We start from the raw sequence: 45,927 nt of genomic DNA, 5'->3' as shown, positions 1-45,927 counted from the left end.
GCCGGAGATGACCGAAGAGGAGCTGGAGAAGCTCTTCCTGGCCTTGGCGTGAGCCGCCGGGGCTGCCTCTGGTAGGCCCAGGCGGCGTGTGACCCGCCCGGGCAGGTAAACGCGTGTTCGATTTCGACCAAGGGTGACGACTAATCCCCGGATACCCCCGGGGGTATAACTGGAAGGAGTGGACGGATGGCGATGCAGGTGTCGGTCATCGCGACCTCGTCCCTGGGTGACCGCAGCTACCTGGCGACAGACGGCCGGGTGGCGGTGGTGGTGGACCCACAGCGGGACATTGACCGGATCGTGTATCTCGCGGGGGAGAAGGGTGTGGGGATCACGCACGTGGTGGAAACGCACATCCACAACGACTACGTCTCTGGTGGCCTGCAACTGGCCCGGCTCACCGGCGCGGAGTACCTGGTCTCCGCCCACGACGAGGTGGGCTTCGACCGCATGCCGGTGTCCGACGGCGACCAGGTGACCGTGTCCGATGGGCTGCGGCTGCGGGTGGTCGCCACTCCCGGGCACACCTTCCACCACCTTTCCTACGTGCTGGACGAGCCCGGTGACGGTGGCTGGTCTCCGGTAGGGGTGTTCACCGGCGGCTCGCTGCTGTTCGGCACGACAGGCCGCACCGACCTGCTCGGGCAGCAGCACGCTCACACGCTGGCCCACCAACAGCACACCTCGGCGAAACGGCTGGCTGACCTGCTGCCCGACGGGGCCCAGGTATGGCCGACGCATGGGTTCGGCAGCTTCTGCTCGGCCAGCCAGGCCGACGCCTCCGAGTCGACCATCGGCCGTGAGAAGCAGGCCAACCCGGCGCTGCGGCTGGCCGCCGACCAGTTCGTGATTGAAACCCTGGCCGGGCTGGACGCCTACCCGGCGTACTACGCCCACATGGGCGTAGCCAACACCGCCGGACCGGCTCCCGTCGACCTCAGCCCCGTGACCCGCGCCGACGCCGGTCAGCTGCGGGAACGGATCGCCGCCGGCGAGTGGGTCGTCGACCTGCGACACCGCAAGGCGTACGCCGCCTCGCACCTCGCCGGCACGATCGGCCTCGGCCTGGACGGGCCCATGTCGACCTGGCTCGGCTGGCTGATCCAGTGGGGCGTGCCGATCACCCTCCTGGCGGAGACCCCGGAGCAGGTCGCGGGCGCCCAACGGGAGCTCGTCCGCATCGGTATTGACCGTCCGGCGGCGCAGGCCACCGGAACCCCCGAGCAGTGGGCGACCGACCTGACCGACCTGCGGGAGCTGACCGTCGCCGACTTCGCGGCCCTCGCAGCCGCACAGGCGGGCAACATCCCCGACGGCCTGCCCGCCCCGCGGGTGCTCCTGGACGTCCGGATGACCAACGAGTGGAACGCCGGCCACATCGACGGCGCGGTGCACATTCCACTGCCCGACCTGCCCAAGCGCCTTCGCGACGTGCCGGCCGGAACCGTCTGGGTGCACTGCGGCTCCGGCTACCGCGCCACCGCCGCCGCGTCGCTGCTGGCCAACGCCGGCCACGACGTCGTCCTGATCGACGACATGTTCGGCCGGGCCGAGCAGGCCGGCGTGCGCATGGCCGCCTCGGTCTGACGATCGCCGCCCTCGTGCCGCGCCGACCACTCGACAGTGGCGTCGCCGGCGTCCTGCACGCCACCACACCCCTGTGGTCCCTGCTGGTCGCCCTCGCCCTCGGCGCGGAACACCGACCTCACCTGGCACGCCTCGCCGGGCTGCCGGACTTCACCGTCGCCGCCCTGCTCTGCAACGCCCTGCCGTTCCTACTCACCAACATCAGGCAGCAGAGCGTCGCACGCGGGCACCCCGACCACGTGGGCCCTACGCCCCACCAGCGGCCCGAGCCCCGAACCGACTCCAATCGAAAGGAAGCGCATGAGCACGACCCCGACGAGCCCCGCGACGCTTGACACGGCCACCCTGCGCGCGCTGATCGCCGCCGGGCAGGCACCCCGGCTGCTCGACGTCCGCACCCCCGGTGAGTTCGAGACCTCGCACATCCCCGGCTCCTACAACGTGCCGTTGGACCTGCTCAAGGAACACCGCGAGGAACTGCGCCACCACCTCGACGAGGACGTTGTCCTGGTCTGCCGCTCCGGCGCCCGCGCCGCCCAGGCCGAACAGGCCCTCGCCGGCGTGGGCCTGCCCAACCTGCGCGTCCTCAACGGCGGCATCATGGCATGGCAGGCGGCCCACGCGCCGATCAGTCAAGGCAAACCCCGCTGGAACCTGGAGCGCCAGGTACGCCTTGCCGCCGGCTCCATCGTCCTGGCCAGCATCCTCGCCTCGGTGTTCGTACCCGGCCTGAAGTGGATCGCCGGCTTCATCGGCGCCGGCCTCACCTTCGCCGCGCTGACCAACACCTGCGCCATGGGCATGCTGCTCGGCAAACTCCCCTACAACCGCGGCGCCACCTGCGACCTGGACAGCGTCGTCGCCCAACTGCAGCGGGAGCCTACGACCGGGCGGCAGGAATGACTGGCAGCATCGCCCTGACCGCCGGGTTGGCCGTACTGATCGGGATCAGCCTCGGTCTGCTCGGCGGCGGCGGTTCGATCCTGGCCGTACCGCTGCTGATCTACGTCGCCGACCTGCCGGCCAAGGAAGCCATCGCCACCTCGCTGCTCGTCGTCGGCGTCACCAGCGCTGTCGGCGTGCTGCCGCACGCGCGGGCCGGGCGCATCCGGTGGCGCACCGGGCTGCTCTTCGGCGTCGCCGGCATGGCCGGTGCCTACGCCGGCGGCCGCCTGGCCCAGTTCATCCCGGCCGGAGTGCTGCTGACCGGGTTCGCCCTGATGATGCTCGCCACCGCCATCGCGATGATCCGCGGCCGGCGTGCCGCAGAGGCTCGGCCGGTGCCGCACGAGCTTTCCGTCATGCGGGTCGCTCTCGACGGCGTCGTGGTCGGCCTGGTCACCGGCCTCGTCGGCGCTGGCGGCGGCTTTCTGGTGGTCCCGGCACTGGCCCTGCTCGGCGGCCTGCCGATGCCCGTCGCCGTCGGCACCTCGCTGGTCGTCATCGCGATGAAGTCCGTCGCCGGCCTCGCCGGATACCTCTCCAGCGTCAGCATCGACTGGGGCCTGGCCGGCGCCGTCACCACCGCCGCCGTGATCGGTAGCCTGCTCGGCGGCCGGCTCGCCAGCCGTGTTTCCGAGAACGCGCTGCGCAAGGCATTCGGTTGGTTCGTCGTGGTGATGGGCGTGTTCGTCCTAGCCCAACAGATGCCCGGCCAGGTAAGGGCCAACCCCCTGCCATGGGCCACCCTCGGCCTGACCGCTGTGGTGGCAGTCGGCATCATCGTCCGGCAAAACCGACGGCGTGGCCGGCAAACCGCCCCTGAGGTCGTGGCGGCCGCACGCCGCTGAGACTCGGGGGGGTCCGAGATCGCCTCACCACCGTGGGCGAGCATCAACGTGAGATCCCCGCGAGCCGTGCCCGGGTCGTGCACACCACGTCGCCGCCGCAACCCTGCAAGGGTGTCGCCGCATGCACCGGTCAGCCCGGTCGCGTCAGCGACGTCAGCCAGCAGCGGAGCGTTGGCATGCACGAACCAAGCCACGCCCGTCGGCGCTCACGAATGACCTTGGGCGAATGATGAGGACCTCCTGTCATGAAGTGGAGCTGCTGAAGGCGACCACGTCACAAACCAGGACATCCTCGTGTCCTCACCCAACGCAGCGCTGAGTCCACGTGCCCAGCTGCGTCTGGCCAAGTTCATGGTGAATGAGGGCTGGCCGGTCGCCCGCCATTGCGACCTGTGCCGATGCGGCGGCGGCACGGCCGGCCAGGCGAATGGTGCGTACAGCCTCACAACGGGTCACGGCGGGTCTCCAGGTCTCAGGCGTGGCAGCGGACGCACTGACATGCCGATGAGCGTGCGTCGGCGACCGAGGTCGAAGCAGGTGCAACATGCTGGGTGCGCCGATCAACATCGAGTGGGCACGGGAGTGGCGGGAGACCGTCGCTGATCAGGGCTCGCGGGCGCCGTACACGCGCAGGATGCTGTGGCGCAGCGCTGCCGCCGTCTGCGCGGTGGTCATGCGGCCAGCGGCAACTTCGCCGCCGGCCGCGTGCCCGAGCGCCATGGTCGCGGAGACCAACCAGGCCGGGCTGACGGTGCTGTCGAACTCGCCGGTGACCTGGCCACGCCTGATCAGCCGCTCCAGGCGCTCGGTGACTGCGGCATGCTGACGGTCGGAGTCCGCCTGGTCGGCGGCGGTCACCGAGGGGTGCAGGAGCAGCGGGTACCGGTCGAACAGCCGCCAGGTGACGTCCAACCAGCGCAGCAGCGCCTCGGTGACGGTGCCGCTGTCCACGTCGGCGGCGTCGAGGGCGGCGACGGCTTCGGCGGTGATGCGGTCGATGACCGCGGCCACCAGCAGCGGCCGGGACGGGTAGTGGGCGTACACGGTTTGGCGGGTGACGCCAGCTGTGGCGGCGACCTGTTCCACCTTCGCCGCCGGATGCCGACCGAGCACCTGGACGGCGGCGTCGAGTACCGCGGCGGCGCTGCGCTCGGCGTCGGAACGCCGCCGGCGGCGCCGACCATCTGTTATCTCTGACACGTTGTCTAATCTACCGCCTTGCATTAACGTAGACACCGTGTCAAAGATAACTCGATTCAGGGAGATCAAATGACGCCCCGTACCGACCTGACCGGCTACCTGGCCCGCTATCCGCAGGAGGCAGGGCTGGGCGACGAGGATCCGGCAACCGTGCTGGACCGCTACCACACGCCGGACTATGAGCTGGTCAACGACGGCGTGCTGCTGGACCGGAAGCGGCTGCTGGATCACATCCGTCCGGCCCGCAAACGGGCCATTGGTCTCCGTGTCGAGGTGGAGCAGGCGCTGGTGGACGGCGACCAGGTGGCCGCCCGGTACCGGCTCATCGCCGAACTGCGCAAAGGCGGCACCATCACCACGGAGATCTACATGTTCGGGGAGTTGGCTGCCGACGGTCGACTGCGCCGCGCCATCCAAGCCACGCGGGCGATCCCATCAGAATAGTTCCAAAAGTTTGCCAAGCGGCGCCTCGACGGTGATGACCACAGTGAGGTTCGCGCCCGCCCGATTGGGCTGCGCGCTGGCCGGCTGAACCGCGTACGACCCGGTCGGATTTTGTGTCCCAGCGGTGGCTAGGGGTCGGGGATCACGGTGGGAGCAGCCGGGTGCACTGAACGGCGTTGAACTGCATCCGACGGGGGCGCCGACACCGCCGCGCGTTGCACCTCGGCGGCCAGGCCGCCGGGCCCGACACCGACCCGCTGGTGGTACTGCCCGACTCCACTGCCCAGGCGTTCGCGGTTCCGGGCCGGCCCGGCCGTGTTGTCGTGACCACCGGCATGCGCCGGCTGCTCACCGACCGCCAGTTCGACGCGCTCCTCGCACACGAATACGCGCACCTGAGTTCGGGTCATCACCGGCTGGTCCAGTCGGCCGAGCTCGCCGCCGCGATGCATCCGGCCCTCTGGTGGGTCGCACGTCACGTCGACTAACTCGTCGAACGAGCCGCCGACGAGCAGGCCGCCGTGGAGGTGGGCAACCGCCACACCGTCGCACACGCGATCGGCGTGGTCGCACTGGCTTCGCGGGTTGAGATGGATGTCCCGCGAGGCCTGTACGCCGCATCGCCGGGGGGAGTCGTTCCTCGCCGGGTGGCCCAGCTGCTGCGACCGCACGCCACCCTCCGCTCACCCGCGCTGCACGGGCTGCCGGTGGCGCTGGCGCTGTCGTCGCTGATCTGGTCCGGCGAGGCGGTCTACGACTTCGTTCAACTGATCGGCGCGGCCCGGCCAGGCTGATTAGCGGCCGCCGGCTAGCCCGATTTTCCGGAGCACACTTCGGCAGCTACTGCTCCCTGTTCGACGCTCCCGCCGGACAGGGGCATCATTCGAGCGCGCCGGCATGTCCGTCACAACCGCCGGGACCGGCGGCCCCTGCACCCCTGGCCGGGCGGAGCGGGAAACTGATGGCATGTCCTCGACGATGCTCGTGGTTGGCCCGAAGCTCGGCGTTGCGCTGGTCGTGCTGACCCTCGTGGCGGCGGCCGTCGTGACCCTCGGGAAACTGGGCCACGGCCGGCAGGTGACGGTCGCCGCCGTCCGTGCCGCGATTCAACTGGGTGCCGTGTCGGTGCTGATCGCCGGCATTGTGGTGTCGCTGTGGGCCACGGCCGCGTTTGTCGTCCTGATGTGCGCGGTGGCGGCGGGCACCTCCGGTCGGCGGATTACGGGCGGCAGTCGGGGGTGGTGGGCCGGTGTGCCGATCGTGGCGGGCAGCATGGCCGTGGTGGCGGGGCTGTTGTTGGCGGGCCTGGTGCCAATGCGGGGTATCGCGATCATCCCGGTCGCGGGGATCCTGATCGGTGGGGCGATGACCGCGACGTCGTTGGCCGGGCGGCGTGCGCTCGACGAGTTGACCAGCAGGCGCGGTGAGGTGGAGGCCGGCCTGGCCTTGGGTCTACTTCCCCGTGACGCCGTGCTGCTGGTGTGCCGTCCGGCGGCCGGACAGGCGTTGGTCCCGGCACTCGACCAGACCCGGACGGTCGGCCTGGTGACCCTGCCCGGCGCGTTCGTCGGCGTGCTGCTCGGCGGAGCGAGCCCACTTGCCGCCGGAGTGACGCAGTTGGTCGTCCTCGTCGGGCTCCTCGCCGTGGAGGCCGTCGCCGTCGTTCTCACCGTCGAGCTGGTGGCCAGTGGCCGTCTCCAACCCGCCGGGCCGAACCCCGACCAGGCCACTGGCGCAATTCGATGTCGCAACGGCCGCAACGGCTTGCCTGATGGCAGTCGTCCGCTTCCATTCATTGCGGTCGGTCGTCGAACGTGCAAGCACCGGCCTAGGTCGGCAGCTCGTGGGCTCGGGATGCCTGGCCGATCACAGGCCGTTTCGCCTGCCCGGCCGGCGTCCGCGACGGCGGGAGACCACTGGGACGGAGCATTGTCTTCGGCTGGCCGCCGTCCGGATCGCGGCGCGGGCTGTTCAGATTCTGACCTGCCTGGGAACGGGCGGTGCGGCCGGTGGGCACGACGGTGCGGCGACCGCGCTCGGTCGCAGATTCGAAAGGTGACGCAACCATGTCGCGGTGGCTTTGATCATTCCGTCCTCGAACGCGAGGCGGGCACTCATCGCCGGGGATCCCTCGGCGGTGGCATCCGTCAGATTCCGCTGGCGTAGATGGGCCGCCGCCAGGCTGGTGCTGATGAACGCCTCGAACGTAGCCAGGTCTGCGCTATCGACGGCCAGTATGCCCTTGGTGTAGATCTCCTCGAGGCTGGCGTGCTCTGTCACGTCGGTCAGCCACGACTGTTGCCGGTGCTGGCACGCTGCCGTCAGCACACACCTAGGCCGGTTCTGGTTCTTATTGTGCGGTGAGATCACGCGTTCCAACCGCACGTGCCCGGAGCGTGCAAGTCGGTTCACCGTCGTGGTGAACCGCCGAATGTCGACCGCCTGCTCGGGGCCGAGAAGCAGGGTGTGGCGTTGGTGCAGGTCGAAGGCGTTGGACGGCTGCCCGTTCAGCAGGACCAGCAGGACGTCGCCCAACGCCACGGGCGCGGACATCAGCGTCCTCCCCAACTCGTGCTTATCCAGCCCTCGGCTCGTGGGCAGCAGCGACGACGGTGGCGAAACCGACTCGTGGGTGCCCTGCTGCGCGGCCTGCGGCCAACTGAGCCGAGGGCGATGAACTTTTACACAAGATGTAGAAGCAAGCAAGCGGAGGCTTGTCCGGATCGGTTCGCCTCGGGCCGCGTACTCGAACGTCACGAGGCGAGACGTGTCGGACCTGGATACCGGGGCCCTGCTCGGGTGACGGCACCTCAGCATCGGGGTAGCAGGCATGCCCCGCCCCTTCGCGCGCGATGATCGGAGGTGACGCGGACCCTGCCGGGTCCGCCGGGACTGCGGGCGGGAAGGAACGAACGGCGTGCGTGTGCTGGTCGTCGAGGACGAGACCGCCCTGGCGGAGGTGATCCGTACCGGCCTGACCGACGAGGGATTCGCTGTCGATGTGCAGCACACCGGGACCGACGGGCTGTGGGCGGCCACCGAGAACCCGTACGACGTGGTGGTGCTCGACATCATGCTGCCCGGCCTCAACGGCTATGAGGTGTGCCGGCAACTGCGGTCGCGGGACGTGTGGACGCCGGTGCTGATGTTGACCGCGAAGGACGGCGATTACGACCAGGCCGACGCGTTCGACCTCGGCGCGGACGACTATTTGATCAAGCCGTTGTCGTTCGTGGTGCTGGTGGCCCGCCTGCGGGCCCTGATCCGCCGCGGCGCCCCGGCCCGACCGGTGATCCTGACCGCCGGTGACCTGGCAGTGGACCCGGCCCGGCGGCAGGTGACCCGCGCTGGGCAACCGATCCGGGTGACCGCCCGGGAGTTCGCGCTGCTGGAGTTCCTCATGCGTCATTGTGGCGACGTGGTGTCCAAGCGGCAGATCATCGACAACGTTTGGGACGCGCACTTCGACGGCGACCCCAACATCGTCGAGGTGTATGTCGGCTACCTGCGCCGCAAGATCGACCAGCCGTTCGGCCGGCGGGCCATCCAGACTCAACGGGGCATGGGCTACCGGCTGGCCGCCGACGGCGGTTGACAGTGCCCCAAGTGGTGTCAGGCCTCAGCTCACAAAATGCGGGTGTGGTCGGTGAACCGATCCGCTCGGGAACGCAACAGTAGTGGCGATGGACAACGAGGATCTGATCGCTGCCATGGCCGGTGGTGACGAGAGCGCCCTGCGGGAACTGTTCTCGCGGCACGCCCCGTGGCTGGCGGGTCGGCTGCGCGCGGCGCTGCCGCCCCCCGACGTGGAGGACGTCCTGCAGGAGACCTTCCTGGCCGCCTGGCGGGGCGCTGCTACGTACCGAGGTGGGGGTGCCGGCGGTTGGTTGTGGGGCATAGCCCGCCGCCAGGGCGCGCTGTGGCTGCGCCGGCGCGGGCAACCCGCGCTGCTGCTGGCCGCCCTGGCCGAGACCGGTGATCACAACTGCGCAGACCCGGCTGAGACGGCGCTGTCCAGGGCCGAGCTTGCCGACGCCGTGAAGGTGCTCGGGCCGGAGGGCAGCCTGCAGCGCGAGACCTGGCGGCTGATGTACGTCGAGGACAAGTCCGTGGCTGAGGTGGCCGAATTGATGGGTGTTCCCGCGGGAACGGTGAAGAGCCGCGCGTACCAGATTCGCCGGCTGATGCGTGCTGCCCTACGGCGCCACGAGCCGGCGCGCGATGGAGGTGGGCAGTGACCAACGGTGATGTGACGCGCCGGGTCGAGGAGCCCGACGGGCGGGGCCCCGCACCGGAAGGTGTCGATCTTGATCGGGTCTGGGTCGGGGTGGCCGCCCAGGTGTGGCGTCGCCGCCCCGGGGCGGTGGAGCGGCTGGCTGGGCATCTGCTCCGCTCGCCGGGCCTGGCCCGGGCTTTGGTCACGACGCCGTCGCTGCTGCTTGGTTGGGTCATCGCCACCGCGGTGGTGCTGCTCGCCGGGCTCCTCGCCACGCTGAGCACCGGAACGCCGTACGTGGCGCTTCTTGCCCCTGCGGTCGCCGCGGCGGGCATCGCGTTCGCCTACGGCCCGGGCATCGACCCCGCCTGGGAGCTGTCGTGCAGCGTGGCCGTCAGCGACCGCATGGTGCTGCTGGTCCGGGCGCTGGCGCTGTTCGGTGTGAACGCGGCGTTCGGGCTGGGCGCTTCGGCCGCGTCGGGAACCGCCACGGCCGTCACGATCGGTTGGCTGGTCCCGATGACCGCGGTGTGCGCGCTGGCCCTGGCCGCCGCGACTGTCGCCCGGTCGGCGAACGTGGGCGTGGCCGCGGGCCTGCTCGGCTGGACGATCACCGTCCTGTCCGGGCAGGTAGCCGCCGGTCGGCTCACCGCCGCGGTCACCGACACCGCGCTCTGGCCTGCCTACCTGGCGTTCGCCGCCTGCTGTGCGGCGATCGTCCTCTACTCGACCCGGACACCGAGAGGAACGTCATGAACGTCGAGATCAGCGATCTCACCCGGCGCTTCGGCCGCACCGAGGCCGTGGCCGGGGTGACGATGGAGACCGGCCCAGGGGTGTTCGGTCTGTTGGGCCCGAACGGGGCGGGCAAGACATCGCTGTTGCGGATGTTGGCCACGGTGATCCCACCGACCTCGGGTCGGATCCGACTGCTGGGCCGCGACCCCGGCCAGTACGGACAGCGCCGGCAGATCCGGCGCCGGCTCGGCTATGTGCCGCAGAACCTCGGCTACTACCCGCGGTTCACCGTCGTGGAGTTCGTGGAGTACTTCGCGCTGCTCAAGGAGATGCCGCCCGCGCGGGTGCACCACGCGGTCGCCGCCGCGGTCGAGCGCGTGGGCCTGGGCGACAAGGCGACGGCGAAGCTACGCACTCTCTCCGGTGGGATGCTGCGCCGGGTCGGGATCGCGCAGGCCATCGTCAACGAACCTGAACTGCTCCTGCTGGATGAGCCGACCGCCGGGCTGGATCCCGAGCAACGGGTGGCGTTCCGTGCTCTGCTGCGCGACCTCGGCCAGCGCGCCACCGTCATGGTCAGCACGCACCTCGTCGAGGACGTCGGTGCCGCCTGCACCCAGGTCGCCCTCATGGACCAGGGGAAAATCGTCTTCCAGGGGACGCCGGAGGAGTTGACATCGCGCGCCGAGGGAACCACGGCGGCCGGCGATGCTCCACTGGAGCGCGGATACAGCGCGGTGTTAGCGCAGGCGCGGTCATGACCGCCGCCCCAGTGATCTCCGCGCTGGACGAAACGGCCCGTCGTACACGCGTGGCGATCACGGCGGCGGGAGGGCTGCTTCGCCTGGAGATGCGCCGCAGCGTGATGGTGTGGATGCTGCCACTGGTCGCCGCGCTGTTCTGGTTCATCACCTACCGGCCGAACATGGCGTACCCACCGCTGTGGAACGTCCGTGCGATGGCCATGCAGACGACAGCTCTGGCGGTCTTCGCGCCGACGGTGGTCGGCGCCTCCGCATGGCTGGGCTGGCGGGAGCGCCGTCACGGCATGGCCGACCTGGTCATCGGTACGGCCCGGCCGCGGTGGACTCGACAGCTCGCCACCTGGACCGCGACCACCTGCTGGGCGATCGTCGCCTACCTGGGATGCGTGAGCGTCTTGTACGCGGTGACCGCATGGCAGGGCGCCTGGGGTGGGCCGCTGTGGTGGCCGGTCGCGGTGGGCGCCGCGAGTATGCCGGCGTTCTCCGCGCTCGGATTCGTAGCCGGGGTGCTGCGCCCCAGCCGGTTCACCGGACCGCTGGTCGCGATCGGTGTGTTCCTCGCGCTGCAGATCAGCCTGCAGTTCATTCACGGCGATGACTCGTACTGGCAAATCTCGCCGTTGGTTGCCGGCCCCTGGGAGATCGGGCCTGACCCGGGTGTGGCGACCTTCTACCGCTACCTGCCCGACCTTCCCGTCGCGCAGGTGTTGTTCCTCGCCGGCCTGACCGCGGCGTTGCTGGGCGTTCTCGGCCTACCCGCCGACGCCGGCGGGCGGTGGCTGCGCCGGTGGGCGGCGGCTATCACCGCGGCCGGGCTGCTGGCGGCCGGAACCGCGGTTGCGTTGGCCGGCACCGGCCGCCTCGACGCCCACGGCATGATCGCGATCCCGCTGCTGCACACCGCGGGCAACGATCGTCCAGTGCGCTACACGCCCGTCTGCAGCCACACCCCAATCCCGGTCTGCCTGCACCCCGCCTACACCGGCTACCTGCCCGCGGTGACGGACGCCCTCGAACCGGTGCTCACCGAGGTAGCGGGCCTGCCCGGCGCGCCAACGCGGATCAGCCAGGCCGCTGCGAGATATGAACAGGGGCCAGACAATCGCGTCAGCATCGGTCGGGCTGGCCCCCCTACGAGCGGCACGCCGCCGATATTCCACCTGCTCCTGCCCCATCAACTGACCACCGACGAGTTTGTTGCCGAGCTACGCGTGGACGCCGCGCCCAGCATCGTGAACAGCGTCGTAGGCGGTGGCCGCAACGCGAGTCCCGCGCAACAGGCGGTCGCGGAGGCCATCCTGGGCACATCCACCCTGACGCCCGCTAGTCCCGCCGCCGCAGCGGCGCAGCGATTAGCCGCGCTGCCGGCTGCTACCCGCCACGCCTGGCTCATGGAACACGTGGCGGCGCTGCGCGCGGGCCAGCTCACCCTGGCGCAGCTGCCGTGACCGCCAGCGAAACTCGCAATCGCGGGTACGCGATGGCACCCGGCGGCCCGGTGCGGGCCGGGCTCCGGCTGGCTCGTCTGCACCTGGCCAGCCGCCGCGTCCCGGCGGCCCTGGCGGCGGTGGCGGCCTGCGCCGTCGGACTGCGGGTCGCGCTGCGGTGGCAGTGGGAGGCCTACGGAGCGCTGCAGTTGCCGCTGATCTTCGAAACCGGTTGCGCCGTGGCCATCGCTGTCACCGCCACGAGCCTGCTCGGCGAGCCGGAACGCGTCACCGGCCGGTGGCTGCCCTTCCTGCGACTGGCCACCGCGCTGGCGCTGACCCTCGCCGCCGTCGGTGCGCTGGCCGCCGCTGGAGCCGGTACGCACCTGCCCGGCGGCGCCGTGGAGGTGCTGCGCAACCTGGCCGGGCTGGTCGGCGTCGCCCTGCTGTGCGCAGCCCTGTTCGGCGGCGCGCTGGCCTGGGCCGGCCCTACCGCCTATCTCATAATCGCCCTCTACGCGCTGTACACGCAGTGGCACGGCCCAGCGGTGACCACGCCCTGGATGTGGCCAGCCCGACCACCACACGACCTCGGCGGCGCACTGTGCGCCGGTGTGGTGTTCGTCGCCGGAGTGACGCTCATCGCGGTGCGCGGAGCCCAAGACACCGGCCCGGAGACCCCACGCAGCGGATGACCGGAAGAGACGTCGGGGGAGTCGCATCACCTCGCCGTCTCTCAGCGCCCTCTCAGCCCCGAGGACCCTAGGCTGCGGGTATGGCCGCCATGCTCACCCTGTTACAGGCCCCGGCCCGCTGGGCACGCCGCCGCCTGGGTGTACGGCTGCGCTCAGCGCTGGCCGCCACCATGGTGGTGGCAGTGACCTTCGGGATCGGCGCAGCGGCCTTCATCTACCTGGCCCGGGCCAACCTGGTCCGCGACGTGGATGCGACTGCCAGACAACGCGCCGCTGAGGTGGCCACCGCGGTGACGGGCGGAGACTCCGACGCCATCGCCCAGACGCTAAAGCCCAGCCCGGGGGAGCAGAACCTGGTGCAGGTCCTGGCGCCCTCGGGTGAGGTGGAGGCGGCGTCGCCGACCCTCGGCGGGGCAGAGCCTCTGTCCCCACTGCGCCCCTCCGCCGGTCAGACCCTGCGGGAACAGCGGACGCTGCCCTTTGCCGTCGAAGACCCCTACCGGGTGGTCGCGATCGGTGTCGGCACCACCTCGGGCACCCGGACCGTGCTGGTGGCCCAGTCACTACGACCAGTGCACGAGAGCACCGAGGTGATCGCCGCGATCCTGGTCGTCGGGTTACCGACGATGCTGCTGCTGATCGGCGCGGCCGTGTTCCTGTTCGTCGGCCGGTCGCTGCGTCCGGTGGAGACGATTCGCCGTCGGGTCGCGGGCATCACCGCCCGCGACCTGCATGCCCGGGTGCCGGTGCCGCAAGCCCACGACGAGGTGGCGGCACTCGCTGAGACGATGAACAGCATGCTCGACCGCCTACAGACGGCGGCGACCAGGCAACGCCGTTTCGTCGCCGATGCCAGCCACGAACTGCGCAGCCCACTGGCAACCCTGCAGGCCGGCCTCGACCGCCTGACGATGACACCCCTGCCCGGCGCGAACGACGACCTGGTCCGACTGATGCGCCGCGAGTCGCAGCGACTGGGCCGGCTGATCGCCGACCTGCTGCTGCTCGCCCGTATCGACGAGCACGGCCTCACGATGCGCCGTGAGGACGTCGACCTCGACGACCTCGCCTACATCGAACGGGACCACCTCACCGCCCGCCGACCCGACCTGACCGTCCGAACCCACCTCACCCCGGTCCGCGTGACGGGCGACGCCCACGACCTCGGGCGCGCGCTGCGGAACCTCGCCGACAACGCCGCCCGCCACGCGCGCCACGAGGTGCTCCTACGGGTCCGCGTCGACGACGGGTGGGGGTGCCTGGAGGTCACCGACGACGGGCCGGGCATTCCGCTGGGGCAGCGGCAGCGAATCTTCGAACGGTTCGTCCGGCTCGACGAGAGCAGGGCCCGCGCCGACGGCGGAAGCGGCCTTGGCCTGCCAATTACCCGCGAGATCGTCGCAGCGCACGGCGGGACCGTACGGGTGCTGCCCGGCCCAGGAACGACGATCCAGATCCGACTGCCGCTGACCAGCGACAACGAACCCGGCGACTGACCCGCACTGCGCAGGGCCGCCGACCCCTTCAGGCTCCTCTCAGCTGTGACCAGATTGGCTGGGCTCAGCCGGCCGAGGAGCCGGGTCGACCACGGGATCGGATGCCCGGTGAACTACCACCTGTTTCATCTCATCAACGCCGCCGCCGGACACAACGACCCGCTCGACGACGTGCTGGAGTGGTGCGCCGTCTGGCTGATCTACCTGCTCGGCGCTCTGGCCGCCGTCACGGTGCTGCTCGGACTGAAGTCCGGCGGCGGGTCGGTGGTCGTACGCGTCGGCGCGTCGTTGGCCCTGGCGTTCGCCGCCGGCCAGGTGGTCGCCGTGGCCAGCACCGAGGTCCGCCCGTTCCAGACGCACCCCGTGCACCAGTTGATCCCGCACGACCCGGGCGGGTCGCTGCCCAGCGACCACGCCACGGCGGCCTTCGCGGTGGCGTTCGCCGTCGGCGTGTTTCTGTCCTGGCGCTGGGGATTACTGCTCTCGGCGCTGGCCACCGTCATCGGATTCGCCCGAGTCTGGTCGGGCGTGCACTACCCGGCGGACATCCTCGCCGGCGCGGTCATCGGCGCGGGAGCCGTGCTGATCATCGCGCTCGCCGTACGCGTCCTCGACCGGCGCGCCCACCAAGACCGTCCCCGCGCGGCTGCCAGCCGCCGCTAGCCTCCTCGGCTTGCCCGCCCGCGTCACCCGTCACGCCCTCTCGGAGGTCTTCTCGTGTCAACGTCCCTCGCCCCGGTGGCCGTGGGTCCCAGTCTCCTCAACCCAGAGTGGTTGATCTCCACCTTCGGGCTGATCGGCATCCTCGCCATCGTCTTCGCTGAGTCCGGGCTGCTGATCGGGTTCTTCCTGCCCGGCGACTCGCTGCTGTTCACGGCCGGGCTGCTCGTCGCCGACGGCCACTACCTGCACCAACCGCTCTGGCTGCTCTGCCTGCTGGTGGCCGTCGCCGCGATCACCGGAGACCAGGTGGGGTACCTGTTCGGCAAGCGCGTCGGCCCGAACCTGTTCCGCCGACCCAACTCCCGCCTGTTCAAGCAGGACAACGTGCATCGCGCGAACGACTTTTTCGCCCGCTACGGAGCCCGGTCCGTGGTCCTGGCCCGGTTCGTGCCGATCGTGCGGACGTTCACCCCGATCATCGCCGGTGTCAGCCGGATGCACTACCGGACGTTCCTCATCTACAACGTCATCGGCGGGACCCTCTGGGGCGTCGGCGTCACCGTCCTGGGCTACTTCCTCGGCCAGGTCGCCTTCGTCAAGGCGAACATCGAGGTCATCCTGATCGGCATCGTCGTGGTCTCCGTACTGCCAATCGGAATCCAACTACTCCGATCCCGCCGCGCTGCCGGCACACCCGCAGCGGATGCCGCGGCAGCGGCAGAAGCAGCGCCCCGAATCGATTGACTCGCCGCACTAACGAGCCACTGACGGCTCTCGCATGCCACCGTCCTCTGCGGCGTCGAGGCGGACAGTGGTCGACGCTTGATGCGCGATTGGGGTCGGTAGCTGCCCGACCGCGACGGTTGCCGCCCAAAGTCCCTGAAGGAACGCCGAACTTGAGGCTGCTGACATGTACGAAGTCGACGACTGCCAGGTGCGTGCCCGTCTGGCTCGCCTCGGGCATCCGCGGGTGGATCTACGCCGACGCCACCGCCGGGTGGGCGGCGGGTCGTCGCCGGACCGGCCAGGGGCGTCGCCGATCTCGGGGACGCTGAGGTGAAATCCGTGGGTGGATGTCGTCGCCAGGGTCACTGGAGGACCTGGTTGCTTCTGTTCCGTGCTGCCCTGTCGTGTGGTTCTGGGTGTGGCTGGCTGTTATCGCGGGCTGGGTACACGCGGGTTTCGGTTGCTTTCACCGAGGCCCACAGCGGCTGTCCTGGGACGAGTCGTAGGTGCGCGGCGGCGGTCGGGGTGATGTCGGCGACTACGTCGATCGGACCGTCGAGTTGGATCCTCAGGTTGTCGCCGTGGCGTTGGATGCCGGCGATGGTGGCCGGCCCGCATGATGTCCGGGAGGTCTCCGTCGATGACCACGTCATCGTCTGCGCCCCTGACGCCGTCCACGACTGGGCAGACCTGGTGCAACACAACACCTGGGCGCACGAGTGCGTCCGCCTCGACTTCGCGGGGCCCAACAACTGGTCCGGAGACTGGCCGCTGGGTGACGCGTCCCGTTGGACACCGAACCGTGAGGATGTCCCGTCCTGGTTCGAGCCCGGTGACAACTTGATCTCGTGGGGGTGCTCCGTCAACGGCGACTTCCTCTTCTGGCACGTCAGGCCCGGCACGGCGCCTGACGACTGGCCTGTGGTGCTGAAGGAAAGAGGGCCGTACTGGGAGCAGTACTGCGTCGGATTCTCCGCGGCACTGGTCGGCCTACTCACCGGCGACGTTCAATCCGAATATCTCAGCCGTTGGCTTGGCGGACCGCACTCCTACGCTCTCTGACGAGGTGATCTTGGCATACGGCCTCCGCCGCAATCATTTGCTCGGATCTGCCGCGAACCGCGCGGCACGCAGCGTGACGGCTGGAGCTGCCGCTCGCCATCCGGAACTGCCGATTACCGAGCGTTCAAGGCACCGCTGGCGCTTCGATGATCGATTCGTCCATATCGCGGTGTTGCCGCCCGTTGGCGATGCGGTCGCGGTGGGCGGGCCACTGGTCGGCGAGCATGGCGAAGTCGAGTTCGGTGCTGCATTCGCCTTTGAAAAGCTCGTTGTGGACCAGGCGGGCCTCCTGTCGCATCCCGAGCCGGCGCGCCACCTTCGCTGAGGGACCGTTGCGCTCATCGAGGCGGGCGACGATGCGGTGCAGGCCCAGCTCGTCGAAGCCGAGTCGAAGTAGCGCGTGTGCCGCTTCGGTGGCGTAGCCATGGCCGGCGAAGTCGGGGTTCAGGATGTATCCGATTTCCCCGCCGCGGTACTCCCGGCTGTGCCAGAACAGGACCACGTCGCCGACGAGTCCGCCGGTTCGGGCGAGCTCGATGCCGAGCGTCAAGGCCTGGCCCTCGTCGGTGAGTGCGATAGTGGCCCACTGCGCCGCGAGTCGTTCGCCGATCAGCTGACGGTCCATCGGCTCGAAGGGCACGTAGCGGCAGACATCGGGCCGGCTTCGGTAGGCCAGCAGGGCGTCGACGTCGATGACGGTCAACGGACGTAGCAACAGACGCTCGGTCCGGATCGGATAGGCGGGACGCAACTCGGGCTGTCGGTTGGGTGACACGCCGAGCATCGTGCCACCCGACGGTGTCCCGCACCTCCGTTTTCTAGGTGCGCGCGAACTCCGCGCCGGTGACCGTGCTCATCTGCCGCCGACCGGGCGCTACGTTCTGTCACCTTGCCCGGCGGGCTGCGCCGCCCGCTCGTGCCGATGTGAGTGCACCAGCTGACGGAGCAGGCGGGCGACCCGCGACCGCCGCTGCGGACCCAACGCCAAGTCCCAGTGGACGGGATGAGAATTACCGTCGCCGAACCTCACCGAATTCTCGCCGTGCAGCTCCACGACCATGCCCCGGCCACCAAATGGGAAGATCAGCCAGGCGCCGCTGGTGAAAGGCGTGCACGCGCCGGGTCGGCTGGCCGCACTGCGGACACGCCCCCGCCGCTGCCAGCGTACGAGCGCGAACCCGCAGGACCTCTTGTGATGGATCACCCCATCGATCACAGCTGCGGAGGCAACATCTTCATCGGGTCAGAGCGACACCGGCCTTAGACTGCCGCATCGCCAACAAACAACGCGGACCGGGCATCACTGCTTTTGTGTCAGAGCCAGATGATCGACGCAGATCGCCGCGTTCGGGTTCAGCGGCGTGGCCGCACCAGCCCCGCGTCGAACGCCGCGATCACGAGCTGTGCCCGATCTCGCACGGCCAGCTTCGCCATCAGGTGCGTGATGTGCGTCTTCACCGTCTTCACCGAGATCGCCAGGGCAGTTGCGATCTCGTCGTTCGACAAGCCGCCGCCGATCAGTGTCAGCACCTCGACCTCACGGCCGGTCAGCCGCCGCAGTGCCGGCGTCGGCCGATCCGGTCGGGGCGCCGTGACGTAGTGCGCGACGAGCCGGGTGAGGATCGACGGCGCGAACAGCGATTCACCACGGTGGGTGCGGCGGATCGCCTCGATCAGCTCGTCGGGGCGGGCGTCCTTGAGCAGGAAACCGGACGCGCCCGCGTGCAGCGCCTCGTAGACGTACTCGTCGAGCTCGAACATGCTCAGGACCAGGACGCGGGCAGTGGACAGCGCTGGGTCGGTGCAGATGCGACGGGTGGCCTCGAGGCCGTCGAGGTGCGGCATCCGGACGTCCATCAGGATGACGTCGGGGCGGGTGGTGCGGGCGCACGCCACGGCGTGCGCGCCGTCGCCGGCCTCGCCGACGACGGCCAAGTCCGGCTCGTTGTTGATAATCACGGCGAGGCTGTGTCGGAGCAGCGCCTGGTCGTCCACCAGAAGCACGCGGATGCCGCTCACGCCGCCTCGTCCCGGATCCGCGCGGTGAGGCGGAAGCCCGCGTCGACGTGCTCCGCCGACAGCGTGCCGCCGAGACTGCCGACCCGCTCCCGTAACCCGGCCAGCCCGTGTCCGGCGCCCGGCGATGCCCGCCATCCGTCGACTGACGGGCCGGTGTCCGCCACCGTGACCACCACGTATGTTTCGTCCCGATACACCCGCACCCGCACGTCCGTCGGTCCCGCGTACCGCGCCGCGTTGCTGAGCGCCTCCCGCACGGTCTTGCAGACGGCGACTTGTACACCCTGCGATACCGGGCCGAGCGGCTCGACCGTCAGCCGTGTCCGAAGCCCTGCGAGCGACGCCCCGTGCACGATGCCGGGCAAGTCGTCGAGGTTGTCCACCGGCGCACGGCGGCTGGCGGCCGACGGCTCACGCAGGACCGTGAGCATGCGGCGTAGCTCGGCTGTCGCGTGCCGGCTCGCGTCCTCGATATCGGTGAGCGCCACCTCCACCTCGGCAGGCTTGGGTAGATGCCGGGTGGCCGCGGCGCGGACCGTGATCAGACCCAAGCCATGCGAGACGATGTCGTGCAGGTCGCGGGCAATCCGCAACCGCTCGGCGAGCACCGCCTCGGATGCGGCCCAGGCGGTCAGCCGCGATTCGTAGGCGGTTCGGTCGGCGCGTGACCGCCGCACCGCCCATACCGCAGCCGCGACAGCGCCGCCGACTATCAGCGGCGGCAGTACGACCGCGAACGGGCCCTGCGCGCCGACCGTACACATGGCCATCACCAGCACGCTGATCACCACGGCAACCACCGGCACGGCCCTGGACCGCCCGGAGGGGCGCGGATGGGCGTTCACCACCCCGACTGTAGTTCTCAGACCAGGGTCTGACGGTCCGTGGACCGACTCGGCCGTCAGGATCCGAGAACGGTCCGATGTGTGAGGGCCGGAACACCGGTTGACTCGGCTTATGATCACGATCGATCGCGTCAGCAAGACCAAGAGCAGGACGCAGATCCTGTACGACGTCACCTTCGAGGCCCGACCCGGCCGGGTCACCGGCTTCCTCGGGCCGAACGGAGCCGGCAAGACGTCGACGCTACGTATCCTGCTCGGCCTGGACCGCCCGCAGAGCGGGACCGCGCTGATCTGCGGGCGCCCGTATCGGAAACTGGACCGTCCGCTCACGACGGTCGGCGCGCTACTCGACGGCAGCGGCGCGCACCGAGCCCGCACGGCCCGCGCCCACCTGCGCTGGGTAGCCGCCAGCAACGGCCTGCCGGACTCCCGCGCCGACGAGGTCCTCGAGGTCGTGGGCCTGACCGGCGACGCGCGGAAGCGCGCCGGCCGCTTCTCCCTCGGCATGAGCCGCCGGCTCGGGCTCGCCACCGCGCTGCTCGGCGACCCTGAGGTGCTGGTCCTGGACGAACCGGTCAACGGCCTCGACCCGGCCGGGATTCGCTGGATGCGCGAGTTCCTCCGAGACAGCGCCGCGCAGGGCCGCACGGTCCTACTCTCCAGCCACCTGATGGGCGAATTGGCCGAGATCGCCGACGACGTCATCGTGATCGACAAGGGCCGGATCGTGATCCAAGGCAGACTCGCCGACGTCACCGGCGGTCATCGCACGCTCGAGGACGCCTTCTTCGCGCTGACCGCTACCGAGGCGGGTGGCCCGTGGTGAGCCTGGTCAGCGCCGAACTCCGTAAGCTGCTCGGCCTGCCCACCGCCTGGGTCGGCCTGGTGTTGGGCACGCTGATAGCACCCGTGGTCGTCCTGCTGAACGCGCCGTACACCCGCCGCGCGATCGCCGCCGGTACCCTCACCGACACGTCCGACCTGGGCCTACGCGACCTGGGTATCGGCCTGATCGGTCCGATGGTCCTCGGCGTGATCGTGGTGAGCAGCGAATACACGTCCACCGGTCAGGACGCCCCCGGCGCCCGCCAGCTCACCGCGACGCTCGCCGCAGTTCCCGACCGGCTGCGTCTGCTGGTGGCGAAGACCACCGCGCTCGTGCTGGTCGTCGCGGCACAGGCAGCGGTGACCGCAGCCGCCACACTCACCCTCACCCAGGTGCTGCACGGCGAACACGCGCCGGCACCCGCCCCGGCCCGAGTGGCCGCCGCGATCCTCTACTGGACGCTGACCGCACTACTGGCGTGCGGGATCGCGCTGATCACTCGCAACGGCATCGTGCCGCTGACGCTGCTGATCATCAACAGCTCCGTCGTCTCAGTGTCGTACTTGCTGACGAAGGTCACCGACCTCGCCTCCTACCTGCCGGACATCGTCGGAGCGCAGATGTTCATCCGCAGCGCGGACTTCCCCGTCGAGATCGCCCCGGTGACCGCCGGCCTGGTGATGACGGCCTGGGTCGTCGCGTTACTCGCGGTCGGCGCCGTCCTGTTTCAGCGGCGAGACGTATGAACACCGCCCGCGCTGAGCTGCGCAAACTGCTGACCCTGCCGTCGCTGCGCCTGACCGCACTGCTGACCTGGACCGCCAACCTGCTGCTGACGTACGCGTACGCATCCGCCGAGTCCCGCGGTGAGCCGCTCGGCGACGACGCCGCCCTGGCCCCGCTCGGCTACACCCAGGCCGGCTTCCTGGTGCTCGGCGTGCTAGCGGCCGCGTCCGAGTACCAGGAGGGCGGCCAGATCCGCACCACACTGCTCGCGATGCCCCGGCGCCTGCCACTGCAGGCGGCGAAAGCCCTCGCGCTGGCTGCTCTGACGCTCCCGGTGGCCGCCGCGACGGCGGCCACCAGCACCCTGCCGGCCTATGGGGCCACCTGGACGCCCGCCGCGACCGCGTACCTGACGCTCACCACGCTGCTGGGGGCGGCAGTCGCCGGCGTCGTCCGCCGCGCAGTGCCCGCCGTGGTTCTGCTGCTCGGTCTGTACTTCATCGCAGGCCCGCTGCTTCGGGCCCGGACCGGCACCAGCGCCGCCTACCTGCCAGACACCGCCGCCCTCGACCCGTCCCGCGGCGCCGCCGCCACGATCACTTGGACACTCTCCGCCCTAACGCTCGCCGCTCTCACTTTCCACCGCCGCGATGCTTAACACTCCAGTCGGGTCAGCGAATCCGCGGTTTCCGGGCCGGCTCACCGGAGTCGGCGGAAGGCGTCGCAGCCGTTACGAACGGTAGTCGACCGATTGCAGTCGGCCCGAGGAATCAACGTACAGGCCGAGAAGCGCGCAGAGCCATGGGCATTTCTACTCAAAGCGGGCGCGACTGGTTCACTCACATGCCGCCGATCGGCGCGCCGACAACCTGCGAGGCGGCTGGGCCTGGTGCGGGCACGTGCGGACGCGGTGGCGAGACGTCGACCGAGCCGGCGGGCTGTCGACCGCCGAAGCTGCAGGTTCGGCGACCGGGGTCTAGCTCGGGCCACGGCCGACGCACGGTCAGCCCAAGGGGTGAGAGCAGATCAAGGTCGCTCCCCGTGGCCGTTCGCGTTACGGCGCAGTTGTCGTGGCGCGAACGAGCGCAGTCCGGGATAGCCTTGGTGTATATGGCTACCTATCGCAGCGCCTCAGTGCTTCTATCGTCGGACGGCACCAGGACCCCCGGCACCGCCGCGCTCTTCGCCGAGCCCGCCCGCAAGGGTGGGACCCCGCCGTGGGCAGGCGACTTCCGACCCGCCAACAGCGCCGGCAATGGCCCCAAGAACGCGGTCGGGAAGACCTTTACGTTGGAGCTGCCCGACGGCAGCACCGGCAAGGTCGTGGTCCAGAGCCTCAAGAGCGGGAAGGGAGGCGTCGTGCTGGCGTTGATGGGCGAGGACGCACCCCCCTTCTGATCAGGAAACTGATCGCCGCCGACGCCACCAGCTCGAGACGACCGGTATGCGGCCCTGCCGATCTCAATGCGTTCGGATAGCTGCCGGGCGCTTTACCTCACCCGTCGCTGGGCGTCGACGAAGGTCAGGTTTACCGATCTGCCGCAGACCGAGCGGTTGAGGTGCGCGGCTGGATCGCCGGGCGTCGCCAGCTCCTACGGCGTCCGGCCGCCACCGTGGATGGCGCTGGCGATTGTCAGAGACCCGTGGTCGTGGACGACGCTCGCCGTACGTGCACGAGGAGTCTGACATGCCGGCCCGACGTCGAGATCGTCCTGAGCATCGAGGTCCTGCCCCCGACGGTCCGCCGAGCGACCGGCGCGCCGGCAGCCCGGCGAGTCGGGCTGGCCCACAGGCAGAGGCTGCGGCCACGGTGCAGCGGTTAGCCTGCCGTCATGGCGAGCGCAGAGCTGGATGAGTTGATCGTCGCGGACGCCGACGCGCTGCGCGCGTGGTTGTCGGCCAACCACGCCACGTCGCCCGGTGTCTGGCTCGCCCTGACCAAGAAGGGCGGCACAGTCACGACGCTGACCTGGCAGCAGGCGGTCGACGAGGCCCTGTGTTTCGGCTGGATCGACGGGCAGGCCCGTAAACGGGATCAGGAAACCTCCTGGATCCGGTTCACCCCTCGCAGGCCCCGCAGTTCCTGGTCACAACGCAACGTCGCCCACGTGGCCCGGCTGGAGGCGCAAGGGCGAATGCTGCCCCCAGGCCGCGTCGCGGTAGAAGCCGCGAAGGCGGACGGGCGGTGGGCGGCCGCCTACGCCCCACCGTCGGAAGCCGAGGTACCGGCCGACCTACTCGCCGCCATCGCTGCCGACCCTGCCGCCCAGGCCATGTTCGACGTACTCACCAAACCAACCGGTTCGCTCTCATCCACCGCGTCAATGCCGTCAAGCGGGCGCAGACCCGCGAGCGGAAGATCGGCGAGTTCGTTGCCATGCTGGCCCGTCACGAGACGATTTACCCGCAGAAGGCCAAGCCTCCGAACTCGCCGTAATCGGCGGGCCACGGGTTCACGTCCGCGATGACCTGGGCCGAACTGCTCGCCGCGGCGGCGCTGCCGGACGAGCGGCTGACCTGGGCGCAGCGGCTCATCCTGATGCTGCCGATGCTCGGTCCGCAGGAACTGTCCGAGGACGCCGAGGAGGTTATGCACAGGGCGCTGGACGGGATTGGTGCGACAAACCGGTTGGCCGTGGCAGCAGCCCTGCTCGACGCCCTGGACTGGCGTACTCACTAGTGGGAGCCCGGCTCGTCGGATCACGTGTTGGGCCGGCTTCGATCCCGGCGAGAGAGCATGTCTGCCGAGCAGCGGCCGTCGCCGCTGAGGAATGTCTTGGTCTAGTGGTGGGGGAACAACGCCGCGTCGCAAATTTCGTGTAGGAGTTGGCGGGCGGTCGCGATGTCGCTGGCGAGGATGCGGTCTGCCGCGCCGAGCAGGGCTGCGGCGGTCGCCGAGTCCATGGGCGGTTTGTCGTAGACCAGGCTTTCGAGGACCTGCCGCCCAGCTGACCGGTCGGAAGCGATCTGGTGGCGTACGCGTCGGACATGTTCATCGACCAGGTCGACGTCGGCTTGGTCGGTGAGGTCCCGCCCGGCTGGCCTGGACGCCTGCAGCAGGTCCCACGCTTTTAGCGGTAGGGATGGCCGAGGAGGCCGTCAGCGTCACTACGCGCGTGTAGGTAATCGGCGAACGTGACCGTGCCGCGGTCACCATCGGTGAGCAGGTGGCCACCCAAGCCGAACCCCGCGCCCAGCCTTCCCCCCAAGGGGATCCTGATGACTGGGCGGCGGCGCTGTGCATCGGCGAGATAGGCGCGCATCAGGTCCGCCATCGACTCGACCTTCGGCCCGCCGAGCTCGCGAACGCGGCCTGCCGCAGGCCCCATGACGAGTTCGGCCATTCGCTCGGCGACATCGCCCACGTCGACTGGCTGGAACAGTGACTTCCGCGGCACCACGGCGGCCGGACCTTTGGAGAGTCGCATCAAGAACATCAGCATCAGATCATGGAACTCGGTGGCCCGCAGGATCGTCCATGGCAGGCCGGAGGCTTCGACGAGCCGCTCGGTGTCTAGCTTGGCCTGGAAGAACCCGAACCGAACCCGCTCCACTCCGACGATCGAGACATACACCAGGTGCGGCCGCGCTCCACCTGTCGCGTCGAGGAGCTGCCGGAGCTGGGTCACGTCCCGCTGCGGTCGCCGGTAGTCGGCCGCACTCGCGCAGTGGGCGATGGCATCCACATCCTCGACCGCTGCGGCCAGGCCCGCGCCGGTCTCGAGATCACCCTGGACGAATCCAGGTCCCTGAGATGGGCGACGGCTCAACACCCGCACCTCGGTTCGATCCTGTAGCCGACGTACCAGCTCGCGACCCAGCACGCCGGTACCACCAGTGACGAGCACCCTTTCTGGACGTGTCATATCCCCCTCCTCACCCTGGAACGGCCCGGGCCAGTTTCTCAAGGAAGCTCAGTGTGCGTGAAAGTCGATCGGCCGCCGGTACATCTGAACAGGAGCGCAGCGCCGACACCCGGTGCCGTAGGGCAAGCCCGGATCACGCACTCGACGGGCGTAGGCGCTGAAACTTACGCTGACGAGGTTGACCAGCCACCGCGACTCCGTCATGGCCGGTAAGCCGTCACGGCCAGCTAGCTCCTCACCAACTGGCCGCACATGAGGATGTTCCACTGGCCGCTAACACGGCCGGGTGAAGGCGGTGATGCGGTGGCCGCGGCGAAATCCTAGGTTGAGGATGTGGCGACCGGTGCGGCCCGTCGAGCCGAACACAGTGATGTTCATTGGCGTCTCCACCCAGTTGGCGTCAGGTATGGGGTTCGGCCGCGGTGGAGCGATGCGTGAGGCCGCGTTCGCCTTGTTCACCGCCCTTGGACAGGCCGCGGTCCAACACGAACACCAACGCGTACGCCTCGGCGAAGGCGCATACCGCCCACATCGCCCAGGCCAGGACGCTGAGGCTCAGGGGCTGGTGCAGCACGTTGAATGAGCCCATGAACTCGGCAAACACGGTGCCCAGCCACACGATGAGGCCGAGCCGCCATGCCCTGCTGTGCAGGCCCGTCGTCCATGCGGGAGCGATGGACCGGTAGACGAAGGCGTAGCCGATCCCGAACGCGAGCATCCCGCCGAGGATGATCAGCGGATTCTCCAGAATCCGTGGAAGTGGCTCCAGTTCCTTCCACACGGTGATGACCTTGGGATGCTGGGTGTCGGGGTCGAACAACAACCCTTCCGCGCCTAGGCGTGAACCGCCGAGCAGGCGGAATGTGACGAACGTGCCCAGCAGGAACGCGATGCCTCCGGCGAGGCCGGCAGCGAGTGTTCGCCAGATCGAGATGGTGTGTCGCATCGTTCTCCTTCCTGAGTTGGGGTGCCGTGAAGGAAGCAGCTACCAAGTGCCACGCAGCGCTGCGTGACTGAATGCCTGCCGAATGCGCGCTCGCCGGTAAGTCTGCGGCTGAGGGCAGTTATCCGAGCATGAGGCTGGGACGGACGCGTACGGCGCGCTGGAACTTGGCGCGGCGGTCGTCAGGCAGAACCGAACGGCGCTCGTATTCCCTGCGGTCAGCCGGTCAGCCGGTCAGCCGGTCAGCCGGTCAGCCGGTGCGGCGGGAGCGGGCCAGAGCCAGCCAGCCGAGGACCACGCCGACCAGCCCCAGCACCAGGGCCAAGGCACCCCCGGCTACTCCGTTGCCGGTGCCGAGACCACCGTCGGCGACCGCCAGATTCACCGCTCCGTTGACCGCGCCGGTCAGCCCCGTCACCAGGGCCACGATGGCCCCCTTCCTCCCGCCGTTGCCGATACGACGGACGGAGCGCAGCGCCAGCCCGCCGATGACCACGCCGACCAGCGCCACCAGTGCGGCAACGCTGGCCCAGATTCGCTCGGGGGTCCCGATGAAAGTATCGACACCCTGGCCCGCGCATTCTGCCTTCGTCGCACAGACTTGCGCGGCCGCTGGTGTGGCAAACACGAAGACGCCGAGCAGGGCGGCGGCGGCTGCGGTAAGCAGGCGACGGACGGTCATGAGGTTCTCCTCATCTTCCTACGACTGGACGTCGTCTGATCCTGTCCGGCGGACCCACCACCTGTCGTCCTGCTGACGTGGGCACTTCACGCTGCCGCAAGCGGCGCATCCGGCTGCTGCGGATGCCGCAGAAGCCGGGAAGGTACCGCGTGTGCGGTACCCGGCCGTTCATCCGCGCGCAGGAGTCGCCAGGGCAGACACCCAGTTAGGGTGCGCGCATGAGCAGGGGACGGATCGGTGTCAGAGACTGGGCGATCGCCGCCGGGGTGGCGGCGATCCTGCTGGTCACCGGGCTGTCCGGGCAGCACTCCGCCACCAACCTCGACCTGCTCGGCTACGCGCTGCTGACGGCCGGCGGCCTGGCGCTGGCCGCGCGCCGCCGCGCGCCGGTTCCCGTCCTGGCCGTCACCGGGCTGTGCGCGGTGGGTTACCAGGCGGCCGCTTTCGACGTGCCTGCCGTCGCGTACCTGTTCGCGGTGTACGCCGCCGTGCGGGCGGGACACCGCTCTATCACGGTGGCGACGAGCGTGATCATGCTGGCTGCTCTTCCCCTCGCGGCCATGGCCTCGGGCCTGCACGACACGGGCGAGGCGTTCGCGCGGGCCCGAGGTGTCCTCGAGCTGGCCTGGCTGATCGCCGCCGGTGCGGCGGGTGAAGCGCTGCGACAGGCCGAGCGCCGGGCGGACGAGGCCGAGCGCACCCGCGAGGAGACCGCGCGGCGCCGCGCCAACGAGGAGCGGCTGCACATCGCGCGGGAGCTGCACGATTCGCTTACCCACCAGATCTCCGTCATCAAGGTGCAGGCCGAAGTCGCTGTCCACCTGGCCCGCAAGCGGGGTGAACAGGTGCCGGAGGCCCTGCTGGCGATCCGGGAGGCCGGTCGTGAGGCGGCCCGGGAACTGCGAGCGACCCTGGAGGCGCTGCGCGACGACGACAAGAACCCGCCGCATGGGCTCGACCACGTCCCGGAACTGGTGCAACGGGTCCGTGCGACCGGCCTGGACACGACGCTGACGATCGAGGGACACCGCAACAACGTGCCGGCAGCGGTGGACCGCACCGCCTACCGGATCGTTCAGGAGGCGCTGACCAACATCGCCCGTCACGCCGCCGCCGCTACGGCGTCGGTCCGGATCGACTACCGTCCCGACGCCCTCGCGATCCGCGTCGATGACGACGGCAAGGCCACGCCGGACACCGCGCCGGTGCCCGGCGTCGGGCTTCTCGGGATGCGCGAACGAGTCACCGCCCTCGGAGGCCAACTACTCGCGGGACCGCGCCGCGAGGGCGGCTTCACCGTCCAAGCCGACCTTCCCGTGGATCAAATGTCATGATCCGTGTCCTGCTGGTCGACGACCAGCCGCTCCTTCGCAGCGGATTCCGCGCACTCCTTGACGTCGAGGACGACATTGAGGTGGTGGCCGAGGCCGCCAACGGCAGCGAGGCCTAGCGCTGGCCAGGGACCACCTGCCCGAGTCCTACGCCCCGACGGCGGACTTTGAATCCTGGGAGCTCTTCGTTCTCTATCCGACGCAGCCGGCGTGGATGAGAGGTGACCACAATGTCACCTGCGTCGCAATGGACCCCGCCGGTAAGAGCAGCGGCTCCCTGCGCGGCTGACCCCCGCGGCGACAGCCGCACCGTGGTGCCCGGCCTGTACACCGCCAGCCGGCGGTGACAGCGCACCAGGATCCATCCAAGCGAGGGAGGCGAGGTGCCGTTCACCGGTAGTCACGTCGCGGCCGTGCTGCCGCTGGCGCGGTCAGCCTGGCTGGCGCCGTCGGCCCTCGTGCTCGGGAGCATGGTTCCCGACCTGCCCTACTACCTGCCGCTGCCGGTGCAGGCGACGCTGACCCACTCGTTCGCCGGCGTCCTCGGCGTCGACGTGGTGCTGGGTCTGGCGGCAGTGGCCCTGTGGCATGGGCTGCTGGCCCGCTTCCTGATCGCCATCTCGCCGATCCGGCTACGCGATCGCCGACCCCCGCCCGCGCGTCACCGTCATCGGCCGGCTGTCCGCGTGGCGATACTGGTCGTCTCGCTGGTGCTCGGCGCGGCGACCCACGTGCTGTGGGACTCGTTCACACACGACGGGATGTGGGGTACCGCGCACATCGGCTGGCTGGCCGAGTCGCACCTCGGCATGCCCGGCTATCGCTGGGCGCAGCGGGTGAGCGACATCGTCGGCGCTTGCGTCGTCGTGGTCTGGCTGGTCCGATGGTGGCGTACGCAGTCGCCCGCGACGGCGACCGCGCAGTGGCCGTCGGCCGAGCGGGTGCTCGTGGTGCTGGCCTGGACGGCCATCGGCCTCGCCGCCGCAGCCGGCGCCGCGCTGGCCGCCACGGAAGAGGTGGCACCGCAGCGAATGGTGTTCCTGGCCGTCACCCGTGCCGGCGGTGCCGCTATGACGACCGCGATCGTCCTCGCGGCCTGCTACACCGTCCTGGCCCGGCACGACCACCGATCCCGCGCTGGCCGCAGCCGCTCAAGCTAGCCCAGGTTCGAAGCTGTCAAACTCTTACGCCTCGCCCTGATGCCATCCTGATTACCGCAAAAGCGACCACGGCATCCAGGTCTACCGGCAGCGTGACCCGGTAGAGACGGGTCGGTAGCTGCATGTGCTGGCGGTCGTCGTCGCGTAAGGCACTAGACAACGCGGGGCCCGAGGCCGTATGCCGCCGGTCTCGCGACAGTCGAAGGCGCCACGAAGACAATGAAACCGGCTTGGGTCCGTGGGTGAGAAGTAGGTACAGCGGCAGCCGCATGGTGAACCACAACGCTAACAGCTCCGGAGGGCCGCCCCATAGCATCGGCGGCCATGGGTAGCAGAGTGAATTACGTCGTGATTCGCAATGGGCGCCACCAGCTGTACGCGCAGGGCGGCGGGGCTGGTTACAGCCTCGACTATCACTTCGCGATCGGTCCCGCGGCCGCGCTGCGGTGGCTCGACCAGCTCGACGACTGTCGGACGGACGAGTGGTTCGATGACCTGTCCTGCGAAGGCGGCGTGCTGATTGACGTAGATCACCGCACGCTGCTGATGTTCAGTCTGCTCGGTCATGTCGCCCTCGGCGGCCGGTACGACTATCGGGCCGCGCTACTCGAAGCGTACGGGCGTACCTGGGCTGGCTGGAAGATACGTTGGGCCTACGACGGAATCGGCGATCTCGTGGCATACCTCGGCCAGGACCGCCAGGCGGTGCGGCAGCGGATGCCTGCGCGGCCGGCCCTGTACGAGGACGGCGAAGGCTGGTCCGATGGGCCGATCGAATTTCTGGTCAGCGTGCTCGACGACGCTGGTCGCCGCGCCTATGGACTGACCGAGGGAGCGCAGCGTCCCTGGCTGGGCGGCCCGCAGCTGATGGCCGAACTCGACGGCCGCCACCTCGTTTCCTCGTGCCGGACCATTCCGACCGCGGGACTTCACCTCGACCTTTCGGCGCGCCGTGCCGGTCTCTGGAGCATCATCCCCTTGAAGGGAGTGACCGAGACGTGGCCGGCTCGCTGGCCCGGCTGGGGCCTGGAGTTGTGGGCCGCCGATTACGGGCAGCAGGTCAGCAGCGGCAGCGGGGCCGTCAGACTTCCCGCTGTCGACCTCGCCTGGGCCTTGGCCGCGCTCGCGAAACGGTTGGACAACTACTGGCCGGTTGAAGAGCACCTGCGGGCTAACGACGTCGACGTCGACCGGGTGCGCGAGTTAAACCTGGGGGGCATCGCAACCCACCTTGCGGCTCGCGTGACACCTGAAGCGCTCGCCACAGCCGCAGCTACGATCGCCTGCTCACACACCGACCTTCGCTCCACCTCCGGGGAGGTCTGAGGCGGACACGAAATCGGCCGGTGCGACCGATGCTGCAAGCCCAGGCCCGGTAGGTTGGCTGCCGCAGCGGTTGAATCTCCACCGTCCTTGCGGCGCAGCAGCGTACCGCTGCGGCGATCGGGCAGCGTTCATCGTGGCGGCGGCGAGGCGCTCGGCGACGAGGGCGGCACTTCCGATTTGCTGCCAGGTTCTTGCGTCCGGGTCTCAGCGGGGGCGGTCTTGGCGTTCACTGCTTGAACCGCCACAGCGGCGACGAGCAGCGCCCCAGCTGTGACGCACAGTAGCCGTACGACAGTCGCCCATGGCAGTTCCGCGGCTGGCAGCAGCGGGGTCAGGGCGTACCCGATGGTTGCGACGGCGCCGGCGACGGACCAGAACATCATCGAGCGGGTGCGGGTTGGCTGTGGGGTGCCGTGCCAGTCGCGAAGCAGCCGGCGGCGGCCGATCACGACGGCGACGCCGAGCGTGACCAGCGCCCCGAAGAGAGTGCTGGGGATGTCGGACACCGTCCACCAGGCGATCTCGCTGACCGAGTCCCAGTCGGTGCCGAATACGATGCGCTGCCACGCCACGGTGTGGGTGAGGTAGTCCCAGCCGATGTGACTGGCCGCGCCGAGCAGCGCACATCCTGCGGTGATCTGCCATCGATAGCGCACTGTGGCGAGCACGCCGTAGTCGCGCAGCGCGAACGGACCCAGGTGGGGTAGGTGGGCGGCGAGGGTCGCGACGGTGGCGCGGACAAGCCACGCGCCGAGCAGCGCCACCGGCAGACACCACCACACCAGCGCGGTGAGAGTGTGGCTCTGCCACTCCGGTCCGACCCCGAGGAACGCGTACTTGACGTCGGGTGCGACCGCACCGGTCGTCAGCGCGACACCGTCGAACCAGCGGGGTCGCCAGAGTTTGAGCGGGAGTACCACACCCGGGTGCGACGGAAAGGTCAGCGGCATCGGCGCATCTTCCCACCCAGTACTTCAGCCCGGGGGAGGGAGTGACCGGTTTCCGATGTAATCCATGCGGCGTGGTCGTTGGCGGTGCTGCGGATAATGAGGCCTTCGCGAAGGTGATGGCGAAGGGTCCAGGGCGGGCGTGCAGCGCGCCGCCCACTTCGATCGGCCGCGGCCGTTGCGGTGGCTACTGTGCATGGTTGTGCAGGATCTGCTTTTCAGATCAACGACTCTTGCGTCTTGAGACGGTTGCTTAAGGGGTTGATCCACGTCAGGGCAGCCCGACGGCTGTTCGGGGAACGGTCGCTTAGCAGACGGAGGGCGTTTCGTGGTGCAGCGCGCCTGCGGCAGGTGGCGCGCTGGAGTTCGTCAAAAGGGTGGTTGGGCGGGCTCCGGTGGTCGGCCGTGGGCACGGCGCGCATCGGTCACGGCCACGGCGAGGAGCACCGCGGCGGCGACGGCCGTTGCGGCGAAAGGCGGCGCGGACATCAGTGCCGGGTAGGACAGCGTCAGCGCCGCGAGGGTGATCAGACGGGCGGGAGAGACCCGGCCGAAGACCTCGTACTCGAAGCGGGCGCGGCCGGCGATGAACAGGGCCGGGCCGAGCAGGATAGGCGCGATCCAGGTCGCCGGGGCGGGATCGAAGGGGTGTTCGATGGTGATCTCGTATCCGAGGGCCGTGGTCACCACCCCGATGATCATGACCAGGTGGGTGTCGGCGGCGGACCGGCCGATAGTCGACGGATTGTCCGAGTGGGCGATGGCGTCGGGGAGGATCCGCCCGGCGCGGTGGTAGTAGATGCGCCAGAGCAGCACTGAGGTGATCGCGGCGACGGCGAAGGCGAGGGTGTGGTCGCGGTCGAAGGGTCCGGTGCTGTAGGTCAAACCGATCACCAGGATCGTCTCACCCAGGGCGATGAGAAAGAACTGCTGGTAACGCTCGGCGAGGTGTTCCGCGGCGATGTCCCACTCGGCGGTGGTGGCACGGCCCAGCCCAGGCACGGGCCAGCCCCACCGTCCGGCTGCGTACTCGATGCCGAGCGCGAGCGCCCACAGCGGTATTAGCGCCCGGCCGTCGAGGATCGCCCCGGTGATCCACAGCACGCCAGTGACGCTGTAGGTGGCGAGCATCCGCCACTTCAGCTGCCGGCGCTGCCGGTCGCGCAGGGCGAACTGGAGCACCAGCGGCCGGGTGAGCTGACCGGCGACGTAGGCGAACGCGAAGGCTTCCGCGTATCCGGTGAACGCCCGCGGGACGGCCACACCCATCACCAAGCTGGAGCCGAGCGCTACGGTGACCACCGCCTGGATCGTGATGGATTCCGGGTCGTAGCGGCTGGTCGTCCACGCGATGCCCTGCCACAGCGCGTACAGGGCCAGCAGCAGGATGAGGGTCTTCCCGGCGCCGGGCAGCGCCCGAGACCAGGCGCTGCCACCGGGCTCGACCACCACGTCCTCGAACGCCCGAGCGACGATCCGCGTCAACGCGAAGACGAACACCAGATCGAAGAACAGCTCGAGGAACGTCACCCGAGCAGGGCGAGCCTGCGCCGGCTCCGGTCTGGCAACCGTACGTCTCCACATGACCAAGACCCTCCTCGACGCCGCGGGCCAGTCGTAACACGCCGACGGACAGCCAGACCGGTAAACCGACCGAGGAGTGCGGGAACAGCGGACGAGCCCGCCGTCGGCTGCTGTCGTGGGCACGTCGCCCGGGTTTCGATCGTCTCCTGCGCCGCCCAAACCCGGAGCAGCGCCGCGGCCACCGAGTGCCGGCCGGTCTGTCGCCTTATGTGCATAGCCCCGTCAGTGACTCTCGGGACCGTATAAGGCCAGAGCACGCGGGCGGTCTTCACGAGCGGTGATGGGTGAATGCGGGACAGGTGGGCACGCTGAGGCGCTCATTCCGCCCGCGAAGTCATCTCTACGGCACTTCGGCCCAGGCCCTCCCGAGTTCACCAGGAACCGCGACCTTAACCTCGGCGCTGGACCGTATCCGGACGAGGACGTGGGTGTTCAACCTGCCCGGCAACCCGCAGAAGTAGGAGCGGTGCCGCAGCTTCGGGGCCGCCAGGTCGATCGTGCCGATGCGGGTGTCCCACTCCCGATGCCGGTAACCGTTGCGGGAGTTGACCCGCTCTTCAGCGCGCTGCCCATAGGCGGCGCCGCGGATCGCCTCCGCCTCGACGGACATCAACGCCTGCGCAGAATGCGCACATCGCCTGCAACACGTCATCGATCTGCTCGCGCAGCAGGTCAACAGGGTTGACACTTTCGCATACGGCCATCGCATTCTCTGTCTTCCTGCTCTGCTCGACCGTTTTGAAGGATGGGCCTGACCCGGTTTGACGGACATCTGAGATCTGTGGGGGCTGTGAGCCCCCGGGAGGATGTTCATCATGGAAGGCATGGGAAAGAAGCCGCGCCGGCCTCGCAGGGCGTTCACGCCGGAGTTCAAGGCGGAGATCGTCGCGGTATGCCGGCGTGGAGACCGGACGGTCGGTCAGGTCGCGAAGGACTTTGACCTGACCGAGACCGCGGTGCGGGACTGGGTCAAGCAGGCTGGCCTCGACGTTGGGACGCGGTCGGACGGGCTGACCACCGCCGAGCGGGATGAGCTGGCGCAGTTGCGGCGGGAGAACCGCCGGCTGCGTGAGGACGTCGACATTCTCAAGCGGGCCACGGCTTTCTTCGCGAAGGAGACCCGGTGAACGTGTATCCGTTCATCGAGGCGGAGAGAGCGCAGCAGGGCAACGTGAAGCGTGCCTGTGAGCTGTTGGAGGTCTCCCGGTCCGCCTACTACCAGCACCATGCCGCCGGCCCGTCGACGCGGGTCCGTCAGGACGTCGAACTCACCGAGCAGATCATCGAGGTGCACGACGCCTCCGCTGGAACCTACGGCTCCCCGCGCGTGCACGCCGAACTGCGCGCCCAGGGCCGCCGGCACTCCCGCAAGCGGATCGCCCGGCTCATGCAAGCGGCCGGCCGGTGCGGTCGGGCACCGAAGCGGTGGCGGACGACGACCGTGCCCGACCCGGCGGCGCCCGCGCGTCCTGACCTGATCGCCAGGGACTTCACTACCGCAGCCGCGGCGGTGAACACCCGCTGGTGCGGAGATATCACCTACATCAACACGTGGGAGGGCTGGCTGTATCTGGCCACCGTTCGACCTGGCCTCCCGTCGGGTCGTCGGCTGGGCCACCGCCGATCATCTGCGCACCGACCTACCCGCTCAGGCTCTATCCCACGCCGTGACCAGCCGTCGCCCCGAGCAGCCGGTGATCTTTCATAGCGACCGCGGCTGTCAGGGCGGATTCAACGGGTCGTCGCAACACCTCGTCGGAAGGGTGAAGCGATGGCTTATGGGCCGAGGCAGAAGCGGGTTCGGGAGTATCGGGGTCAGATTCCCTCGCCGGGACGACCGACGGTGGCGGGGCGTCAGGACCGGGTCAGGTTTTGGGCTGCGATCAGTCGTGGTGTGATGACCGAGGACGCGGCCACGGCGGCGGGCGTGTCGTCACCGGTTGGGTTCCGGTGGTTCCGGCACGCTGGCGGCGTGAATCCTGCGCTGCCTGCGACGGTGTCGGGCCGGTATCTGTCGTTCGGCGAACGCGAAGACATCGCTTTGTCGAAGGCGCAAGGTATGGGCGTGCGCGAGATCGCACGCCGGCTCGGCCGAGACCCGTCGACTATCTCGCGGGAGTTGCGGCGCAACGCCTCGACCAGGACGTACCGGTTGGACTACAAGGCCACGACCGCGCAGTGGCACGCCGAGCGTCGAGCCCGCCGCCCGAAGACCGCAAAGTTGCTCGGGCATGGATTACCGGATGGAGTCCGGAGCAGATCTCCCGAAGACTCAGGGCCGAGTTTCCGGAGGATGAGTCGATGCGCATCAGCCACGAGGCGATCTACCAGGCGCTCTACGTCCAGAGCCGCGGCGCCCTCAAGCGCGAACTCGTCACCTGCTTGCGGATCGGTCGGGCGCTTCGCGTCCCCCGGGCACGCGCGAAACAACGCGCATGGGCGCACGTCACCAGCGACACGCTGATCAGCGAACGTCCCGCCGAAGTCGCGGACCGCGCCGTTCCCGGGCACTGGGAAGGAGATCTGATCATCGGGTTGCAGCGTTCCGCTATCGGGACGCTGGTCGAGCGGACGACCAGGTTCACGATGCTGATCCACCTACCCCGCGAGGACGGCTGGGGTGTGATCCCGCGGACGAAGAACGGCCCAGCTCCCGCCGGGTATGGAGCGATCACGATGAGCAAAGCCCTCGCCGAGACGATCACGACACTGCCCGAGCAGCTCCGCAGATCGCTGACATGGGACCGCGGCAAGGAGCTGTCTGCGCATGCACGATTTACGGTCGAGACCGGAGTCCCGGTGTTCTTCGCCGACCCCCACAGCCCTTGGCAACGCGGCACCAACGGGCTGCTGCGGCAGTACTTCCCGAAAGGCACCGACCTGTCCAGATGGAGCGCCGAAGAGATCAACGCTGTCGCCCACGCGCTCAACAGCAGACCCCGGAAAACCCTGGCCCTGCTACCGGTTGTGCCGGGCGTCTTGCAGTACCCGAACGCCTACCGCGCCGGCGAGCCCGACTTCCTCGTAGCGGCCACCGGCCAGCTGTGGACCAACGCCCGACGCGCCGCCATGAATCACGTCTTGGCGGCCATCGCCGCAACCACCTGGGGCCAGTATCTGGTCTTGCGCGGCAGCGTCACCATTGCGGCCTGGGTCGGCGACGCCGCCGCGAGCCGGGCGACCTCGACTTCGTCGTCACCCCGCACACCATCACCAGCGACAGCACCGACGCCCGCACGCTGCTCGATGACATCAAGACCGCCATCCGAACCGCAACGGGCGCCGGCCTGCAACCAGACCGGATCACCGAGTCCGCCATCTGGACGTACGAACGCGCTGACGGACGCCGCCTGCTCATCCCGTTCAGCACCCCGGAGGCATCGGACGGCCACGTACAGATCGACATCGTCTTCGGCGAACGACTTCCTCTCCCGCCAGAGGTGCTGATCCTGCCCGACGTCGACGAGTCGTTACTGGCCGCGCCCGCCTCGCTGGCGCTGGCGTGGAAGCCGCTGCGGCTGGCCACCGACATGTACCCGCAAGGCAAGGACCTCTACGACGCGGTCCTGCTCGCCGAACACACCGCCGTTGACCAAGCCCTCGTCCGCCAACTCATGCGACCGGAACTCGGCGCCGAAGCCGATACCTTCACGGCCGAGACCGTGCTGTCCTGGGAGGTCGACTGGTCCAACTTCACCGACGAGTACTCCGGAATTACGGGCACCGCCGAGCAGTGGACCAGGCGGCTGGCACTGGCCCTCGATCACGCCTGGACCTGACCAAGCCAGAACAGGTCGGCAGGACCGGCACCCGCTCCATCCGGCTGTCGTGACAGTTGGTAACGCGCGATAGGTGGCATGAGAGTTAACGGTTCCCGGCAGAGTCTATCGATCGACACGATCCTGCCCTCATCGCTGCGTCAGAGCAGAGTGACCGCGTCGCGGCGGCGATGTAGCGGCGGCCGTGCGGCGCACGATCAGAATGGTGCGGGTCCGCGGCCTGCCAACGACATCAACACCTGCGTGGCGAGTAGCTTGCGTATGCCGGTGACGACGACTGTCCCCATCCGATCGTAGGGCAGTTCCAATTGCAGCCCTTCGACTGCGTTGCGAAGGTCTGCCGTGATCTCGTCCGGACGGAATGTGCCCCCCCAGCCGTTGAGTCCTCCGCGCTGGTTGGTACTGAGGGAAGCCATGCCGGATATGCATGCGCCGTCGACCAGGATCAGCCTCGCAGGACCCGAGTAGGTCGTCGTCATAATCATCAACCCTTCAGGATGTAACGCCGTGCACCCCGGGTCCCGGCTGTCTGACAGTCATCAGGAGGCGAGGCGTCGAGTCCGACCACGGCGTGCTCCACCTGGACCGCGACCGTACGTGCCTCAACCGTCAGGGCGGCGGCGATGCGGAATTCGGCTCGTTAGCGATAAGGGTCGATGTCCGTGTCTGTCTGGTTCATGAGCCAGAGGCGCGCCTTGGGCGAGCTGACAGTCGGCCTGGGCAGACTAGCGCCCGAGGTCCGAATCGATCCAGAGAAGAGAACACGGGGGCAATGCTGAGCGGGCTCCACACCGAGATGGCCGGACTTCTGCCGATCAGACGATCTTCGCGATGCCGTGGTGAACGCATGAAACGCCGAACGGCGGCCCGCTGAACCAGTCGGGCCGCCGTTCGCAGAGTGTGGATCAAAGCGGGCGGATGTTCTCCGCCTGCAGGCCCTTCTGGCCTTGGGTGATGTCGAACTCCACCTTCTGATTCTCGTCGAGGCTGCGGAAGCCGCTCGCCGAGATCGCGGAGAAGTGGGCGAAGACGTCGGCGCCGCCGTCGTCCGGGCTGATGAAGCCGAAGCCCTTGTCGGCGTTGAACCACTTCACGGTACCTGTAGTCATGTCTGCTCCTTCGCAGGCTGTTAGAGACCGCACTGCGCGGACCCTTACGCCGCCGCGTTGATCACCCGCGTCGAAACGACACGAAAAGCGCCTGGATGGGTTTCAGATGCCCCATCAGGCGCCGGAAGACGTCTACGGAAATCAAAACTGCAACTCGGGCACCGTAGCACATGATCCGTCGTCGATCCCATGGCGGTGAGTGGACCTGGTCACTCGTCTGCTTGCCACGCCGCGTGGACGGCACGTTGACCGGGTTCACGATGGGCTAGTCGTCGTCCCCACCGCGCGCGGGCGCGGTTGGGGTGTGGTCCGGCGTCGACAAGCCGTTATCCGTGGGGTGGCCGGCCGCCGAGGTAGCGGCCCTGCTCGCGGGTTCGTGCCTGCATCGCCATAGTGGTGCGGAAGCGGGCGCGTCGCACCTCCCGCTTGGCCTGTGCCCCGAGCAGCATCAACAGCGCCTGGTGAGTGACGTCCTGAAAGTCGATCGGCTCGTCCGTCTCGGGCAGCCACAGTTGCACGCCGTGCCGCTGCAACAGCGCGGCCACGTGCGTGGCCTGGCTGCCGGAGAACGCACGGGCGTACTCGCCGACCACGATCGAAGCCACGGTCAGGGTCGGTCACTGCGGCGAGTAGTGCGGCGGCTTGGGGTCGGTCGACCCACGACAGTTCGCGGGTGTGGCCGACGTCGAAGAACTGCGCCACGATCCGTCCCCTGCCAGCGACAAGTTCGGTGGCGACGTCGAGTTGCCACCGCCGCGAGGACACCGGGTCCTGATAGTTCCTGCGTCGAGACGCGTCCGTAGAACGCGAACCGCAGCCCGGCCGGCGCCCGGCTCCCACGTCGGCGAACCTGCGGCGTCTTGCCCTCGACCCACGCCGCGAGCAGATCCTTCTCACCGTGGTTCGGCACGGTTGCCCCGTCGATCATCGACTGTCCGGGCGCAGTCGCTCCCGGGTGTGCATGAGAGCGAAGCCGAGCAGGTTGAGCCCCCTCCACTGGCCTGGGTCGGCGGCGCCGGGGTCGTCGGCGGCGAGCCCGATGCCCCAGATCCGGTCGACCGGGCTGGCCTCGACCAGGATCCGGTCGCCGGTGCCGACCAGGTAGTCCCGCAGATCACCGTGCTGCCCGACCTTGGCGACGCTGCCGTCGACCACGATGTCGTACCGGTTGGCCTCCCAGATGGTTTGGTCGAAGCCTCGGATACCTTCCGCCCCAGTGTCTTGGCCCGATGCGGATGCGACGCGGCCAGCACTTCCTCCGCGATGGTCGTGTCGCCGAACAGCATGGCTTTGGCCCACATCATGTAGTGCTCGTCGGTGCCGAACTCGCGCCCGCCGATGGAGAACGGGGCCGGCCACCACTGGCTCAGGCAACCGGCGCCGACCCCTCCGCGCCGCGGCCGTTGGTTTTCCCCAGAAGTGCAGGAACTTCACCCGCTGGCCGGAGGCAATAAGGTCGGCCAGCTCAGCAACGGTACGCGGATACGCGGCCGTCATTCTCCCGGACCAGCCCACCGGGTCGCAGCCGATATTCCAGCGACGGCGACCGGCTGCCCAGCACCGTCACGGATGCTGAAGGTGACGCCTACCGAGGTGGTCACCGACGCCGCGCCGGTCTACCCCGCCGTGCTCGACGACCTGATCTCCTCGGCCTGGCACCATGTCGAGCGGCACGCGAACAATCCGATCGAGGCCGATCACAGCCAGCTCAAGCACCGGTTACGACCCATGCGTGTGCTCCGAACCGACCAGACCGCACAAGTGATCATCGCCGGACACGCATTCATCCAGAACCTCCGCCGTGGACACTACGAACTCGGGCTCGACAGTCAGCCCAAGCTCCGAGTCGCTTCGGCGTTCAGTGAACTCGCCCGGGCCATCTGACGCGAACCCGACCCGGGCGTAACGCACCTCCCCCATCAGATAATGCAACGGCGCCCTCCGGCCCACACCTCTGTTGCGCAGGCAACCACAACACACCACCAGACCAACACCGCATCCAGCAGCGCGACGACGGCGAATGCGCGCCGGTGATACAGGCCGATCCGGGGATGCCTTGCGCGCGACTGCTGTGATGAGGTGGCTGCGACTGGTGACCGGAGCCGGATGGGGTGTGAATGCGCTGGGCGACGGTGATCCTCGGGGCGGTGGTGGCCGGGGCGATTGGCTGGTGGGCGGCCGCTGGGCCGAACCACCAGGACAGCGACGTCGCGGTCGGTGTCGCCGCCGCGATCGTCACGATCGTCGTCACTGCGCTGACGAAGTGGGCCAACCGCGACGGTCACCCCATCCCGGACCCCGACCAGCTCGCCGCCCGCGACACCGGACCGTTGCCGCCCGGCGCGGCCGGAACCGACCCGCCGCAGATGGTGATCGGCGATTTGCCCGGGCAGGCGGTCGCCTGGCAAGACCGGGTCGAGCTGCTGGACCGGTTGACGGTGATGGCCGGGCACGGCCGGACTGTCGTGGTCTGCGCGGTGACCGGGCAGCGCGGCATCGGCAAAACGCAGCTTGCCGCCGCATACGCCCGCGCCCGCGTCGCCGAAGGCTGGCCCGTGGTGGTGTGGGTCGTCGCCGACACCCCCGCCAACCTGGTCACCGGCCTGGACGCACTCGCCGCCCAAGCAGGAGTCCGCCAACCCGACACCGACCCCGTCGACGCCGCCCGCGCCGCCCTGGCGTGGCTGCGCGCGCATTCCGGCCCCTGTCTGCTGGTCTACGACAACGCCGTCGACCCGGACCTCATCCGCGCCTGGACCCCACCGGTCGGTGCTGTGCATACCGTGGTCACCACCACCCGCCACGACTTCGGCAACCTCGGCGAACCCGTCGACGTCACCCTGTTCACCCCGACCGAAGCCGTCACCTACCTACGTGCCCGAACCGGACTCACCGACGACACCGGCGCGGGTGAGGTCGCCGAACAGCTTGGCTGGCTGCCCCTCGCCCTCGCTCAGGCCGGCGCGGTCATCGGCCCGCGCCGCCGCTACCGCAGCTACCGCGCCTACCTGGACCGGCTCGCCACCATGTCCGTCATCGACATGCTGCCACGCCCCAGCGGCGACCCCTACCCGCACGGCGCCGCCGAGGCGATCCTGCTCGCCCTGGACGACCTCGCCGCCAACGACCCCGACGGACACGCCCGCAACCTGCTCGATCACCTCGCCGTGCTGGCCCCCACCGGCGTCGACCCCGCCATGCTCGCCCACCTCACCGACGACGACACCGCCGCGGTCGTCCTCGCCGAACGGTCGCTGACCATCCCCACCGTCGACACCGACCGCACCGTGGTCCACCGGCTCGTGCAGCGCGTCGTCCGTGACCACAACCAGCACCTCGGCCGACTCGACACGCTGCTGAGCGACACCGTCGGCCGGCTCGACGCCGCCGCACAGCAGACTGGCGAGCAATGGGCGACCCGTACCCTCATCGCCGACTACGTTCAACACGCCCAGACCCTCGCTACGCACCCCACCGACGAATCCACCACACGACGGTTGCTCACCCTGCGGATATGGATGCAGTACTGGCTGGGCCGGGTCCACAGTGTCAGTGCCGCGCTCACTCACGGCGCGGCCCTCGTCGAAGACTGCGAGCGGGTCCTCGGCCCGGACCATCCCGAAACCCTGGAATCGCGCAATGACCTGGCCTTGGCCTACCAGGCGGTGGGGCGGCTGGACGAGGCGATCGACCTGTACCAGCGCACCCTCGCCGACCGCGAGCGGGTCCTCGGCCCGGACCACCCCGACACCCTGGCCTCGCGCAACACCCTCGGCGGCGCCTACCGGTTGGTGGGGCGGCTGGACGAGTCGATCGACCTGGTGCAGCGCACCCTCGCCGACCGCGAGCGGGTCCTCGGTCCGGACCACCGCGCCACCCTGGCCTCGCGCAACGACGTGGCCAATGCGTACTGGATGGTGGGGCGGCTGGGCGAGTCGATCGACCTGGTGCAGCGCACCCTCGCCGACCGCGAGCGGGTCCTCGGCTCGGACCATCCCGAGACCCTGGCCTCGCGGAACGTCCTGGCCTCTTCCTATCAGATGGTGGGGCGGCTGGACGAGGCAATCGACCTGCAGCAGCGCACCCTCGCCGACCGCGAGCGGATCCTCGGCTCGGACCATCCCGACGCCCTGGTCTCGCGCAACGACCTGGCCTTGGCCTACCAGGCGGTGGGGCGGCTGGACGAGGCGGTCGAACTTTGCCAGCGCACCCTCTCCGACTGCGAGCGGGTCCTCGGCCCGGACCACCCCCACACCCTTGGCTCCCGCAACGACCTGGCCTACGCCTACCAGGCGGTGGGGCGACTGGACGAGGCGATCGACCTGCACCAGCGCACCCTCGTCGACCGCGAGCGGGTCCTCGGCCCGGACCATCCCGACACCCTGACCTCGCGCAACAACCTCGCCTACGCCTACCAGGCGGTGGGGCGACTGGACGAGGCGATCGACCTGCAACAGCGCACCCTCGCCGACCGCGAGCGGATCCTCGGCCCGGACCACCCCGAGACCCTGGCGTCGCGCAACAACCTCGCAGGCGCCTGCGAGACGGTGGGGCGGCTGGACGAGGCGATCGACCCGCACGATCAACCGGCTGCACAGCAGTGAAACACAGCAGCCAGAGGCACCGAGCCGGACCCGTTCGGACCCGCGCAACCCTTCTGACCTCGGACGGGACCTCACCGGACCACCGGGCCGACAGTTCGCATCGAAGGGGTCTGATCCGTTGTGCCCCCGTCGCGCTGGGAGAAATCCGGGAGATGATCTTATAAATGACCGTTCCCGGCACCGATGCAGACCAACGGTCACTAACGCTTTGACCTGCATATCTGCACTCAGCCGAAGGGCACGGAAGCGACTTGACCTTGTTCGGGACGAAGGGGTTGCCAGTTCGGTGCGGGTCTCGCAGATCGGCCGCCCGACCGCTGGGGGAGTACAGCAGCGGAGTACAGCAGCCGACCGCTCCACAGGGTTCCGTACCGTGCCGAGAGAACCCGTCTGACCTGGGCTGGGGAGCGGTCGGGACGGCTTGCGCGTCTCTGGGGGTCAGGGGGTCATCGGTTCAAATCCGGCCGTTCCGACGCAGCTCAGAGGGCACATCTGATCGACGGACGTGCCCTCTCGTCGTAGCTGGGTGACTAATTGAGTGACAACGCCTCAGGGTCGAAGATCCGGTCCATGGCGATCGCACCGCTCAGGAGCACCAGCCGGAGTTGGTGCCGGTAGACGCTCTCGGTGACGGTCGTGCCGGAGTGGCCGCAAAGGTCGGCGATCTGTTCGATGCTGACGCCGCTGTCCGACAGCAGGGACACGAAGGGGATTCCTTGGCGAGACCACACCACTGTGTTGCGAGGCTGCGCGGTTCGAGGTGCTGGCAACCGGCGAGGAAGTGCCCCTCGAAGAGATGATCTTGTTGTGCCGTTCAGGTGCGAGGCCTGTGGACGCTGGGCGGTCAGGTAGGCCGCAGTCGAGGGGTCTTCCCGGTTGCATGCGTCCCACAGCCCCACCAGAGGCGTCCTACTGGTCGGGGCCGTAGAGGCCGAAATGCAGCGCTGGGTCAGCCGGATCCCAGGTGTTCGTGAACTGTGACCGTGCACCCATCTCGGCAACCCGACTGAGAAGGTTGTTGCCCAACGCCAGCCGGGCCGGCTCCCAGGCGGCCAGCGCGCGCGGAATGTCGGGCTCAGCAGAGAGCGCGTCCGCGAGAGCCCAGGCGTCGGCGGCCGCCTTGGCGGTGCCGGCCGCTGCGTGGGGTCGCGCGGCGAACGCAGCGTCGCCGATCAAGGCCACGCGTCCGAAAGCCATCTTGCGCACCGCGATGTCGAGAACGATCTGGATGTACGGCTGGGCGGTCCGGGTCACCAGCTCGGCTGCCGCGGGTGGCAGCAGCTTCAAGGCGTCGGAACGCATCCGGTCGACGTACCGCTGCTGCACCTGTCCCGGGTGCACCGAGACGGGGGCGGTGAAGCCGCGCTGGTCGGTGACCATCTCGTCCAGTTCCGGGCCCTCGGGGACGTTGCGGTACCAGACGTAGTTGAGCTGCCGGTCCCCTCGGGAGAGGCTGCCGTTGCTGTCGGGGATTGGGTACATGCAGATGTGCGAGGCGTCGATGACGGCGTAGGTCGTCGCCTTGTGGATGAGGTCGGCCGTCTCGACCGACACTGTGCGCTCGGGCACGGTTCCACGCCAGCCGATGTAGCCCGAGTAGCGCGGCTGGAACTGCGGCTGAAGCCGCCGGCGCCCGATCGACGAGATTCCGTCGGCGAACACCACGAGCTCTGCACTCTCGGTCCGGCCGCTGGTGAAGCGGATGTTCACGCCGTCGTCGTCCTGACTGACTCCGACGGCGTACTCGCCGAGGTGGTAGTGGTCGGTGCCGAAGTCGTCCAGCAGCACGCGGTACATCGTTGTCCAGGAGCTGAATCGCCAGGCGGCGGGCTCCTCATGCACGATCTTGTTCCCTACGCCCAGGTAGCGCGTCACCGACGAGCCGATGCTGATGTCGTCGACGCCGAAGCCGTGAGGTCGTTCGACGATCCAGCGGACGGTGTCGGGCTGGAGGACGATGCCGCCGCCTCGGCCGTCGAGGTACGTCGGGGTTCGCTCGAAGACGTCGACCTCGAAGCCCTGCTCGCGCAGCAGCAGGGCCGCGGTGAGTCCGGCGAACGAGCCGCCGACGACGACCGCGCGGCGCGCCTCAGTCATGGTCGTACCTCTCGCTGTTGTCGAGTGCGGGTCCGTACGGGTGGTGCTCGAGGTTGACGACGATGGCGTCCTGGGTGGTGCGCGCGACGATCATCCGCACCGGCTCGGCGCCGCTGGCGTTCTCCTCCCAGTGCACGACGTGGGGCTTGATGTAGACGAAGTCGCCTGGGTGCGCCTCCCGCATGTCGTCGAGGGTGTCGCCGACCCACCAGCGACCCACCCCGCTGAGCACGTAGAGCGCGGTCTCGGACTGGCCGTGGTGGTGGACACCGGTCTTGCTGCCCGGGGGGAGCACCGAGAGCCCCATCCACAGGTCCTGGGACCCGAGGCGGCGGGCGGAGACGGCCTCGAAGCGCTTCAGGCCGGACGTCTGGGGTGTCTCGTCGGATAGGTCGTCGGCGCGGATGATGTGCACGCCGGCCCCGCGGGACGTCCCGGGCGGCTCGGCCTCGGACAGGTGGTGGTCGTTCATGGCGCCTACTGTGGCCTCCGCTGCCCCCGTTCGGACATGTGTCGCCACACAGGCATGGCGCGGAGTCGGGTGTCGTGGCACAGTCACGCCATGCAGACGAGCGGTGCCCTGCACCTGCGCCCCTGGCTCGAGGCGATCGCGACCATCGCCACCGTGATCAATCGACCGGTTTCGCTACCAGAGGTGCTCGACCTCGTGTCCGAGACGGCGGCCCGCCTGCTTGGCTACGACTTCTGCGCCGTCTTGATCGTCGACGAGGACGGCAATTCGCTGGCCATCACCGGCACTTACGGCCTCTCGTCGAGCTACATCCAGCAGGTCAACGCCGACCATCCGGTGATGCTGGACCCGGACGACGAGCTGCAGGCTCCCTCCAGCAAAGCGTTCCTCACCGGTAGGTCGGTGCAGGTGGTTGATACCCTGGCCGACGCGACCTTCCTCCCGTGGGGTGGGGTGGCGCGCCAGCAGGGCTACCGCTCGTTGATCTCGGTCCCCGTTGTGTCGTCGGGCGTGCCCGTCGGGACGCTCAACTGCTACAAGCGGGTTCCCCACGAGTACGGCGCCGACGAGCGGGATCTGCTCTCTCTGCTCGCCGACCAGGCCGGCGTCGCGATCGAGACGACCAGGCTGCGCGATCGCGAGGCCGCGACCATCGCCGAGCTGCTCGCGGCCAACACCGCTCTCGCCGAGCAGCACGAGTTGCTGCGTCGCGGGGAGGCGGTGCATGAGCAGTTCACCCAGGTCGCGCTCCGGGGCGGTGGCGTTGCGGGGGTCGCGGCGGCGCTGACCGAGGTGCTGGGTAC

General features: G+C 69.2%; 48 protein-coding genes and 7 pseudogenes (1 of these 55 running past the window's edge). 35 read left to right on the top strand and 20 right to left on the bottom strand.

What is annotated here, in order from left to right; all coding sequences use genetic code 11:
• The first annotated feature begins 186 nt into the window (after nt 1–186).
• The 4 genes from ACWD6N_RS20160 to ACWD6N_RS20145 are packed head-to-tail and all read left to right on the top strand — an operon-like array spanning nt 187 to nt 3,377.
• On the top strand, nt 187–1,587 hold the full coding sequence (locus ACWD6N_RS20160; protein WP_450005033.1) for an MBL fold metallo-hydrolase: 1,401 nt from the start codon (nt 187–189) through the stop codon (nt 1,585–1,587).
• A 14-nt stretch (nt 1,588–1,601) separates the two neighbouring features.
• Nucleotides 1,602–1,922, top strand: coding sequence for a hypothetical protein (locus tag ACWD6N_RS20155; protein ID WP_387330048.1), 321 nt, complete (start codon nt 1,602–1,604; stop codon nt 1,920–1,922).
• Nucleotides 1,888–2,490: a rhodanese-like domain-containing protein gene (locus ACWD6N_RS20150; protein ID WP_354968328.1), complete on the top strand. Its 603-nt coding sequence runs from the start codon at nt 1,888–1,890 to the stop codon at nt 2,488–2,490. Before ACWD6N_RS20155 ends, ACWD6N_RS20150 begins: the two co-directional genes overlap by 35 nt.
• The gene (locus ACWD6N_RS20145) at nt 2,487–3,377 is read left to right on the top strand and encodes a sulfite exporter TauE/SafE family protein (protein ID WP_450005032.1); all 891 of its coding nucleotides are present in this window, start codon (nt 2,487–2,489) and stop codon (nt 3,375–3,377) included. Before ACWD6N_RS20150 ends, ACWD6N_RS20145 begins: the two co-directional genes overlap by 4 nt.
• Nucleotides 3,378–3,980: 603 nt before the next feature.
• On the opposite strand, the gene ACWD6N_RS20140 is transcribed toward ACWD6N_RS20145, so the two are convergent.
• Complete coding sequence (locus ACWD6N_RS20140) at nt 3,981–4,577, bottom strand: TetR/AcrR family transcriptional regulator (protein ID WP_354968330.1); 597 nt, start codon at nt 4,575–4,577, stop codon at nt 3,981–3,983.
• Between the two features lie 69 nt (nt 4,578–4,646).
• On the opposite strand from ACWD6N_RS20140, the gene ACWD6N_RS20135 reads away from it, so the two are divergent.
• The 4 genes and pseudogenes from ACWD6N_RS20135 to ACWD6N_RS20120 form a co-directional block, all read left to right on the top strand.
• On the top strand, nt 4,647–5,021 hold the full coding sequence (locus ACWD6N_RS20135) for a nuclear transport factor 2 family protein (protein WP_387330052.1): 375 nt from the start codon (nt 4,647–4,649) through the stop codon (nt 5,019–5,021).
• Nucleotides 5,022–5,197: 176 nt separating this feature from the next.
• Nucleotides 5,198–5,509, top strand: coding sequence for a M48 family metalloprotease (locus tag ACWD6N_RS20130; RefSeq protein WP_387330055.1), 312 nt, complete (start codon nt 5,198–5,200; stop codon nt 5,507–5,509).
• A 159-nt stretch (nt 5,510–5,668) separates the two neighbouring features.
• Nucleotides 5,669–5,815 carry a hypothetical protein gene (locus tag ACWD6N_RS20125; RefSeq protein ID WP_387330058.1) on the top strand — a complete coding sequence of 49 codons (147 nt, stop codon included), beginning with the start codon at nt 5,669–5,671 and terminating at the stop codon, nt 5,813–5,815.
• Nucleotides 5,816–5,918: 103 nt separating this feature from the next.
• A pseudogene (locus ACWD6N_RS20120) lies at nt 5,919–6,644 on the top strand (ABC transporter permease); the annotation flags it as partial.
• A gap of 348 nt (nt 6,645–6,992) precedes the next feature.
• Here the strand turns inward: ACWD6N_RS20120 and ACWD6N_RS20115 are convergent.
• Entirely contained in the window at nt 6,993–7,574 is a 582-nt protein-coding gene (locus tag ACWD6N_RS20115; RefSeq protein WP_387330088.1) for a hypothetical protein, read from the bottom strand.
• 364 nt (nt 7,575–7,938) lie between these two features.
• Between ACWD6N_RS20115 and ACWD6N_RS20110 the strand changes: the two genes are divergently transcribed.
• The 9 genes from ACWD6N_RS20110 (at nt 7,939) to ACWD6N_RS20070 (ending at nt 15,764) form a co-directional block, all read left to right on the top strand.
• Entirely contained in the window at nt 7,939–8,616 is a 678-nt protein-coding gene (locus tag ACWD6N_RS20110) for a response regulator transcription factor (protein ID WP_450005031.1), read from the top strand.
• An 88-nt stretch (nt 8,617–8,704) separates the two neighbouring features.
• Nucleotides 8,705–9,259 (top strand): RNA polymerase sigma factor, encoded by a 555-nt coding sequence (locus tag ACWD6N_RS20105; protein WP_354968334.1) that lies wholly within the window; start codon nt 8,705–8,707, stop codon nt 9,257–9,259.
• Nucleotides 9,256–9,993, top strand: a complete 738-nt coding sequence (locus tag ACWD6N_RS20100) for a hypothetical protein (RefSeq protein ID WP_387330061.1) — start codon at nt 9,256–9,258, stop codon at nt 9,991–9,993. The genes ACWD6N_RS20105 and ACWD6N_RS20100 overlap by 4 nt, the downstream gene beginning before the upstream one ends.
• The gene (locus tag ACWD6N_RS20095; protein ID WP_354968336.1) at nt 9,990–10,736 is read left to right on the top strand and encodes an ABC transporter ATP-binding protein; all 747 of its coding nucleotides are present in this window, start codon (nt 9,990–9,992) and stop codon (nt 10,734–10,736) included. The genes ACWD6N_RS20100 and ACWD6N_RS20095 overlap by 4 nt, the downstream gene beginning before the upstream one ends.
• Entirely contained in the window at nt 10,733–12,187 is a 1,455-nt protein-coding gene (locus ACWD6N_RS20090) for a hypothetical protein (protein WP_450005030.1), read from the top strand. Before ACWD6N_RS20095 ends, ACWD6N_RS20090 begins: the two co-directional genes overlap by 4 nt.
• Nucleotides 12,184–12,861 (top strand): hypothetical protein, encoded by a 678-nt coding sequence (locus ACWD6N_RS20085; protein WP_387330069.1) that lies wholly within the window; start codon nt 12,184–12,186, stop codon nt 12,859–12,861. Before ACWD6N_RS20090 ends, ACWD6N_RS20085 begins: the two co-directional genes overlap by 4 nt.
• Nucleotides 12,862–12,941: 80 nt before the next feature.
• Nucleotides 12,942–14,357 (top strand): sensor histidine kinase, encoded by a 1,416-nt coding sequence (locus ACWD6N_RS20080; RefSeq protein WP_354968339.1) that lies wholly within the window; start codon nt 12,942–12,944, stop codon nt 14,355–14,357.
• A gap of 108 nt (nt 14,358–14,465) precedes the next feature.
• Entirely contained in the window at nt 14,466–15,020 is a 555-nt protein-coding gene (locus tag ACWD6N_RS20075) for a phosphatase PAP2 family protein (RefSeq protein WP_354968340.1), read from the top strand.
• Nucleotides 15,021–15,074: 54 nt separating this feature from the next.
• Nucleotides 15,075–15,764 carry a DedA family protein gene (locus ACWD6N_RS20070; RefSeq protein WP_450005029.1) on the top strand — a complete coding sequence of 230 codons (690 nt, stop codon included), beginning with the start codon at nt 15,075–15,077 and terminating at the stop codon, nt 15,762–15,764.
• A gap of 344 nt (nt 15,765–16,108) precedes the next feature.
• Here the strand turns inward: ACWD6N_RS20070 and ACWD6N_RS20065 are convergent.
• Nucleotides 16,109–16,357: pseudogene (locus tag ACWD6N_RS20065) on the bottom strand (TOBE domain-containing protein); the annotation flags it as partial.
• Between ACWD6N_RS20065 and ACWD6N_RS20060 the strand changes: the two are divergent.
• Nucleotides 16,338–16,808 carry a hypothetical protein gene (locus tag ACWD6N_RS20060; protein WP_354968342.1) on the top strand — a complete coding sequence of 157 codons (471 nt, stop codon included), beginning with the start codon at nt 16,338–16,340 and terminating at the stop codon, nt 16,806–16,808. The pseudogene ACWD6N_RS20065 and the gene ACWD6N_RS20060 sit on opposite strands and share 20 nt — an antisense overlap.
• 124 nt (nt 16,809–16,932) lie before the next feature.
• Here ACWD6N_RS20060 and ACWD6N_RS20055 read toward each other — a convergent pair whose 3' ends face one another.
• The 4 genes from ACWD6N_RS20055 to ACWD6N_RS20040 all read right to left on the bottom strand — a co-directional run bounded on the left by ACWD6N_RS20055 (nt 16,933) and on the right by ACWD6N_RS20040 (nt 19,672).
• Nucleotides 16,933–17,583: a GNAT family N-acetyltransferase gene (locus ACWD6N_RS20055; protein ID WP_450005028.1), complete on the bottom strand. Its 651-nt coding sequence runs from the start codon at nt 17,581–17,583 to the stop codon at nt 16,933–16,935.
• Nucleotides 17,584–17,818: 235 nt separating this feature from the next.
• Nucleotides 17,819–17,971 carry a transposase family protein gene (locus tag ACWD6N_RS20050; RefSeq protein WP_354968700.1) on the bottom strand — a complete coding sequence of 51 codons (153 nt, stop codon included), beginning with the start codon at nt 17,969–17,971 and terminating at the stop codon, nt 17,819–17,821.
• Between the two features lie 190 nt (nt 17,972–18,161).
• Nucleotides 18,162–18,827: a response regulator transcription factor gene (locus ACWD6N_RS20045; protein ID WP_354968697.1), complete on the bottom strand. Its 666-nt coding sequence runs from the start codon at nt 18,825–18,827 to the stop codon at nt 18,162–18,164.
• Entirely contained in the window at nt 18,824–19,672 is an 849-nt protein-coding gene (locus tag ACWD6N_RS20040) for a sensor histidine kinase (RefSeq protein ID WP_354968696.1), read from the bottom strand. Before ACWD6N_RS20040 ends, ACWD6N_RS20045 begins: the two co-directional genes overlap by 4 nt.
• 112 nt (nt 19,673–19,784) lie before the next feature.
• Here ACWD6N_RS20040 and ACWD6N_RS20035 point away from each other — a divergent pair, with 112 nt between their 5' ends.
• From ACWD6N_RS20035 to ACWD6N_RS20010, 6 genes and pseudogenes are all read left to right on the top strand, one after another.
• On the top strand, nt 19,785–20,498 hold the full coding sequence (locus ACWD6N_RS20035; protein ID WP_387328984.1) for an ABC transporter ATP-binding protein: 714 nt from the start codon (nt 19,785–19,787) through the stop codon (nt 20,496–20,498).
• Nucleotides 20,495–21,244, top strand: coding sequence for a hypothetical protein (locus tag ACWD6N_RS20030; RefSeq protein ID WP_387328982.1), 750 nt, complete (start codon nt 20,495–20,497; stop codon nt 21,242–21,244). The genes ACWD6N_RS20035 and ACWD6N_RS20030 overlap by 4 nt, the downstream gene beginning before the upstream one ends.
• Nucleotides 21,241–21,882: a hypothetical protein gene (locus ACWD6N_RS20025; RefSeq protein ID WP_354968693.1), complete on the top strand. Its 642-nt coding sequence runs from the start codon at nt 21,241–21,243 to the stop codon at nt 21,880–21,882. Before ACWD6N_RS20030 ends, ACWD6N_RS20025 begins: the two co-directional genes overlap by 4 nt.
• Nucleotides 21,883–22,334: 452 nt before the next feature.
• Nucleotides 22,335–22,622 (top strand): hypothetical protein, encoded by a 288-nt coding sequence (locus ACWD6N_RS20020; protein ID WP_074310625.1) that lies wholly within the window; start codon nt 22,335–22,337, stop codon nt 22,620–22,622.
• Nucleotides 22,623–23,056: 434 nt separating this feature from the next.
• Nucleotides 23,057–23,661: pseudogene (locus tag ACWD6N_RS20015) on the top strand (YdeI/OmpD-associated family protein).
• A 27-nt stretch (nt 23,662–23,688) separates the two neighbouring features.
• A complete protein-coding gene (locus tag ACWD6N_RS20010; protein ID WP_354968691.1) occupies nt 23,689–23,904 on the top strand; it encodes a hypothetical protein in 216 nt (71 codons plus the stop codon).
• 391 nt (nt 23,905–24,295) lie between these two features.
• On the opposite strand, the gene ACWD6N_RS20005 is transcribed toward ACWD6N_RS20010, so the two are convergent.
• The 3 genes from ACWD6N_RS20005 to ACWD6N_RS19995 form a co-directional block, all read right to left on the bottom strand.
• The gene (locus tag ACWD6N_RS20005; RefSeq protein ID WP_387328972.1) at nt 24,296–25,090 is read right to left on the bottom strand and encodes an SDR family oxidoreductase; all 795 of its coding nucleotides are present in this window, start codon (nt 25,088–25,090) and stop codon (nt 24,296–24,298) included.
• Between the two features lie 400 nt (nt 25,091–25,490).
• Nucleotides 25,491–26,036, bottom strand: coding sequence for a hypothetical protein (locus ACWD6N_RS20000; RefSeq protein WP_354968689.1), 546 nt, complete (start codon nt 26,034–26,036; stop codon nt 25,491–25,493).
• 247 nt (nt 26,037–26,283) lie between these two features.
• Nucleotides 26,284–26,715 carry a DUF6223 family protein gene (locus ACWD6N_RS19995; protein ID WP_387328969.1) on the bottom strand — a complete coding sequence of 144 codons (432 nt, stop codon included), beginning with the start codon at nt 26,713–26,715 and terminating at the stop codon, nt 26,284–26,286.
• A 218-nt stretch (nt 26,716–26,933) separates the two neighbouring features.
• On the opposite strand from ACWD6N_RS19995, the gene ACWD6N_RS19990 reads away from it, so the two are divergent.
• From ACWD6N_RS19990 to ACWD6N_RS19975, 4 genes are all read left to right on the top strand, one after another.
• Entirely contained in the window at nt 26,934–28,049 is a 1,116-nt protein-coding gene (locus ACWD6N_RS19990; protein ID WP_387328967.1) for a sensor histidine kinase, read from the top strand.
• On the top strand, nt 28,046–28,165 hold the full coding sequence (locus tag ACWD6N_RS19985) for a response regulator transcription factor (RefSeq protein WP_387328964.1): 120 nt from the start codon (nt 28,046–28,048) through the stop codon (nt 28,163–28,165). The genes ACWD6N_RS19990 and ACWD6N_RS19985 overlap by 4 nt, the downstream gene beginning before the upstream one ends.
• Nucleotides 28,166–28,429: 264 nt before the next feature.
• Nucleotides 28,430–29,206: a DUF4184 family protein gene (locus ACWD6N_RS19980; RefSeq protein WP_387328961.1), complete on the top strand. Its 777-nt coding sequence runs from the start codon at nt 28,430–28,432 to the stop codon at nt 29,204–29,206.
• 324 nt (nt 29,207–29,530) lie between these two features.
• Nucleotides 29,531–30,532 carry a hypothetical protein gene (locus tag ACWD6N_RS19975; protein WP_387328958.1) on the top strand — a complete coding sequence of 334 codons (1,002 nt, stop codon included), beginning with the start codon at nt 29,531–29,533 and terminating at the stop codon, nt 30,530–30,532.
• A gap of 128 nt (nt 30,533–30,660) precedes the next feature.
• Here ACWD6N_RS19975 and ACWD6N_RS19970 read toward each other — a convergent pair whose 3' ends face one another.
• The 3 genes and pseudogenes from ACWD6N_RS19970 to ACWD6N_RS19960 form a co-directional block, all read right to left on the bottom strand.
• The gene (locus ACWD6N_RS19970; RefSeq protein WP_354968685.1) at nt 30,661–31,482 is read right to left on the bottom strand and encodes a DUF4184 family protein; all 822 of its coding nucleotides are present in this window, start codon (nt 31,480–31,482) and stop codon (nt 30,661–30,663) included.
• 366 nt (nt 31,483–31,848) lie between these two features.
• Nucleotides 31,849–33,009: a low temperature requirement protein A gene (locus ACWD6N_RS19965; protein ID WP_387328955.1), complete on the bottom strand. Its 1,161-nt coding sequence runs from the start codon at nt 33,007–33,009 to the stop codon at nt 31,849–31,851.
• Nucleotides 33,010–33,517: 508 nt separating this feature from the next.
• Nucleotides 33,518–33,767: pseudogene (locus ACWD6N_RS19960) on the bottom strand (transposase); the annotation flags it as partial.
• 120 nt (nt 33,768–33,887) lie between these two features.
• Between ACWD6N_RS19960 and ACWD6N_RS19955 the strand changes: the two are divergent.
• From ACWD6N_RS19955 to ACWD6N_RS19940, 4 genes and pseudogenes are all read left to right on the top strand, one after another.
• A complete protein-coding gene (locus ACWD6N_RS19955; protein WP_354968005.1) occupies nt 33,888–34,190 on the top strand; it encodes a transposase in 303 nt (100 codons plus the stop codon).
• The gene (locus tag ACWD6N_RS19950; protein WP_387328952.1) at nt 34,187–34,771 is read left to right on the top strand and encodes an IS3 family transposase; all 585 of its coding nucleotides are present in this window, start codon (nt 34,187–34,189) and stop codon (nt 34,769–34,771) included. The genes ACWD6N_RS19955 and ACWD6N_RS19950 overlap by 4 nt, the downstream gene beginning before the upstream one ends.
• A 63-nt stretch (nt 34,772–34,834) precedes the next feature.
• Nucleotides 34,835–36,015 (top strand): annotated as a pseudogene (locus ACWD6N_RS19945) (IS30 family transposase); the annotation flags it as partial.
• Nucleotides 35,952–36,842: a nucleotidyl transferase AbiEii/AbiGii toxin family protein gene (locus ACWD6N_RS19940; RefSeq protein ID WP_387328949.1), complete on the top strand. Its 891-nt coding sequence runs from the start codon at nt 35,952–35,954 to the stop codon at nt 36,840–36,842. The pseudogene ACWD6N_RS19945 and the gene ACWD6N_RS19940, both read left to right, overlap by 64 nt.
• Nucleotides 36,843–37,039: 197 nt before the next feature.
• On the opposite strand, the gene ACWD6N_RS19935 is transcribed toward ACWD6N_RS19940, so the two are convergent.
• The 4 genes and pseudogenes from ACWD6N_RS19935 to ACWD6N_RS19920 form a co-directional block, all read right to left on the bottom strand.
• The gene (locus ACWD6N_RS19935) at nt 37,040–37,321 is read right to left on the bottom strand and encodes a hypothetical protein (protein ID WP_354968014.1); all 282 of its coding nucleotides are present in this window, start codon (nt 37,319–37,321) and stop codon (nt 37,040–37,042) included.
• A 426-nt stretch (nt 37,322–37,747) separates the two neighbouring features.
• Nucleotides 37,748–37,951 (bottom strand): cold-shock protein, encoded by a 204-nt coding sequence (locus tag ACWD6N_RS19930; protein WP_250799179.1) that lies wholly within the window; start codon nt 37,949–37,951, stop codon nt 37,748–37,750.
• A gap of 326 nt (nt 37,952–38,277) precedes the next feature.
• Entirely contained in the window at nt 38,278–38,556 is a 279-nt protein-coding gene (locus ACWD6N_RS19925) for a hypothetical protein (RefSeq protein ID WP_354968015.1), read from the bottom strand.
• A 319-nt stretch (nt 38,557–38,875) separates the two neighbouring features.
• Nucleotides 38,876–39,291 (bottom strand): annotated as a pseudogene (locus ACWD6N_RS19920) (NADAR family protein).
• Between ACWD6N_RS19920 and ACWD6N_RS19915 the strand changes: the two are divergent.
• Together ACWD6N_RS19915 and ACWD6N_RS19910 are read left to right on the top strand one after the other, a co-directional pair.
• A complete protein-coding gene (locus tag ACWD6N_RS19915; RefSeq protein ID WP_387328999.1) occupies nt 39,290–39,835 on the top strand; it encodes a DDE-type integrase/transposase/recombinase in 546 nt (181 codons plus the stop codon). The pseudogene ACWD6N_RS19920 and the gene ACWD6N_RS19915 sit on opposite strands and share 2 nt — an antisense overlap.
• A 233-nt stretch (nt 39,836–40,068) precedes the next feature.
• Nucleotides 40,069–42,555 carry a tetratricopeptide repeat protein gene (locus tag ACWD6N_RS19910; protein ID WP_387328946.1) on the top strand — a complete coding sequence of 829 codons (2,487 nt, stop codon included), beginning with the start codon at nt 40,069–40,071 and terminating at the stop codon, nt 42,553–42,555.
• Nucleotides 42,556–43,085: 530 nt separating this feature from the next.
• Here ACWD6N_RS19910 and ACWD6N_RS19905 read toward each other — a convergent pair.
• From ACWD6N_RS19905 to ACWD6N_RS19895, 3 genes and pseudogenes are all read right to left on the bottom strand, one after another.
• Nucleotides 43,086–43,262 (bottom strand): annotated as a pseudogene (locus ACWD6N_RS19905) (site-specific integrase); the annotation flags it as partial.
• A gap of 202 nt (nt 43,263–43,464) precedes the next feature.
• A complete protein-coding gene (locus ACWD6N_RS19900) occupies nt 43,465–44,652 on the bottom strand; it encodes an FAD binding domain-containing protein (RefSeq protein WP_387328943.1) in 1,188 nt (395 codons plus the stop codon).
• A complete protein-coding gene (locus ACWD6N_RS19895) occupies nt 44,645–45,124 on the bottom strand; it encodes a cupin domain-containing protein (protein ID WP_387328940.1) in 480 nt (159 codons plus the stop codon). Before ACWD6N_RS19895 ends, ACWD6N_RS19900 begins: the two co-directional genes overlap by 8 nt.
• Before the next feature lie 90 nt (nt 45,125–45,214).
• Between ACWD6N_RS19895 and ACWD6N_RS19890 the strand changes: the two genes are divergently transcribed.
• A protein-coding gene (locus tag ACWD6N_RS19890; RefSeq protein WP_387328938.1) for a helix-turn-helix domain-containing protein crosses the window boundary here: on the top strand, nt 45,215–45,927 show its 5' portion. The gene runs 1,054 nt beyond the window's last position; the window shows 713 of its 1,767 coding nt (coding positions 1–713); its start codon is at nt 45,215–45,217; the stop codon falls past the right edge of the window.

The sequence above is a fragment of the Micromonospora sp. NPDC005163 genome (genome assembly GCF_053599835.1).
Note: the sequence above shows the minus strand (reverse complement) of the source record. Positions and strands in the feature narration are given on the sequence as shown.

Coding starts and splice junctions, on each gene's coding strand:
- ACWD6N_RS20160 (WP_450005033.1), top strand. CDS start 187: ATGGCGATGCAGGTGTCGGTCATCGCGACCTCGTCCCTGGGTGACCGC.
- ACWD6N_RS20150 (WP_354968328.1), top strand. CDS start 1,888: ATGAGCACGACCCCGACGAGCCCCGCGACGCTTGACACGGCCACCCTG.
- ACWD6N_RS20145 (WP_450005032.1), top strand. CDS start 2,487: ATGACTGGCAGCATCGCCCTGACCGCCGGGTTGGCCGTACTGATCGGG.
- ACWD6N_RS20135 (WP_387330052.1), top strand. CDS start 4,647: ATGACGCCCCGTACCGACCTGACCGGCTACCTGGCCCGCTATCCGCAG.
- ACWD6N_RS20115 (WP_387330088.1), bottom strand. CDS start 7,574: ATGTCCGCGCCCGTGGCGTTGGGCGACGTCCTGCTGGTCCTGCTGAAC.
- ACWD6N_RS20105 (WP_354968334.1), top strand. CDS start 8,705: ATGGACAACGAGGATCTGATCGCTGCCATGGCCGGTGGTGACGAGAGC.
- ACWD6N_RS20095 (WP_354968336.1), top strand. CDS start 9,990: ATGAACGTCGAGATCAGCGATCTCACCCGGCGCTTCGGCCGCACCGAG.
- ACWD6N_RS20090 (WP_450005030.1), top strand. CDS start 10,733: ATGACCGCCGCCCCAGTGATCTCCGCGCTGGACGAAACGGCCCGTCGT.
- ACWD6N_RS20080 (WP_354968339.1), top strand. CDS start 12,942: ATGGCCGCCATGCTCACCCTGTTACAGGCCCCGGCCCGCTGGGCACGC.
- ACWD6N_RS20060 (WP_354968342.1), top strand. CDS start 16,338: ATGCCGGCGATGGTGGCCGGCCCGCATGATGTCCGGGAGGTCTCCGTC.
- ACWD6N_RS20035 (WP_387328984.1), top strand. CDS start 19,785: ATGATCACGATCGATCGCGTCAGCAAGACCAAGAGCAGGACGCAGATC.
- ACWD6N_RS20025 (WP_354968693.1), top strand. CDS start 21,241: ATGAACACCGCCCGCGCTGAGCTGCGCAAACTGCTGACCCTGCCGTCG.
- ACWD6N_RS20020 (WP_074310625.1), top strand. CDS start 22,335: ATGGCTACCTATCGCAGCGCCTCAGTGCTTCTATCGTCGGACGGCACC.
- ACWD6N_RS20010 (WP_354968691.1), top strand. CDS start 23,689: ATGACCTGGGCCGAACTGCTCGCCGCGGCGGCGCTGCCGGACGAGCGG.
- ACWD6N_RS20005 (WP_387328972.1), bottom strand. CDS start 25,090: ATGACACGTCCAGAAAGGGTGCTCGTCACTGGTGGTACCGGCGTGCTG.
- ACWD6N_RS20000 (WP_354968689.1), bottom strand. CDS start 26,036: ATGCGACACACCATCTCGATCTGGCGAACACTCGCTGCCGGCCTCGCC.
- ACWD6N_RS19995 (WP_387328969.1), bottom strand. CDS start 26,715: ATGACCGTCCGTCGCCTGCTTACCGCAGCCGCCGCCGCCCTGCTCGGC.
- ACWD6N_RS19990 (WP_387328967.1), top strand. CDS start 26,934: ATGAGCAGGGGACGGATCGGTGTCAGAGACTGGGCGATCGCCGCCGGG.
- ACWD6N_RS19985 (WP_387328964.1), top strand. CDS start 28,046: ATGATCCGTGTCCTGCTGGTCGACGACCAGCCGCTCCTTCGCAGCGGA.
- ACWD6N_RS19975 (WP_387328958.1), top strand. CDS start 29,531: ATGGGTAGCAGAGTGAATTACGTCGTGATTCGCAATGGGCGCCACCAG.
- ACWD6N_RS19970 (WP_354968685.1), bottom strand. CDS start 31,482: ATGCCGCTGACCTTTCCGTCGCACCCGGGTGTGGTACTCCCGCTCAAA.
- ACWD6N_RS19955 (WP_354968005.1), top strand. CDS start 33,888: ATGGGAAAGAAGCCGCGCCGGCCTCGCAGGGCGTTCACGCCGGAGTTC.
- ACWD6N_RS19940 (WP_387328949.1), top strand. CDS start 35,952: ATGGAGCGCCGAAGAGATCAACGCTGTCGCCCACGCGCTCAACAGCAG.
- ACWD6N_RS19935 (WP_354968014.1), bottom strand. CDS start 37,321: ATGACGACGACCTACTCGGGTCCTGCGAGGCTGATCCTGGTCGACGGC.
- ACWD6N_RS19930 (WP_250799179.1), bottom strand. CDS start 37,951: ATGACTACAGGTACCGTGAAGTGGTTCAACGCCGACAAGGGCTTCGGC.
- ACWD6N_RS19915 (WP_387328999.1), top strand. CDS start 39,290: ATGGAGAACGGGGCCGGCCACCACTGGCTCAGGCAACCGGCGCCGACC.
- ACWD6N_RS19910 (WP_387328946.1), top strand. CDS start 40,069: ATGCGCTGGGCGACGGTGATCCTCGGGGCGGTGGTGGCCGGGGCGATT.
- ACWD6N_RS19900 (WP_387328943.1), bottom strand. CDS start 44,652: ATGACTGAGGCGCGCCGCGCGGTCGTCGTCGGCGGCTCGTTCGCCGGA.
- ACWD6N_RS19895 (WP_387328940.1), bottom strand. CDS start 45,124: ATGAACGACCACCACCTGTCCGAGGCCGAGCCGCCCGGGACGTCCCGC.